The sequence below is a fragment of the Clostridium sp. JN-9 genome, assembly GCF_004103695.1.
Classification (GTDB): domain Bacteria; phylum Bacillota; class Clostridia; order Clostridiales; family Clostridiaceae; genus JN-9.
Window position 1 is genome coordinate 3,056,221 of record NZ_CP035280.1, and the last position, 57,671, is coordinate 3,113,891.

Annotated in this window: 38 protein-coding genes, 11 tRNA genes, 6 rRNA genes and 2 pseudogenes (2 of these 57 only partly in view); 1 reads left to right on the forward strand and 56 read right to left on the reverse strand. The window is 35.0% G+C overall.

All coding sequences use genetic code 11. From position 1 onward, the window contains the following. The 5 genes and pseudogenes from EQM05_RS14715 to EQM05_RS14735 all read right to left on the reverse strand — a co-directional run. Positions 1 to 352 carry the 5' portion of a ribonuclease III domain-containing protein gene (locus EQM05_RS14715; protein WP_128750849.1) on the reverse strand. The gene continues 74 nt to the left of window position 1, outside the view, so 352 of the gene's 426 nt are visible here — the first part of the coding sequence; the start codon lies at positions 350 to 352; the stop codon falls past the left edge of the window. 16 nt (positions 353 to 368) lie between these two features. Continuing rightward, positions 369 to 1,766, reverse strand: coding sequence for a cysteine--tRNA ligase (gene cysS, locus EQM05_RS14720; protein ID WP_128750851.1), 1,398 nt, complete (start codon positions 1,764 to 1,766; stop codon positions 369 to 371). 160 nt (positions 1,767 to 1,926) lie between these two features. Further along, positions 1,927 to 2,763: pseudogene (locus EQM05_RS14725) on the reverse strand (transposase); the annotation flags it as partial. A 130-nt stretch (positions 2,764 to 2,893) separates the two neighbouring features. Further along, a complete protein-coding gene (ilvA, locus tag EQM05_RS14730) occupies positions 2,894 to 4,105 on the reverse strand; it encodes a threonine ammonia-lyase (protein ID WP_128750852.1) in 1,212 nt (403 codons plus the stop codon). 122 nt (positions 4,106 to 4,227) lie between these two features. Continuing rightward, entirely contained in the window at positions 4,228 to 5,313 is a 1,086-nt protein-coding gene (locus tag EQM05_RS14735) for a PIN/TRAM domain-containing protein (RefSeq protein ID WP_128750853.1), read from the reverse strand. Between the two features lie 289 nt (positions 5,314 to 5,602). On the opposite strand from EQM05_RS14735, the gene EQM05_RS14740 reads away from it, so the two are divergent. After that, entirely contained in the window at positions 5,603 to 6,007 is a 405-nt protein-coding gene (locus EQM05_RS14740) for a DUF1573 domain-containing protein (RefSeq protein ID WP_128750854.1), read from the forward strand. 37 nt (positions 6,008 to 6,044) lie between these two features. Here EQM05_RS14740 and disA read toward each other — a convergent pair whose 3' ends face one another. The 51 genes and pseudogenes from disA to mfd form a co-directional block, all read right to left on the reverse strand. Further along, positions 6,045 to 7,118, reverse strand: coding sequence for a DNA integrity scanning diadenylate cyclase DisA (gene disA / locus EQM05_RS14745; protein ID WP_128750855.1), 1,074 nt, complete (start codon positions 7,116 to 7,118; stop codon positions 6,045 to 6,047). A 24-nt stretch (positions 7,119 to 7,142) separates the two neighbouring features. Next, positions 7,143 to 8,498, reverse strand: a complete 1,356-nt coding sequence (gene radA, locus EQM05_RS14750; RefSeq protein ID WP_128750856.1) for a DNA repair protein RadA — start codon at positions 8,496 to 8,498, stop codon at positions 7,143 to 7,145. 162 nt (positions 8,499 to 8,660) lie between these two features. Continuing rightward, positions 8,661 to 9,395 carry a glucosamine-6-phosphate deaminase gene (gene nagB, locus EQM05_RS14755; protein WP_128750857.1) on the reverse strand — a complete coding sequence of 245 codons (735 nt, stop codon included), beginning with the start codon at positions 9,393 to 9,395 and terminating at the stop codon, positions 8,661 to 8,663. 193 nt (positions 9,396 to 9,588) lie between these two features. Then, entirely contained in the window at positions 9,589 to 12,042 is a 2,454-nt protein-coding gene (locus tag EQM05_RS14760; RefSeq protein WP_128750858.1) for an ATP-dependent Clp protease ATP-binding subunit, read from the reverse strand. A gap of 21 nt (positions 12,043 to 12,063) precedes the next feature. Further along, positions 12,064 to 13,095 carry a protein arginine kinase gene (locus tag EQM05_RS14765; protein ID WP_128750859.1) on the reverse strand — a complete coding sequence of 344 codons (1,032 nt, stop codon included), beginning with the start codon at positions 13,093 to 13,095 and terminating at the stop codon, positions 12,064 to 12,066. Between the two features lie 11 nt (positions 13,096 to 13,106). Continuing rightward, positions 13,107 to 13,628: a UvrB/UvrC motif-containing protein gene (locus EQM05_RS14770; RefSeq protein ID WP_128750860.1), complete on the reverse strand. Its 522-nt coding sequence runs from the start codon at positions 13,626 to 13,628 to the stop codon at positions 13,107 to 13,109. 45 nt (positions 13,629 to 13,673) lie between these two features. After that, complete coding sequence (locus EQM05_RS14775) at positions 13,674 to 14,132, reverse strand: CtsR family transcriptional regulator (RefSeq protein WP_128750861.1); 459 nt, start codon at positions 14,130 to 14,132, stop codon at positions 13,674 to 13,676. 128 nt (positions 14,133 to 14,260) lie between these two features. Beyond that, positions 14,261 to 15,211, reverse strand: a complete 951-nt coding sequence (locus EQM05_RS14780) for an ROK family protein (RefSeq protein ID WP_128750862.1) — start codon at positions 15,209 to 15,211, stop codon at positions 14,261 to 14,263. 94 nt (positions 15,212 to 15,305) lie between these two features. Then, a complete protein-coding gene (locus tag EQM05_RS14785; RefSeq protein WP_128750863.1) occupies positions 15,306 to 15,533 on the reverse strand; it encodes a hypothetical protein in 228 nt (75 codons plus the stop codon). A 143-nt stretch (positions 15,534 to 15,676) separates the two neighbouring features. After that, entirely contained in the window at positions 15,677 to 17,761 is a 2,085-nt protein-coding gene (fusA, locus tag EQM05_RS14790; protein WP_128750864.1) for an elongation factor G, read from the reverse strand. Between the two features lie 222 nt (positions 17,762 to 17,983). Then, positions 17,984 to 18,058, reverse strand: a tRNA-Asn gene (locus EQM05_RS14795). Between the two features lie 33 nt (positions 18,059 to 18,091). Further along, positions 18,092 to 18,208, reverse strand: a 5S ribosomal RNA gene (gene rrf / locus EQM05_RS14800). A gap of 209 nt (positions 18,209 to 18,417) precedes the next feature. Beyond that, a 23S ribosomal RNA gene (locus EQM05_RS14805) occupies positions 18,418 to 21,325 on the reverse strand. Positions 21,326 to 21,539: 214 nt separating this feature from the next. After that, positions 21,540 to 21,616: transfer RNA gene (locus EQM05_RS14810), tRNA-Ile, on the reverse strand. Positions 21,617 to 21,708: 92 nt separating this feature from the next. Further along, a 16S ribosomal RNA gene (locus EQM05_RS14815) occupies positions 21,709 to 23,220 on the reverse strand. 452 nt (positions 23,221 to 23,672) lie between these two features. Then, a tRNA-Ala gene (locus EQM05_RS14820) sits at positions 23,673 to 23,748 on the reverse strand. Between the two features lie 3 nt (positions 23,749 to 23,751). Further along, positions 23,752 to 23,828: transfer RNA gene (locus tag EQM05_RS14825), tRNA-Ile, on the reverse strand. 8 nt (positions 23,829 to 23,836) lie between these two features. Continuing rightward, positions 23,837 to 23,953 (reverse strand): 5S ribosomal RNA (gene rrf / locus EQM05_RS14830). A gap of 253 nt (positions 23,954 to 24,206) precedes the next feature. Further along, positions 24,207 to 27,114, reverse strand: a 23S ribosomal RNA gene (locus EQM05_RS14835). A 194-nt stretch (positions 27,115 to 27,308) separates the two neighbouring features. Next, positions 27,309 to 28,820: ribosomal RNA gene (locus EQM05_RS14840) — 16S ribosomal RNA — on the reverse strand. The 16S, 23S and 5S rRNA genes sit together here with 4 tRNA genes alongside, the layout of an rRNA operon. A 531-nt stretch (positions 28,821 to 29,351) precedes the next feature. Beyond that, entirely contained in the window at positions 29,352 to 30,731 is a 1,380-nt protein-coding gene (murD, locus tag EQM05_RS14845; protein ID WP_128750865.1) for a UDP-N-acetylmuramoyl-L-alanine--D-glutamate ligase, read from the reverse strand. Between the two features lie 421 nt (positions 30,732 to 31,152). Further along, positions 31,153 to 32,544, reverse strand: coding sequence for a glycine--tRNA ligase (locus EQM05_RS14850; RefSeq protein ID WP_128750866.1), 1,392 nt, complete (start codon positions 32,542 to 32,544; stop codon positions 31,153 to 31,155). Positions 32,545 to 32,610: 66 nt separating this feature from the next. Beyond that, a pseudogene (locus EQM05_RS16305) lies at positions 32,611 to 32,991 on the reverse strand (RNA-guided endonuclease TnpB family protein); the annotation flags it as partial. Positions 32,992 to 33,041: 50 nt separating this feature from the next. Continuing rightward, positions 33,042 to 33,650, reverse strand: a complete 609-nt coding sequence (locus EQM05_RS14860; protein ID WP_128750867.1) for an IS607 family transposase — start codon at positions 33,648 to 33,650, stop codon at positions 33,042 to 33,044. Between the two features lie 344 nt (positions 33,651 to 33,994). After that, positions 33,995 to 34,069 (reverse strand) — tRNA-Asn (locus tag EQM05_RS14865). Positions 34,070 to 34,186: 117 nt separating this feature from the next. After that, the gene (gene lysS / locus EQM05_RS14870; protein ID WP_128750868.1) at positions 34,187 to 35,695 is read right to left on the reverse strand and encodes a lysine--tRNA ligase; all 1,509 of its coding nucleotides are present in this window, start codon (positions 35,693 to 35,695) and stop codon (positions 34,187 to 34,189) included. 17 nt (positions 35,696 to 35,712) lie between these two features. Next, entirely contained in the window at positions 35,713 to 36,195 is a 483-nt protein-coding gene (gene greA / locus EQM05_RS14875; RefSeq protein ID WP_128750869.1) for a transcription elongation factor GreA, read from the reverse strand. A gap of 241 nt (positions 36,196 to 36,436) precedes the next feature. Next, positions 36,437 to 37,408, reverse strand: coding sequence for a tRNA dihydrouridine synthase DusB (gene dusB / locus EQM05_RS14880; protein ID WP_128750870.1), 972 nt, complete (start codon positions 37,406 to 37,408; stop codon positions 36,437 to 36,439). Next, entirely contained in the window at positions 37,408 to 38,196 is a 789-nt protein-coding gene (locus tag EQM05_RS14885) for a type III pantothenate kinase (RefSeq protein WP_128750871.1), read from the reverse strand. The genes dusB and EQM05_RS14885 overlap by 1 nt, the downstream gene beginning before the upstream one ends. 118 nt (positions 38,197 to 38,314) lie before the next feature. Next, on the reverse strand, positions 38,315 to 40,120 hold the full coding sequence (ftsH, locus tag EQM05_RS14890) for an ATP-dependent zinc metalloprotease FtsH (RefSeq protein WP_128750872.1): 1,806 nt from the start codon (positions 40,118 to 40,120) through the stop codon (positions 38,315 to 38,317). Between the two features lie 79 nt (positions 40,121 to 40,199). After that, positions 40,200 to 40,736: a hypoxanthine phosphoribosyltransferase gene (gene hpt, locus EQM05_RS14895; protein WP_128750873.1), complete on the reverse strand. Its 537-nt coding sequence runs from the start codon at positions 40,734 to 40,736 to the stop codon at positions 40,200 to 40,202. Further along, complete coding sequence (gene tilS / locus EQM05_RS14900) at positions 40,733 to 42,130, reverse strand: tRNA lysidine(34) synthetase TilS (RefSeq protein WP_243108084.1); 1,398 nt, start codon at positions 42,128 to 42,130, stop codon at positions 40,733 to 40,735. The genes hpt and tilS overlap by 4 nt, the downstream gene beginning before the upstream one ends. A 189-nt stretch (positions 42,131 to 42,319) precedes the next feature. Beyond that, positions 42,320 to 44,710, reverse strand: a complete 2,391-nt coding sequence (spoIIE, locus tag EQM05_RS14905) for a stage II sporulation protein E (RefSeq protein WP_128750874.1) — start codon at positions 44,708 to 44,710, stop codon at positions 42,320 to 42,322. A 279-nt stretch (positions 44,711 to 44,989) separates the two neighbouring features. Further along, positions 44,990 to 45,066, reverse strand: a tRNA-Met gene (locus tag EQM05_RS14910). Positions 45,067 to 45,076: 10 nt separating this feature from the next. Beyond that, positions 45,077 to 45,152, reverse strand: a tRNA-Met gene (locus EQM05_RS14915). A gap of 9 nt (positions 45,153 to 45,161) precedes the next feature. Next, positions 45,162 to 45,250, reverse strand: a tRNA-Leu gene (locus EQM05_RS14920). 12 nt (positions 45,251 to 45,262) lie between these two features. Beyond that, a tRNA-Met gene (locus EQM05_RS14925) sits at positions 45,263 to 45,339 on the reverse strand. Positions 45,340 to 45,350: 11 nt separating this feature from the next. Continuing rightward, positions 45,351 to 45,426: transfer RNA gene (locus EQM05_RS14930), tRNA-Met, on the reverse strand. A gap of 8 nt (positions 45,427 to 45,434) precedes the next feature. Beyond that, a tRNA-Leu gene (locus EQM05_RS14935) sits at positions 45,435 to 45,523 on the reverse strand. 129 nt (positions 45,524 to 45,652) lie between these two features. Further along, on the reverse strand, positions 45,653 to 46,066 hold the full coding sequence (locus tag EQM05_RS14940; protein WP_128750875.1) for a S1 domain-containing RNA-binding protein: 414 nt from the start codon (positions 46,064 to 46,066) through the stop codon (positions 45,653 to 45,655). A gap of 61 nt (positions 46,067 to 46,127) precedes the next feature. Then, the gene (locus EQM05_RS14945) at positions 46,128 to 46,397 is read right to left on the reverse strand and encodes a septum formation initiator family protein (RefSeq protein WP_128751140.1); all 270 of its coding nucleotides are present in this window, start codon (positions 46,395 to 46,397) and stop codon (positions 46,128 to 46,130) included. 96 nt (positions 46,398 to 46,493) lie between these two features. Next, complete coding sequence (gene yabQ, locus EQM05_RS14950; protein ID WP_128750876.1) at positions 46,494 to 46,904, reverse strand: spore cortex biosynthesis protein YabQ; 411 nt, start codon at positions 46,902 to 46,904, stop codon at positions 46,494 to 46,496. Between the two features lie 9 nt (positions 46,905 to 46,913). Continuing rightward, complete coding sequence (gene yabP / locus EQM05_RS14955) at positions 46,914 to 47,204, reverse strand: sporulation protein YabP (RefSeq protein ID WP_128750877.1); 291 nt, start codon at positions 47,202 to 47,204, stop codon at positions 46,914 to 46,916. 73 nt (positions 47,205 to 47,277) lie between these two features. Beyond that, entirely contained in the window at positions 47,278 to 47,535 is a 258-nt protein-coding gene (locus tag EQM05_RS14960; protein ID WP_128750878.1) for an RNA-binding S4 domain-containing protein, read from the reverse strand. A gap of 89 nt (positions 47,536 to 47,624) precedes the next feature. Continuing rightward, positions 47,625 to 47,900, reverse strand: a complete 276-nt coding sequence (locus EQM05_RS14965) for an HU family DNA-binding protein (protein ID WP_128750879.1) — start codon at positions 47,898 to 47,900, stop codon at positions 47,625 to 47,627. A gap of 100 nt (positions 47,901 to 48,000) precedes the next feature. Continuing rightward, positions 48,001 to 49,446: a nucleoside triphosphate pyrophosphohydrolase gene (mazG, locus tag EQM05_RS14970; protein WP_128750880.1), complete on the reverse strand. Its 1,446-nt coding sequence runs from the start codon at positions 49,444 to 49,446 to the stop codon at positions 48,001 to 48,003. 13 nt (positions 49,447 to 49,459) lie between these two features. Continuing rightward, a complete protein-coding gene (locus EQM05_RS14975; protein ID WP_128750881.1) occupies positions 49,460 to 50,995 on the reverse strand; it encodes a polysaccharide biosynthesis protein in 1,536 nt (511 codons plus the stop codon). 198 nt (positions 50,996 to 51,193) lie between these two features. Continuing rightward, entirely contained in the window at positions 51,194 to 51,745 is a 552-nt protein-coding gene (spoVT, locus tag EQM05_RS14980) for a stage V sporulation protein T (RefSeq protein WP_128750882.1), read from the reverse strand. 159 nt (positions 51,746 to 51,904) lie between these two features. Beyond that, positions 51,905 to 52,915, reverse strand: coding sequence for a peptidylprolyl isomerase (locus EQM05_RS14985; RefSeq protein ID WP_128750883.1), 1,011 nt, complete (start codon positions 52,913 to 52,915; stop codon positions 51,905 to 51,907). A 265-nt stretch (positions 52,916 to 53,180) separates the two neighbouring features. Next, positions 53,181 to 54,434, reverse strand: coding sequence for a transposase (locus tag EQM05_RS16310; RefSeq protein WP_128748581.1), 1,254 nt, complete (start codon positions 54,432 to 54,434; stop codon positions 53,181 to 53,183). Between the two features lie 187 nt (positions 54,435 to 54,621). Continuing rightward, a protein-coding gene (gene mfd / locus EQM05_RS14995; RefSeq protein ID WP_128750884.1) for a transcription-repair coupling factor crosses the window boundary here: on the reverse strand, positions 54,622 to 57,671 show its 3' portion. The gene runs 472 nt beyond the window's last position; 3,050 of the gene's 3,522 nt are visible here — the last part of the coding sequence; the start codon falls outside the window, past its right edge; the stop codon is at positions 54,622 to 54,624.

Below are 57,671 nucleotides of genomic sequence, written 5' to 3' on the forward strand. Positions count from 1 at the left end.
AATATAGATATCCTATTAGCGCTTCAAGCCCTGTAGCATTTCTGTATTCTATTATATCTCCATTTTTAGGTGAGGTTGGTGATTTTGCATTTCTTCCCCTTTTAAAAATCCACTGCTCTTCTTCATTTAAGCTATCCACAATTGCCAAAATGAAATTACTTTGTGCCTGTGCTTTTACGTAGGATATTGCATTTACATGAAGCTTATGAGCTGACATATCATTGTTCTCACTTACCAGATAAATTCTCACAAACATTTCATAAACTGCATCTCCTACATAAGCCAATACCAGTGGATTTAACTGCCTGCATTGATCTTTAGTAAATTTATTTTCAAGTAATTCAAATTCCATTTTAATTCCGCCTTTTCTAAACTCTTTTCCATCTAACTCCTTGTGGTGTATCCTCCAAAGTTATGCCCTGTGATTTTAATTCATCTCTTATTTTATCTGCCAGTGCCCAGTTTTTTTCCTTCCTTGCCTGCTGTCTTTCCATTATTAGTTTTTCAATATCTTTTTCCAGATTATCTTTGGTCGTTTTTTGAAGAATGCCTAAAGGTTCTCCAAGTTCCCTAATCAAACTTATGCACTTATTAATTAATTCCTTTGAAGCATTAACATCCACATGAATGTTTATGTCCTTTATTAAATCAAATATAACTGATATAGCATCTGCTGTATTAAAATCATCATCCATCTTCTCTATGTATTTATCCCTATATTTTAGTAAATCTTTATAATAATCATTTTCAGCTTCCTGTATATTTTCTAATTTAACTTCATTAAGTAAGCTCTCTAAATTATATAACGAATTATAAAGTCTTTCCACAGATGATTTAGCAGACTCAAGGAGTTCATCACTAAAATTGATCTGAGCCCTATAGTGAGCTGAAAGCATAAAAAATCTTATTACATCAGCATCATACTTTTCTAATACCTCTCTTGCAGTAAAAAAGTTATTCAGGGATTTTGACATCTTCTGATTGTTCACATTTACAAAGGCGGAATGCATCCAGTAATTGGCAAAGGGTTTACCTGTTAATGCTTCACTTTGTGCTATTTCATTTTCGTGATGAGGGAATATCAAATCTGTTCCACCACCATGAATGTCTATTGTTTCACCTAAAACATTATATGCCATGCATGAGCATTCTATATGCCACCCTGGTCTTCCCAAGCCCCATGGGCTTTCCCATGCAGGTTCACCAGGTTTTTGCTTTTTCCACAATGCAAAATCCATTGGATCAGTTTTTCTTTCATCTATATTTATTCTGGCTCCAGCCTGAAGTTCATCAATATTTTGCCCTGAAAGCTTGCCATATTCATTAAATTTCTTTGTACTAAAATAAACATCCCCGTCTATTTCATAAGCATATCCTTTATTAATTAGTTCACTTACGAAAGAAACAATTTTATTTATATATTCAGTTGCCCTGGGATTAACTGTGGCCCTCTTAATGTGAAGCCTGTCTGCATCAGTGTAATATTCTCTGATAAATTTATCACCTAACTGTTTTACTGTAATCTGCTGTTCATTTGCTTTCTTTATCATTTTATCATCTATATCAGTGAAGTTCTGAACGAAATTGACTTTATATCCCTTGTATTCTAAATATCTTCTTATGGTATCAAAAACTATAAATGTTCTTCCATTTCCTAAATGAAAGTAATTATATACTGTTGGCCCGCAGACGTACATATTTACTTCTTTAGGATTTATGGTTACAAACTCCTCCTTCTTCTTAGTCAGCGTGTTATATATCTTCATTAAAATTTCCTGCTACTCAAAATATGGTCAAATCTATCCATACTGAGAAAATTCCTGTTTCATTGTACTTTGCCTTGCCTAAGCTACTACAGTTTGTATAGCACTCCACAGGCGTAAATTCCCGAAATAGCCTTCGGTACACATATAAGCGCTTGTTTAATTAAGCTATCTTATATTCTTTAGCATTAGCTAAATTGATTGAAGCATTTAAATCTTCTATTGTTATAAAGCTTGGTTTTTGCTTTATTAACTCACTTACTGTTTTATTAATATAATCAGTTCTAATATTTATAAGTCTTTGATGAAGTTTTTGTACCTTGACTATTTGTTTTTGGATATTTTGACGAGCAGCTTCCCCTTTCTCTTTTTTATTTCTTAATTTTAAACTTTCATATTTCCTTGAAAGCTTTCTTTGCTCACGTTTTAGTTTCTTTTGTAATTTTTTAACTCTTGAAGTTTTGTTTATATTTTTTTTAGTTATTCCATTACTGCAAATTGCAAAATCCATTAGTCCAAGGTCTATACCTATTCCTTCTGAATGGGGTTTATTGTTTACTTGGATATCTTCATCAACTAATACGGAAACATAATATCTATCAGCTTTCTGACTTACTGTTCCACTTGTTACTCTGCCATTAGCTGGGATATAACCGTATTCCTTGAGTCTAACCCAGCCTAAAGTTGGTATTTTAATTCTATGTCTTTCTATAATCCAATCAGTTTTATTGTTTTTAGGAAAATAGGCTTTAACATCTTGATTTTTCTTCTTTTTAAATTTAGGGAAACCACTTTTACCTTTAAAGAACTTCTTAAAAGCTTTTTCTCCATTCATAATAGCCTGTTTAACTGATTTTGAAGATACTTCTTTTATCCAAAGTTTATCTTGATTATTAGGTATATACTCATTATTAAGCCATTTAGAAAAATCCATGCCGCTAACAAATCTTTTTTCTTTTTCATAAACTTCTTTATTATGTGCAACATAAAAGTTATATATTTATAAACTATTTTATCTCTCCTTGATTATGTCAAATGGGATGTTATAAATTAATTCATATTATAATTAATGACTATATTATACTTATTTTATAACTAAAGTCATAAATATAATATAGCCATTTTAAAAATTATCTGCTTAATTCTAAATTATATCCTCTTTCCCTTAACTTATCCACTAAAATATCTGCATGTTCCTTTGACTGTACTTCTACTTCAAATGATACATAAGCATAATCCAGCCCTTTCTCATTCCAGTTATTATCCTGCCTTGTTTTAACTATGTTTGCTCCTAATGAAACAATATTGGTAACCAGTGATCCCAGCTGTCCGACTTTATCCTGTATTTCTATTGTAAATCGCAGTCTTCTTGTCTGCCTGACTAATTCCCTGTCAATTATTTTCTCAATCATTGCTATATCAATATTGCCGCCGCTTATTAAAGAAACTATGTTTTTGCCTTTAAAGTTCAGCTTATCTGCTAATATTGCAGCTAATGGTACAGCTCCAGCTCCCTCAGTTACTAATTTAGCTCTTTCCATTAACATAAATATTGAATGGGTGATTTCGTCCTCAGTAACAGTAATCACATCATCTACATACTTTTTAATATATTCAAAGCACAGATTTCCTGGTGTTCTTACAGAAATCCCATCTGCCAGAGATTTGGCACCTGGTACTGTTACTATTTCATTTTTTTCTAATGACATTTTTGTTGACGCAATAAGACCAGCTTGAACTCCTATTACCTTAACATCAGGTTTTATAGATTTTGCAGCTACTGCAATACCTGATATTAATCCTCCTCCTCCGATTGGCACTAAAATAATATCTGTTTCGGGCAGCTCCTCTAATATTTCTAAAGCTATTGTTCCCTGACCAGCCATAACCTGTATATCGTTAAATGGATGTATAAAAGTTAATCCCTGTGATTTTTGAATTTCAACTGCTTTTTCATAGCATTCATCATACACTTCTCCAAATTGCACAACTTCAGCTCCATATCTTCTTGTAGCCTGAACCTTTGACAATGGCGCAGTTATAGGCATGACAATGGTAGACTTTACTCCAAAAGCTGTTGCCGCATATGCCACTCCCTGTGCATGATTGCCGGCTGATGATGCTATTACTCCTTTTTCTCTTTCATCTTCTGTTAAGCTGGCAATCTTATTATATGCTCCCCTTAGTTTAAAGGCACCTGTCTTTTGTTTATTTTCACACTTTAGATAAATATTATTGCCGCTTAAATTAGAGAATGTACTAGAATAAATTAAAGGAGTTTTTCTAACCACTCCCTTAATGCTGCTCATGGCTTGTTTAATCATTTCTAAATTCAATTCCATTATAATTACTCTCCTAAATCTAAATTGTTTACTATTGCTTCCATGACTTCTGAATCAAAAAACTCCCCCTGCATAGGGCGAGTTATCACAGTGCCGCTTGACTTTTTACTAATTTTCATCGTTTAATCCTTTTGTTTTGCAAAAATCATTCTTCCTGCTGCCGTTTGAAGCACCGAAGTTACCACAACATTCATTATTTCTCCAATATGCTTTCGTCCGCCTTCAACAACAATCATAGTACCATCATCAAGGTATCCGATTCCCTGACTTGATTCTTTACCATCCTTAATTATTTGAATAGTCATCTCTTCGCCAGGAAGGACTACAGGTTTGACAGCATTTGCCAGCTCATTTATATTCAATACAGGAACCCCTTGAAATTCAGCTACCTTATTTAAATTATAATCATTTGTTATTACCTTACCATTAAGTAATTGTGCCAACTTTAAAAGTTTACTGTCAACTTCAGCTATTTCAGGAAAATCCTTTTCATAGATTTCCACTTCAATGTTTAATTCCTTCTGAATTTTGTTTAAAACATCCAGTCCTCTTCTTCCTCTGTTCCTTTTTAATCCATCAGATGAATCGGCTATATGCCTTAGTTCCTCCAAAACGAAATTTGGAATTACCAAAGTACCTTCTACAAATCCAGTCTGACAGATGTCAAATATTCTTCCATCTATTATTACCGATGTATCCAATACCTTTGGTGTACCTTTATGTCCTTTAGTCTTTTTTTCTTTTGGGGGGCTTGACTTCTTTATATTTGAAAACCATGAAGTTATTTCTTCCCTTTTCTTAATTGATATATTAGCACCTAATGCTGCCATTAATACTGCAACTACAAAAGCTAAAAAGATGCCAACATAAGGAATTTTCCCTATTAAATTTAAAAAGAAAGCAGATATTATAAGTCCCACTATGGCACCTGCAGTACCAAATAATATTTCATTAGCCGGGAGCCTTTGAATACTCCCTTCAAAATAGTCCATAACTTTCATTATCCAGGAAATCATCCACGGAGAAATCATAAAAAATATGAATCCAAATAAAATTGTTGAAAGAACCAAGAATAAAATCAAATTCACCGTACTATTAAAATTGCCCAGCTTTAAAAAATAGCTCATCTTGGAAGTTTCATTTGCAATGTAATATCCCAAAATTAATCCGATCATTGTAAAAAGTCCTCTTAAAATCTTCTTAATCAATGATTTCACCTCCTCTTTTAATTATTAACAATTTTTTCATTCTAAAACATACCTTATTTAAACTATATATTATTAATTACTTTTTTTCAATAATTCATATATTAATTAATAATTTATTTAATAATTAATAATATATCCCCCTATGAAAAATTACTTATCTAATTTATTATATAGAATATGCAGTGAAATTTGTTTTATATAATGTATTACCTTTATTGACAAAATAATCAGAAAAAAATTATAATTGAAGCATATACAGCTATTAAATCTTTGTAAGGAGTTGAAGCTGATGAAAGATATTATTTTTGATAACTTTCAAAATGCAGTAAATGATTCCCTTTTAAGGCATAAAAGCATTTTGGATATAATTACAAAACTACAGGAGTCAGATTCTAGAATAAATAGAGCTGTTGTAAAGTCTGTAACAAACTGTGGATGTATAAAAGTAAACGCACAAAAGCAAACTCTTCCTAATGAAAAAGACAATGTTAATATTGAGTCATTGGAAAACTGTTTAAAGACTCATGTTGAAGGTGAGTTATGCAATAACTGCAGAGATGTTATTGAACAGGAAATTGGAAACCATTTATTCTATTTAGCATCTCTATGCAATACATTGGATCTAAATTTATATGATATTCTGCTGAAGGAATACGATAGAATAGGTACACTAGGAAAATACTCACTAAGGTAGTATAATAATGACTATATATATTTCAAGTATATAGTCATTATTTCTCATTATAATTATTATCTATCATTATTTGCTCCCTTAGCCTTCTTAATCCATTTTTTATTGCCTTAGCTCTTGCTTCTCCAATTCCCTCCACATTATCCAACTGCTCATAGGTAGCATCCATCACACTTTTTAATTCTTTAAAATTCTTCACTAAATTATCAATTACATTAGCTGGTATTCGGGGAATCTTACTTAACATTCTGTACCCTCTTGGTGAAATCAAAGTATCCACTAAAGGCACTCCAACATATCCTAAGGCCTTAGAAATAAGATCCAGGTTTAATAGCTCCTCGGAGCTCATATTTTGTATTTGCTTATATATTTCATTATAATCATAATCATCCTGGCAGTAATCTCTTATAAGCAATATACCATCCTGCTCTACACTTCTGATTAATTCATTTAACTGCATTGAAATAAGTCTTCCTTCATTGCCTAGTTCACATATATATCTTTCTATTTCGCCTACTATTCTCATTACCATTTCTGTACGCTGAATCGCAGTTACAACATCAAATAATGTTGATAAGTCCTGAAATTCCAATATGTTTAAATTGCCCACAACCCTGTCCAGTACTGACACATATTTTTCTAAAGTCTGCAGTGCCTGGTTTGCTCTTCCAAGAATAACACTGCTGTCTCTTAAGACATATTTTATATTTCCCTTATATACGGTTATTATGTTTCTCCTTTGAGATATTGCAATAACTAATATCCCAGTCTGTTTTGCCACTCTGTCTGCTGTTCTATGTCTTGTTCCGGTTTCCATAGTAGGAGTTGTACTTGCAGGAATCAATTGAGTATTGGCGTAAACTATTTTTTTTAAGTCAGAACTTATTACTAGTGCTCCATCCATCTTTGCAAGCTCATATACATTTGAAGGATTATAGTCAGCATTTATACAAAAGCCGCCATCTACCATTTGTAAAATCTGCTCAGTATCACCAATAACAAGCAATCCACCAGTTTTAGCTCTTAAAATATTTTCAAGTCCCTCTCTTAAAGGCGTGCCTGGTGCCATCATTTTAAGTATATTCATTAATTCTTTATCTTTTTCTATCCTCAAATTTCTCACCCTAAATAATTATTTTTAAAATACTTTTGCTACTGCCTCTTTTAAAGAAGAAACACCAATTATATTAACTGTATTATTTCTAATTTTTTCAGAATTTCTTTTTGGAATAATAAAATTTTTAAATCCCATTTTTATACCTTCATTTACAATTCTTTCACACATGGAAATTGGTCTGACCTCTCCAATAAGTCCTACTTCTCCTATAACAAGTAAATTTTCCATACCGGCTTCCCTTGTTTTTGCACTTGATATTAATGCTAGTGCTAACCCTAGGTCTGCATAAGTGCCCTCTATATTAAGCCCACCTACAACATTAGCATATACATCTGATGAATAAAAGGGTATCTTTAATTTTTTTTCTAAAACAGCTAATATTAAATTTAACCTTTGTATATCAATGCCAACGGCAGTTCTTCTTGGCATTATTGCCTTTGTCTCACTTACAAGTGCCTGAATTTCAACTAATATAGGCCTTGTTCCTTCCATTATTCCAATTACAATTGAGCCTTCTTTTTGAAATGAAGTATCCTCTAAAAATACTTGCGAAGGATTATAAATTTCAATAAGTCCCTCTTCTTTCATTTCGAATACTCCAATTTCACTTGTAGTTCCGAATCTATTTTTTACTGTCCTAAGAATTCTAAACTCTTCAGTTCTTTCACCTTCAAAGGAAAGCACCGTATCCACCATATGCTCTAAAACCCTTGGTCCGGCTAGTTCCCCCTGTTTAGTGATATGAGCGACAATAAAAAATGATATATTATTTGTTTTCCCTATTCTCATTATATCGTTAGCTGTTTCGCGAACTTGAGACACACTTCCAGGTGCGGAAGTAATATTTGGTTTGAATAGTGTCTGAATTGAGTCCATTATGACAAAAACAGGATTAATATTTTTTATATGTTCCCCTATTGCATCCATATTTGTTTCAGGTACAACATACAAATTAGAACTGTGAACTTTTAATCTGTCGCCTCTCATTTTTATTTGTTCCTCAGACTCTTCCCCAGAAACGTACAATACCTTGCCATATTTCTCAGCAATATATTCAGCAGTCTGAAGTAAAAGTGTTGATTTTCCAATGCCAGGTGCACCAGATATAAGTGTAAGTGACCCTCTTACAAGTCCACCACCTAATACTCTGTTTAACTCTTTAATTCCAGTGTCCATTCTTTCATATTCACTAGATTTTATATCAGTTATTTTTTTAGGTAAACTATTTGTTATAATACTTAGAATACTTTTATCCTGGGAAGCCTTTACCTCTTCAGCCATGGTATTCCACTCACCGCAGCCCGGACATTTTCCCATCCACTTTAATGACTCATATCCGCACTGTTGACATACAAATACGGTTTTTACTTTTCCCATTACATCAGCTCCTATACTCATCTAAAAGTATATTATACCTTATTTTATCATTTTTAGTTGTCTTAAAACAGAAATATGGCAAAAAAATAAGATACTTGTCATTTTATTTTATAACAAGTATCTTACTTATTTAATAATTACTCTATAATGTTTATTTTCTTATCAATGTTTTTTTAAACAAGCTGCTGCACTTTCATCAACTATTACTGTTACATCTCTATGGACTTGTAAAATTGATGCTGGTATATTAGTACTTATTTTACCTTCAACAAGTTTCCCAATTATCTCTGCTTTGTTACTGCCGTTAGCCAGTAATAATATTTTCTTTGCCTTCATTATACTGCCTAAGCCCATTGTAATAGCCTGTGTTGGTACTTCATCTTTTGAATCAAAAAATCTTGAGTTTACATCAATTGTGTTTTGAGTCAGATTTGTAAGATGAGTATTCATATATAAGAACTCTGATGGCTCATTAAAACCAATATGACCATTTTGACCTATTCCTAAAATTTGAATATCAATTCCACCATGCTTTGCCACATTTTCATCATAGCTGGCACACTCGGCCTTAATGTCATCTGCCATTCCGTTTGGAACAAATGTATTATCTTTATTAATATTAATATAGTCAAATAATTTACTATTCATAAAATATCTATAACTTTGAGGATGGCCTGCTGGTAATCCCTTATACTCATCAAGATTAAAAGATGTTACAGATGAAAAGTCCACCTTGCCTTCATTATATAGGTTAATTAACTCCTTGTATGTTCCCTCAGGAGTACTTCCTGTAGCTAATCCTAAAACACAATCCATTTTGTTATTTATTGTTTCAGCAATCTCAAGTGCTGCTGCTTTGCTTAATTCATTATAATCTTTTACTGTAACAACTCTCATTAATAATCTACCTCTTCCCTTAAATATTATATAAATAAATTTTATTTGCCTGATCGATTTCACTATATATATTATAACCTATATACCTATAGTTGTCTATACCAATATAAATATATTTTATTCTTTTATTTACCATATGAAATAAAACTTTAAAAATATAGACTCTGTATTTTTTATACAGAGTCTTATAATCTTATTGAGCTACCTTTTGATCTACCTTTTGGAAATTCAATTCATTATCCTTTACCCCAACACTTACAGTGTCTCCTTTTTTTACATGTCCCATTAAGATCTCTTCTGAAAGCTTATCTTCAACAGTTTTTGTTATGGCTCTTCTTAATGGTCTTGCACCGTAGTTTAAATCGAATCCCTCTTTGGTCAGATATTTTTGTGATTCATTGTCAAATAATAAACTTATATCCTGCTCTTTTAATCTTTTTGTTACTGTTCTAAGCATTAATTTTACTATTTGAAGTAAATCTTTTTCATCCAGCTGATGGAATACTATAATATCATCTATTCTATTTAAAAACTCAGGTCTGAAAGATTTCTTCAGTTCTTCCATGACATTTTCTTTCATGCTCTCATATTCTGTTTCTTTTTCGGATTCACCATTTAAAGCAAATCCCATAGACTTTTGTTTTTTTATAGTAGATGCTCCTACATTTGATGTCATAATAATAATAGTATTCTTAAAGTTTACAGTCTTTCCTTTTCCATCTGTTAATCTGCCATCCTCTAATATCTGTAATAGTATATTAAATACTTCAGGATGTGCCTTTTCTATTTCATCAAATAATACTACAGAGTATGGGTGCCTTCTCACTTTCTCCGTGAGCTGTCCTCCATCATCAAATCCAACATATCCTGGAGGTGATCCAATTAATCTTGATACTGAATATTTCTCCATATATTCTGACATATCAATTCTAATCATATTGTTTTCATCACCGAACATTGCTTCAGCTAATGCCTTAGACAGCTCTGTTTTACCAACACCAGTAGGTCCCAGGAAAATAAATGAACCAATTGGTCTTTTTGGATCCTTTAATCCCACCCTTGCTCTTCTGACAGCTCTTGATATTGATTTTACTGCTTCATCCTGACCTATAACTCTTTTATGCAGGATTTCTTCAAGTTTTAGTAATCTTTCGGATTCCTTTTCAGTAAGTTTTTCAACTGGAATGTTAGCCCACTTGGATACAACTGCAGCAATCTGCGGCTCGTCAACTTTTAGATTTGATACTTCTTTATATGTCTTCCAGTCATTCTTTAATCCATCTAATTTATCCTTAAGTTGTTTTTCATTATCTCTCAGCTTAGCAGCTTTTTCAAAGTCCTGTACTCGAATTGCATCCTCTTTTTCCTTTGTAGTCTTTTCAAGTTCAGACTCTATATTTTTTAAGTCAGGAGGTGTTGTCATATTTTCAATTCTTACCTTGGCAGCAGCCTCATCCATAAGGTCTATAGCTTTATCCGGAAGATATCTGTCTGTGATATATCTATCAGACAAATTCACTGCAGCTAAGATTGCATTATCTGTGATTTTTACTCTATGGTGAGCTTCATATTTATCTCTTAAGCCCTGCAGTATTTGCACTGCCTCTTCTTTTGTAGGTTCTCCAACCACTATTGGCTGAAATCTTCTTTCAAGTGCCGTATCCTTCTCTATATACTTTCTGTATTCATCAATAGTTGTGGCACCAATGCACTGAATTTCTCCTCTTGCAAGTGAAGGCTTTAAAATATTTGATGCATCAATTGCCCCTTCTGCTCCACCTGCTCCTATTATTGTATGAATTTCATCAATGAATAATATTACATTGCCAGATGTTCTTATTTCATCCATTACCTTTTTAAGTCTTTCCTCAAATTCACCTCTATACTTTGATCCTGCTACCATAGAAGATAAATCTAAAGTAACTACTCTTTTATTTTTTAATATTTCAGGTATATTTCCAGCAACTATCTTCTCAGCCAAGCCCTCAGCAATTGCAGTTTTTCCAACTCCAGGATCACCAATTAAGCAGGGATTATTTTTTGTTCTTCTGCATAAAATTTCAAGAACCCTCTGTGTCTCAGCATCTCTGCCAATTACTGGGTCAAGCTTTCCTTCACTGGCCATTTGTGTTAAATCCCTGCCATACTGGTTCAAAGTTGGCGTGTCCTGTTTTGCAGCATTAGCTGAATTACTAACTGAATTATTCTGTTCGCCAGATAAACTTTCTAATAACTCTTTTCTCAGTTTCTCAAAGTCAACACCAAGATTACTTAAAATTGTAAAAGCCACACCTTCTGCTTCCCTGATTAATGCAAGAAGCATGTGTTCTGGACTAATATAATTATGATTTAAATCCCTTGCTTCTAAAAGACTGATTTCTAAAAGTCTTTTAGTTCTTGGAGTAAGGGGGATTTCATTTCTAAATAAGTCCATGTCCCCTTTTCCTTCATATTCTTCTATAAGTTCTCTTACCCCATCTGCTGTTATTCCCATATTATTTAAAATATTTTTAGCCGTACCCTCTTCATCTAGTATTCCTAAAAGTATATGTTCTGTACCCACATAACCGTGCTGCAGGCTCTGTGCCTCCTGTTGAGCATAAACTAAAACTTTTTGTGCTCTTTCGGTAAACCTTCCAAACATCATAAAAATCACCACCCTATTTTATTAATTTTTTTGATCTAATGTTTCTCTTACGATTCGTGCCCTATAATAATTCTTGTCTTTTTCATTTAGCTTTGTATTGAAAATTTTCTGCAGCATTGCTGGTTGAGTATTAACTAATAAGCTATTTAATAGCTTTTTATCCACATTTTTAATTATTCCCAATTCTACTCCTAATCTTACTTGAGAGATTAAGTTTAGTCCCTCTGATAAATCAAGCAGTCTTGCTGACTTCAATATTCCTAAAGCCCTATGCATCCTATCCTCAATTTCATATGAATAATTTTGCATTAACTTCTGTCTTGAGATATTTTCCTGATTAATTATTTGATTTATTACAGCATTTAAGTTATTCATTATTTCTTTCTCAGTTATACCTAATGAAATCTGGTTAGATATCTGATATAAGTTGCCGCTTACCTTTGATCCCTCTCCATAGAGCCCTCTTATTGTCATTCCTACCTGAGAAACAGCTTTTAAGATATCAGTTATTTCATTACTTATGGATAAAGCAGGTAAATGCATCATAACTGATGCCCTCATTCCAGTTCCAACATTAGTTGGACAGGCTGTTAAATATCCTAATCTTTCATCATAGGCGTAATCTACTTTACTTTCAATTAAATTATCCAGATTATTTGCTGTATCATATGCCTCTTCTAAATTTAAGCTTGAAGTTATACACTGAATTCTGATATGGTCTTCTTCATTCAGCATAATACTAATCGTTTCATCTTTGTCTGAGATAAATGCAGCTTTTTTATAATTGCTTAATAATTTATAGCTAATTAAGTGCTTTTCAAAATAAGTCTTATTGTTAAGTGAATCGGATTCCCACAATTTTGTGGTTTTAAATTTATCCTTATACTCTGGTAAATCAAGTATTGAATCATTAATCATTTCAACAATTTCCTTACCTTTTTCATCGCTTAACTTATCAGGGAAAGGTATATCTTTGATATTTCTAGCAAGCCTGACTCTGCTGCTTATAACTATATCATCATTTTTTCCTTCAGCCTTCAACCAATTCTCCATACTCTTTCCTCCTAACCAATTTCCTTTTGAAGTTCTTTTATTTTATCCCTTAGTTCAGCTGCCTTTTCGTATTCCTCAGCTGCAATTGCTTTTTGCAGTTCTTCCTTAAGAGTAACTATCCTTTTCTTTTCAATGATGCCCTTTCCTAATTTTTTAGGTATTTTCCCTTTATGCTCCGAGCCCAGCTGCACTCTGTTTATTATCGGCATAACTGTCTGATTAAAACTCTTATAGCATTGACTGCATCCTAATAGTCCTGTTTTTTTAAATTCAGAATAAGTTGTGCCGCAGTTAGGACATACAAGCTCCGTATTATTATCACTATTATTAGATTGACTTATATAATCAACAATCCCACCCAGAATATTTTGAAATGTAAATGGAGCCCCTACATCAAAGAAGTCATTATTTAACTCTAACCCCTGTTTTTCTCTTGCACATTTTTCACAAAGATTAGCTTCTCTTTTTACTCCATTTACTATTTTAGTAATATGAATTGTAGCCTCGTTTTTCTTACAATTTTCACATAACATATTATCACCTCTCTAAATTATATAAATTATACCACATTATACCACCTATGTTATTATTACTAAGAACATTGATTTCAAAATATCTGCTCTTAATCTATTCTTACTTTCTGTACATGAACTCAATGTTCTGTCATTCATGGTTACTTTTATTAAATTTCCTTCTCTTTTAGTTATTAATTCGGATTCATATAAGGCATCAACTATCTGAGCAGCTGAATCATAGGTTATGCTGTCTCCAATTTTCTCGTTTACTACTTCCATAAATGGCTTGTTTTCATCAAGTAGAACCCTTTTAATAATTATACATCCGCCGCCTCCTCTTTTACTTTCTATATAATAACCCTTATCTGTTGTGAATCTGGTGGTAAGTACATAATTAATTTGAGACGGTGCACAGCTAAAATGATTTGCAAGTTCATTTCTTTGTATTTGAACCTCACCTGAATTATTATCTTCAATCATCTCTTTTATAAACTGTTCAATTACATCAGATAATCTAACCATGTTAGGCCTCCTTGTCTTTGTCTTTCTTTGACCTTTATTTTATATTAATATATTTTTTCATAAATTTCAATACTTTTATACAAAAAGAAGCTAATAATTTATTAGCTTCAAAAATATTTATTCATTAATTACTTAATTTCCATTATTGCAAGTGATACAGCACCAATTACTCCTGCATCATTGCCTAACATAGCAGGAACTATTCTGCAGTTTTCTGCCATAACCTGAAAACATCTTTTATTTACAACCTGTTGAACTTTTTCAAAAACTATGCTGCCTCCATTTGCTACACCACCGCCAATTACAAATACTTCAGGATCAAACATAGTTATTAAATTTGCAACTCCTATTCCCAAGTATTCCAGGCTCTTATCTAATACTTTTTGTGATAAAGCATCACCTTTAGCAGCTTCTTTAAATACCTCTGCAGCAGTAACCTTTTCATAATTTAATAAAGATGTGTTATCTCCATTTTTTATACACTCTATAGCTTGTCTAGCAATTGCTGTTCCTGATGCAAGTGCTTCAACGCATCCATAATTACCACAATTACACCTTGGTCCTTGTGGTTCAATTGTCATATGCCCAACTTCAAGAGCATTAAAAGTATTGCCTCTATATATCTTTCCGTTTAAAATTGCTCCGCCGCCAATGCCGGTACTTACAGTAACATACACCATGTTTTGTGTTCCTTTTCCAGCTCCAAGCATATATTCTCCTATGGCAGCAACATTAGCATCATTATCTAAAAAAGTAGGTATTTTATATTTATTTTTTATTGGTTCTACTAATTTAAAATTTTTAAATGGTAAATTCGGTGTTGTGATAATCATTCCCTTTTTAGGATCTAAAGGTCCTGGTGATCCTATTCCTATTGCTTTAATATTTTCTGTATTTTCCACTGACTCGTCAATCAGCTTGTCAATAACGGATATTATTCTTTGAAGAACTATTTGCTCCCCCTGGTCTGCATTAGTTGGTATAGTATATTTATTAATAACGTTACCCTTAATATCTGCCAGAGCACCGCTTATTTTTGTTCCCCCTAAGTCTATACCTATTACAAGATCTTTTTCCACTTTTGAAACCTCCTATGGTTTTTATTTTATTATAACATACCCATTATATATCATTACATCATAACTCTATATTTAATAGATTAAAATTTATAGCCTATTTTTTAATTGCTTCAATACAACAGCCATCCTGGTCTTCCCTTACGGTAACTGAAAAATTATTCTTTATAAGTATAGAACACATTATATCTTTTAATTCATCACTGTTATTATGCAATGTAATAGTAAGATTGTCATTTTTATCAACTATATTTACATAATCATCAAAACTACTATAATCTTGTAATTGAATATCTGAATTTACCCATAAACGATAGTCTGACATGTACTTCCGCTCCTTTAAGATGAATAATAAAAACCTAGCAATATTTTTTACATATAGCTTATAAAATATTCTGTAACATTATACCAGGTATACTTAAAAGAAAAGATCCTTGGCAGCATTAAACTGCAAAGGATCTCTTATAACTATACTTCAACATTTTGCTTCTTTGCTTTTTCAATTATTTTTTCACTCTCTGTGGGTGGTACCTCCTCGTATCTTTCAAATTTCATTGTAAAACTTCCTCTAGCCTGAGTCATTGATCTTAAATCTGTAGCATATTTAAACATTTCTGCCTGAGGAACCTCTGCAATAACTCTTTGACTTTTAGCATCCTGCTCCATACCAAGTACTCTTCCTCGTTTTTTATTTATATCTCCAATTACATCGCCCATATAATCTTCCGGTACAATAACCTCAACATGCATTATCGGCTCCAGCAGTATAGACTGAGCATCTACTAGTCCCTTTTTATAAGCTAAAGAGGCTGCTACTTTAAATGCCATTTCTGAAGAATCTACCGGGTGATAGGATCCATCATGGAGAGTTGCCCTGAGTCTTATAACCGGATATCCAGCTAATACTCCATGCTGAATGCATTCTCTTAAACCCTTTTCCACTGCAGGAATATATTGCCTTGGCACAACACCTCCTACAACCTTATCCACAAATTCTAATTCATCCCCATCGTCTCTAGGCTCGAAAAGTATTTTAACATCTCCATACTGACCATGGCCTCCAGATTGCTTTTTATGTTTTCCTTGAACATCTGCACTTTTTTTAATGGTCTCTCTGTATGGAACTTTAGGTAATTCAAGAGAAACATCAACTCCAAATTTTGTTTTAAGCTTATTTGCTATAACCTCTAAATGAGTTTCTCCTGTTCCGCATATTATAGTTGCAGCATTTTCCAAATCTCTGTATACCTTAAATGTTGGATCTTCTTCAAGGAGTTTATTTAAACCGTTTGAAATTTTATCTTCATCATTTTTAGATTTTGGTAATACTGCCCTTAATAAAGAGGGCTCAGGGAAATCAATTTTTTCAAACATTATCTTATGATTTATGTCACATAAAGTGTCTCCAGTTGATGTAAATTGTAATTTTGACACAGCACCAATATCTCCTGCTGTAATTTCATTTGCCGGTATTTGTGATTTACCTTTCAAAAAGTACAATGTGCCTATCTTCTCCTGCTTATCTTTGTTTGAATTATATATTAATGTATCAGATTTAATTTTTCCACTGATAACTCTAAATAGAGACAACTTACCCACAAATGGGTCTGCAATTGTTTTGAATACAAATGCTGATGCTGGTGCGTCCTCTTCAAATTTAATCATTTTTTCTGTGTTGCTATCAACACTTACTGTCTTTTTTCCTTCCACATCTAATGGTGAAGGGAAACACTCCACTATATCTTCTAATAATATTTCAACTCCTATTCCATGCAATGCACTTCCACACATTACTGGTGCAATGTCTCCATTAATAGAGCCCTTTATCAGACCTGTATATATCTCCTCATCACTTAACTGGCCTTCTGAGAAGTATTTATCTAAAAGCTTTTCATCTGTCTCAGCTACAGCTTCCATAATCATATTTTTACATTCATCAACTTTATCTAATAAGTCAGGTGGGACATCTCCTGGCTCCATCTTATTTGTCTTTGAATTAAAAATTCTTGCCCTTCTTGAAATAACATTTACAACTCCTGTAAATTCATTTTCCATTCCTATAGGATATTGAATTGGCACAACGGAGATGCCAAATCTATCCTTTAAACTTGTAAGAACTTTATCAAAATTGCTATTTTCACGATCAAGTTTATTTACATAAAAGGATCTTGGCATCTTATTTTCATTAACATAATCCCAAGCCTTTTCAGTTCCAACTTTTATTCCGGAAACACCAGATACAGCTATTATTACTGTGTCAACAGCCTTTAAACCTTCTATTGCTTCTCCTACGAAATCAAAATATCCTGGCATGTCAACTATATTAATTTTAGTATTATCATATTCACATGGTGCAATTGCTGTGGATATGGATATTTTTCTTTTCTTTTCTTCCGGATCAAAATCACATACTGTATTTTCTTCTTCTATTTTACCTAATCTATCGCTTGCCTTAGTGTAGTAAAGTATTGCTTCTGCTAATGTAGTTTTACCAGATCCGCTGTGGCCAACAAAGCCTACATTTCTCAAGTTTTTTGTTTTCAAATCTTTCATAAGCAATTCCCCCTTAAAACTATTTGGCTTTAATAAATATATTCTATTTATTTATTAAAATTCCTTTTAAAATAATTTAAATTTTCTAAATTATTTGTTAATATATTTATTAGCAAAATTTAGAAACATTATTCATGTATTTAAAAAAGAAAAAGCTAATAATTATCTACCGAAATAAATTAATTATTAGCTTTATTATTATAACCATTCAAAAAATAAAAATGGCTCCGCGAAAAGGATTCGAACCTTCAACCCTTCGGTTAACAGCCGAATGCTCCACCGTTGAGCTATCGCGGAACAATTTGTTAGTTAAATAAAATATTTAACTGAACCTGGCAACTACCTACTCTCCCACAGAGCCTCCCCTGCAGTACCATCGGCGCAATGAAGCTTAACCTTCGTGTTCGGAATGGGAACGGGTGTTACCTTCACGCCATCACTACCAGATACATTTACATTTAAATTTAGTGCTTTTGACATAAATACTCAGTAACCTTAAGAGGTAACCGGTGTAATTTTTAACACAAATCACAGATTTGCTAAATTACCCGTTAAATGTCATTTAGACATTTAACCCTTCACGCCATTATTACCAGATCTAAATTAAAGAACAAAGATTAAAATCTTGTTCTTTCAAAATTGCACAGTATAATTATTTGGTCAAGCCCTCGACCTATTAGTATTAGTCAGCTGAACATGTTGCCATGCTTACACCTCTAACCTATCAACCTAGTGTTCTTCTAGGGGTCTTACTAGCTTACGCTATGGGAAATCTAATCTTGAGGTGGGTTTCACGCTTAGATGCTTTCAGCGTTTATCCCGTCCCGACATAGCTACCCAGCCATGCTCCTGGCGGAACAACTGGTACACCAGAGGTCAGTCCATCCCGGTCCTCTCGTACTAAGGACAGCTCCTCTCAAATTTCCTACGCCCGCGACGGATAGGGACCGAACTGTCTCACGACGTTCTGAACCCAGCTCGCGTGCCGCTTTAATGGGCGAACAGCCCAACCCTTGGGACCTACTTCAGCCCCAGGATGCGACGAGCCGACATCGAGGTGCCAAACCTCCCCGTCGATGTGGACTCTTGGGGGAGATCAGCCTGTTATCCCCGAGGTAGCTTTTATCCGTTGAGCGATGGCCCTCCCACGAGGAACCACCGGATCACTAAGCCCGACTTTCGTCCCTGCTCCACTTGTATGTGTCGCAGTCAAGCTCCCTTCTGCCTTTGCACTCTTCGCGCGATTTCCAACCGCACTGAGGGAACTTTTGGGCGCCTCCGTTACATTTTAGGAGGCGACCGCCCCAGTCAAACTGCCCACCTAACAATGTCCCGTGACCAGTTTCATGGCCACCGGTTAGAATCTCAGTACTGTCAGGGTGGTATCCCAAGGGTGACTCCACAGAAGCTGACGCCCCTGCTTCGCAGTCTCCCACCTATCCTGTACAGACAATACCGAAACTCAATGCTAAGCTACAGTAAAGCTCTACGGGGTCTTTCCGTCCAATCGCGGGTAGCAAGCATCTTCACTTGCACTACAATTTCGCCGGATTTGTTGTCGAGACAGTGCCCAAGTCATTACGCCATTCGTGCGGGTCGGAACTTACCCGACAAGGAATTTCGCTACCTTAGGACCGTTATAGTTACGGCCGCCGTTTACTGGGGCTTAAGTTCACCGCTTCACTTACGTTAACGGATCCCCTTAACCTTCCAGCACCGGGCAGGCGTCAGCCCCTATACTTCAGCTTTCGCTTTAGCAGAGACCTGTGTTTTTGCTAAACAGTTGCTTGGGCCTATTCTCTGCGGCCTGCCGTGAGGCAGGCACCCCTTCTCCCGAAGTTACGGGGTCAATTTGCCGAGTTCCTTGACAACAATTCTTCCGATGGTCTTAGGATTCTCTCCTCACCTACCTGTGTCGGTTTGCGGTACGGGCACCAACTTCCTCCATAGAGACTTTTCTCGGCAGCGTGGAATCGGATACTTCGCGACGATAATTTCGCTCCCCATGACACCTCATCATTGATCAGACGGATTTGCCTGTCTGACCTGACTAAGTGCTTAGACGCACATCCAATAGTGCGCACATCCTATCCTCCTGCGTCATCCCATTTGTAATAACGTCAGTTGGCGGTATCGGAATATCAACCGATTGTCCATCACCTACGCCTTTCGGCCTCGGCTTAGGTCCCGACTAACCCTGAGCGGACGAACCTTCCTCAGGAAACCTTAGGTTTTCGACCAATAAGATTCTCACTTATTTCTCGCTACTTATGCCAGCATACTCACTCCTGTACAGTCCACCGCTCCTTTCGGTACGACTTCAGCCCATACAGGAAGCTCCTCTACCACGTACACGTAGTGTACATCCATAGCTTCGGTGGTAAGTTTTAGCCCCGGACATCTTCGGCGCAGGACCTCTCGACTAGTGAGCTATTACGCACTCTTTAAATGAGTGGCTGCTTCTAAGCCAACATCCTAGTTGTCTTAGAAATCCCACATCCTTTTCCACTTAACTTACACTTTGGGACCTTAGCTGATGATCTGGGCTGTTTCCCTTTTGACCACGGATCTTATCACTCGTAGTCTGACTGCTGAGATTCAAGTATATGGCATTCGGAGTTTGATAGGGTTCAGTAACTGTTGTCAGCCCCTAGCCCATTCAGTGCTCTACCTCCACTACTCATTCTCAACGCTAGCCCTAAAGCTATTTCGAGGAGAACCAGCTATCTCCGAGTTCGATTGGAATTTCTCCGCTATCCACAGCTCATCCCATGATTTTTCAACACCAATGTGGTTCGGTCCTCCACGGAATTTTACTTCCGCTTCAACCTGTCCATGGATAGGTCACCCGGTTTCGGGTCTACAGCATGCAACTAGTCGCCCTATTCAGACTCGGTTTCCCTTCGGCTCCGTACCTTAAGTACTTAACCTTGCTACATACCGTAACTCGCTGGCTCGTTCTACAAAAAGCACGTCATCACACGTTAAAGTGCTATGACCGGTTGTAGGCACACGGTTTCAGATTCTATTTCACTCCCCTTCCGGGGTTCTTTTCACCTTTCCCTCACGGTACTTCTTCACTATCGGTCACCAGTTAGTATTTAGCCTTGGGAGGTGGTCCTCCCTGCTTCCCACAAGGTTTCACGTGTCTCGTGGTACTCTGGAATAGATCTTTAAGACTTCCTTTTTCACTTACAGGGCTGTTACCTTCTACGGCGGTCCTTTCCAGAACCTTCAGTTAAATGATGTCTCACATATTGATCTATCCACAACCCCAGGAACAAGTTCCTGGTTTGGGCTCTTTCCCTTTCGCTCGCCGCTACTTAGAAAATCGATTTTTCTTTCTCTTCCTCCGGGTACTTAGATGTTTCAGTTCCCCGGGTATAGCCCTATAAACCTATGAATTCAGTTTATAGTACATACCGTTAGGTATGTGGGTTTCCCCATTTGGAAATCTCCGGATCACAGGCTATTTGCGCCTACCCGAAGCTTATCGCAGCTTATCGCGTCCTTCTTCGCCTACTGGTGCCAAGGCATTCACCATGCGCCCTTTGTAGCTTGACCTTCAAAATCTCTATAAGCGACCCATTACTGCGTCAGCTGCCTTCACTGCGGTGCTCATTTACCTTGAGTAAACTCCGCTCCTCGCTCAAGCTTTTCCTCGTCTTGTTCGCTACTATCAATTTTCCTTTAAATAAAGTAATCTTAATACAAAGGTATTTTTGTATACCTTAACTTTAATGTAAACTTTTTATACTGTGCAATTTTCAAAGAACAATGGTGGGCTTAAATGGACTCGAACCATCGACCTCACGCTTATCAGGCGTGCGCTCTAACCAGCTGAGCTATAAGCCCAAATAAATAAAGATCATAAATGATCTTTCAAAATTAAGCAGAGAAGTAAACCAAGCTTTCATGTAAGTTATCCTTACATGTCGACTCCTTAGAAAGGAGGTGATCCAGCCGCAGGTTCTCCTACGGCTACCTTGTTACGACTTCACCCCAATTACTAATCCCACCTTCGGCCGCTGACTCCTTACGGTTATCTCACGGACTTCGGGTGTTACCAGCTCTCATGGTGTGACGGGCGGTGTGTACAAGGCCCGGGAACGTATTCACCGCGACATTCTGATTCGCGATTACTAGCAACTCCAGCTTCATGTAGGCGAGTTTCAGCCTACAATCCGAACTGGGATGGGTTTTAGAGTTTGGCTCCACCTCGCGGTATTGCATCTCTCTGTACCCACCATTGTAGCACGTGTGTTGCCCTGGACATAAAGGGCATGATGATTTGACGTCATCCCCACCTTCCTCCCGGTTAACCCGGGCAGTCTCACTAGAGTGCTCAACTTAATGGTAGCAACTAATGATAAGGGTTGCGCTCGTTGCAGGACTTAACCTAACATCTCACGACACGAGCTGACGACAACCATGCACCACCTGTCTCCCTGCCCCGAAGGGCTTCGCCTATCTCTAGGTTATTCAGGGGATGTCAAGTCCAGGTAAGGTTCTTCGCGTTGCTTCGAATTAAACCACATGCTCCGCTGCTTGTGCGGGCCCCCGTCAATTCCTTTGAGTTTTAATCTTGCGATCGTACTCCCCAGGCGGAATACTTATTGTGTTAACTGCGGCACAGAAGGGGTCGATACCTCCTACACCTAGTATTCATCGTTTACGGCGTGGACTACCAGGGTATCTAATCCTGTTTGCTACCCACGCTTTCGTGCCTCAGCGTCAGTTACAGTCCAGAGAATCGCCTTCGCCACTGGTGTTCTTCCTAATCTCTACGCATTTCACCGCTACACTAGGAATTCCATTCTCCTCTCCTGCACTCTAGATATCCAGTTTGAAATGCAGTACCCAAGTTAAGCCCGGGTATTTCACATCTCACTTAAACATCCGCCTACGCACCCTTTACGCCCAGTAAATCCGGACAACGCTTGCCACCTACGTATTACCGCGGCTGCTGGCACGTAGTTAGCCGTGGCTTCCTCCTTTGGTACCGTCATTATCGTCCCAAAAGACAGAGCTTTACAATCCGAAGACCTTCATCACTCACGCGGCGTTGCTGCATCAGGGTTTCCCCCATTGTGCAATATTCCCCACTGCTGCCTCCCGTAGGAGTCTGGACCGTGTCTCAGTTCCAATGTGGCCGATCACCCTCTCAGGTCGGCTACGCATCGTTGCCTTGGTGAGCCGTTACCTCACCAACTAGCTAATGCGCCGCGGGCCCATCTCAAAGCGGATTACTCCTTTGATTAGAATATCATGTGATACCCTAATGTTATGCGGTATTAATCTCCCTTTCGGGAGGCTATCCCCCTCTTTGAGGCAGGTTGCCCACGTGTTACTCACCCGTCCGCCGCTAATCCGTCCCCCAAGGAACTTCATCGCTCGACTTGCATGTGTTAAGCACGCCGCCAGCGTTCGTCCTGAGCCAGGATCAAACTCTCAATTTAAAAGTTTGATTGCTCATTACTTTATACTCTATAAAAGAATTGCTGGTTTATTTAACAAGTTTTTACCTGTTATCTTCTCTGTTTAATTTTCAAAGATCATGTCTGTCATCTGACAGCTTTTATATCTTATCATGTTGCTTTTACATTGTCAACAAGAATTTTAAATTTAATTCAAATAAATTTTACTCGAAGACAACTATATAATAACATGGTGTCCTAACGGACGACTTATATATATTAACACTTTTGTATCTTATAATAAATAATATAATCCACAAAAAATTTGATTTATAATGTAGATACTTTATTATCCTAATATATACTTATAAATCCTCATAATGATACACCAGGTAAAGTATTAGCCCTTTTAATTTATATAATCCTATATCTATAATATAATTTTTTATAATTATATATAAAAAAGAATCATCTATAATTAGATAATTCTTTTTTGGTGGAGAATAAGGGATTCGAACCCTTGACCCCCTGCGTGCAAGGCAGGTGCTCTCCCAGCTGAGCTAATCCCCCATATGGTGGACCTTCAGGGACTCGAACCCCGGACCAACCGGTTATGAGCCGGTTGCTCTAACCAACTGAGCTAAAGATCCAATTGTTCACCTGGCAACTACCTACTCTCCCACAGAGCCTCCCCTGCAGTACCATCGGCGCAATGAAGCTTAACCTTCGTGTTCGGAATGGGAACGGGTGTTACCTTCACGCCATTATTACCAGATACATTTACATTTAAATTTAGTGTTTTTGACATAAATACTCAGTCACTTTAAGGGGTAACCGGTGTAATTTTTAACGCAAATCACAGATTTGCTAAATTACCCGTTAAATGTCATTTAGACATTTAACCCTTCACGCCATCATTACCAGATACATTTACATATCACAGTTATAAATTATATTATACAAAGATAACTTTGTCAATATATTTAAAGAAAGAAAATTGTTCTTTCAAAATTGCACAGTATAATTATTTGGTCAAGCCCTCGACCTATTAGTATTAGTCAGCTGAACATGTTGCCATGCTTACACCTCTAACCTATCAACCTAGTGTTCTTCTAGGGGTCTTACTAGCTTACGCTATGGGAAATCTAATCTTGAGGTGGGTTTCACGCTTAGATGCTTTCAGCGTTTATCCCGTCCCGACATAGCTACCCAGCCATGCTCCTGGCGGAACAACTGGTACACCAGAGGTCAGTCCATCCCGGTCCTCTCGTACTAAGGACAGCTCCTCTCAAATTTCCTACGCCCGCGACGGATAGGGACCGAACTGTCTCACGACGTTCTGAACCCAGCTCGCGTGCCGCTTTAATGGGCGAACAGCCCAACCCTTGGGACCTACTTCAGCCCCAGGATGCGACGAGCCGACATCGAGGTGCCAAACCTCCCCGTCGATGTGGACTCTTGGGGGAGATCAGCCTGTTATCCCCGAGGTAGCTTTTATCCGTTGAGCGATGGCCCTCCCACGAGGAACCACCGGATCACTAAGCCCGACTTTCGTCCCTGCTCCACTTGTATGTGTCGCAGTCAAGCTCCCTTCTGCCTTTGCACTCTTCGCGCGATTTCCAACCGCACTGAGGGAACTTTTGGGCGCCTCCGTTACATTTTAGGAGGCGACCGCCCCAGTCAAACTGCCCACCTAACAATGTCCCGTGACCAGTTTCATGGCCACCGGTTAGAATCTCAGTACTGTCAGGGTGGTATCCCAAGGGTGACTCCACAGAAGCTGACGCCCCTGCTTCGCAGTCTCCCACCTATCCTGTACAGACAATACCGAAACTCAATGCTAAGCTACAGTAAAGCTCTACGGGGTCTTTCCGTCCAATCGCGGGTAGCAAGCATCTTCACTTGCACTACAATTTCGCCGGATTTGTTGTCGAGACAGTGCCCAAGTCATTACGCCATTCGTGCGGGTCGGAACTTACCCGACAAGGAATTTCGCTACCTTAGGACCGTTATAGTTACGGCCGCCGTTTACTGGGGCTTAAGTTCACCGCTTCACTTACGTTAACGGATCCCCTTAACCTTCCAGCACCGGGCAGGCGTCAGCCCCTATACTTCAGCTTTCGCTTTAGCAGAGACCTGTGTTTTTGCTAAACAGTTGCTTGGGCCTATTCTCTGCGACCTGCCGTGAGGCAGGCACCCCTTCTCCCGAAGTTACGGGGTCAATTTGCCGAGTTCCTTGACAACAATTCTTCCGATGGTCTTAGGATTCTCTCCTCACCTACCTGTGTCGGTTTGCGGTACGGGCACCAACTTCCTCCATAGAGACTTTTCTCGGCAGCGTGGAATCGGATACTTCGCGACGATAATTTCGCTCCCCATGACACCTCATCATTGATCAGACGGATTTGCCTGTCTGACCTGACTAAGTGCTTAGACGCACATCCAATAGTGCGCACATCCTATCCTCCTGCGTCATCCCATTTGTAATAACGTCAGTTGGCGGTATCGGAATATCAACCGATTGTCCATCACCTACGCCTTTCGGCCTCGGCTTAGGTCCCGACTAACCCTGAGCGGACGAACCTTCCTCAGGAAACCTTAGGTTTTCGACCAATAAGATTCTCACTTATTTCTCGCTACTTATGCCAGCATACTCACTCCTGTACAGTCCACCGCTCCTTTCGGTACGACTTCAGCCCATACAGGAAGCTCCTCTACCACGTACACGTAGTGTACATCCATAGCTTCGGTGGTAAGTTTTAGCCCCGGACATCTTCGGCGCAGGACCTCTCGACTAGTGAGCTATTACGCACTCTTTAAATGAGTGGCTGCTTCTAAGCCAACATCCTAGTTGTCTTAGAAATCCCACATCCTTTTCCACTTAACTTACACTTTGGGACCTTAGCTGATGATCTGGGCTGTTTCCCTTTTGACCACGGATCTTATCACTCGTAGTCTGACTGCTGAGATTCAAGTATATGGCATTCGGAGTTTGATAGGGTTCAGTAACTGTTGTCAGCCCCTAGCCCATTCAGTGCTCTACCTCCACTACTCATTCTCAACGCTAGCCCTAAAGCTATTTCGAGGAGAACCAGCTATCTCCGAGTTCGATTGGAATTTCTCCGCTATCCACAGCTCATCCCATGATTTTTCAACACCAATGTGGTTCGGTCCTCCACGGAATTTTACTTCCGCTTCAACCTGTCCATGGATAGGTCACCCGGTTTCGGGTCTACAGCATGCAACTAGTCGCCCTATTCAGACTCGGTTTCCCTTCGGCTCCGTACCTTAAGTACTTAACCTTGCTACATACCGTAACTCGCTGGCTCGTTCTACAAAAAGCACGTCATCACACGTTAAAGTGCTATGACCGGTTGTAGGCACACGGTTTCAGATTCTATTTCACTCCCCTTCCGGGGTTCTTTTCACCTTTCCCTCACGGTACTTCTTCACTATCGGTCACCAGTTAGTATTTAGCCTTGGGAGGTGGTCCTCCCTGCTTCCCACAAGGTTTCACGTGTCTCGTGGTACTCTGGAATAGATCTTTAAGACTTCCTTTTTCACTTACAGGGCTGTTACCTTCTACGGCGGTCCTTTCCAGAACCTTCAGTTAAATGATGTCTCACATAATGATCTATCCACAACCCCAGGAACAAGTTCCTGGTTTGGGCTCTTTCCCTTTCGCTCGCCGCTACTCAGAAAATCGATTTTTCTTTCTCTTCCTCCGGGTACTTAGATGTTTCAGTTCCCCGGGTCTAGCCCTATAAACCTATGAATTCAGTTTATAGTACATACCGTTAGGTATGTGGGTTTCCCCATTTGGAAATCTCCGGATCACAGGCTATTTGCGCCTACCCGAAGCTTATCGCAGCTTATCGCGTCCTTCTTCGCCTACTGGTGCCAAGGCATTCACCATGCGCCCTTTGTAGCTTGACCTTTAAAATAAAGTAATCTTAATACAAAGGTATTTTTGTATACCTTAACTTTAATGTAAACTTTTTTATACTGTGCAATTTTCAAAGAACAAAAGAGACTAATCAAAAACCGTTTAGGTTTTTTGATCTCTCAAAATTAAACAGAGAAGTAAACCAAGCTTTCATGTAAGTTATCCTTACATGTCGACTCCTTAGAAAGGAGGTGATCCAGCCGCAGGTTCTCCTACGGCTACCTTGTTACGACTTCACCCCAATTACTAATCCCACCTTCGGCCGCTGACTCCTTACGGTTATCTCACGGACTTCGGGTGTTACCAGCTCTCATGGTGTGACGGGCGGTGTGTACAAGGCCCGGGAACGTATTCACCGCGACATTCTGATTCGCGATTACTAGCAACTCCAGCTTCATGTAGGCGAGTTTCAGCCTACAATCCGAACTGGGATGGGTTTTAGAGTTTGGCTCCACCTCGCGGTATTGCATCTCTCTGTACCCACCATTGTAGCACGTGTGTTGCCCTGGACATAAGGGGCATGATGATTTGACGTCATCCCCACCTTCCTCCCGGTTAACCCGGGCAGTCTCACTAGAGTGCTCAACTTAATGGTAGCAACTAATGATAAGGGTTGCGCTCGTTGCAGGACTTAACCTAACATCTCACGACACGAGCTGACGACAACCATGCACCACCTGTCTCCCTGCCCCGAAGGGCTTCGCCTATCTCTAGGTTATTCAGGGGATGTCAAGTCCAGGTAAGGTTCTTCGCGTTGCTTCGAATTAAACCACATGCTCCGCTGCTTGTGCGGGCCCCCGTCAATTCCTTTGAGTTTTAATCTTGCGATCGTACTCCCCAGGCGGAATACTTATTGTGTTAACTGCGGCACAGAAGGGGTCGATACCTCCTACACCTAGTATTCATCGTTTACGGCGTGGACTACCAGGGTATCTAATCCTGTTTGCTACCCACGCTTTCGTGCCTCAGCGTCAGTTACAGTCCAGAGAATCGCCTTCGCCACTGGTGTTCTTCCTAATCTCTACGCATTTCACCGCTACACTAGGAATTCCATTCTCCTCTCCTGCACTCTAGATATCCAGTTTGAAATGCAGTACCCAAGTTAAGCTCGGGTATTTCACATCTCACTTAAACATCCGCCTACGCACCCTTTACGCCCAGTAAATCCGGACAACGCTTGCCACCTACGTATTACCGCGGCTGCTGGCACGTAGTTAGCCGTGGCTTCCTCCTTTGGTACCGTCATTATCGTCCCAAAAGACAGAGCTTTACAATCCGAAGACCTTCATCACTCACGCGGCGTTGCTGCATCAGGGTTTCCCCCATTGTGCAATATTCCCCACTGCTGCCTCCCGTAGGAGTCTGGACCGTGTCTCAGTTCCAATGTGGCCGATCACCCTCTCAGGTCGGCTACGCATCGTTGCCTTGGTGAGCCGTTACCTCACCAACTAGCTAATGCGCCGCGGGCCCATCTCAAAGCGGATTACTCCTTTGATTAGAATATCATGTGATACCCTAATGTTATGCGGTATTAATCTCCCTTTCGGGAGGCTATCCCCCTCTTTGAGGCAGGTTGCCCACGTGTTACTCACCCGTCCGCCGCTAATCCGTCCCCGAAGGAACTTCATCGCTCGACTTGCATGTGTTAAGCACGCCGCCAGCGTTCGTCCTGAGCCAGGATCAAACTCTCAATTTAAAAGTTTGATTGCTCATTACTTTATACTCTATAAAAGAATTGCTGGTTTATTTAACAAGTTTTTACCTGTTATCTTCTCTGTTTAATTTTCAAAGATCATGTCTGTCATCTGACAGCTTTTATATCTTATCATGTTGCTTTTACATTGTCAACAAGAATTTTAAATTTAATTCAAATAAATTTTACTCGAAGACAACTATATAATAACATGGTGTCCTAACGGACGACTTATACATACTAACACTTTTGTATCTTATAATAAATAATATAATCCATAGAAAAGTTAGTTTATAATATAAATCCTTTTTTATTCTAATATATGCTTATAAATTCTTATACCGATACACCAGGTAAGGTATTAGCCTTTTGAATTTTATATAATCTTATATTTACAATATAACTTTCTATAATTCTATATAGTAACTCTCCTGCAAACTTATTTAATTTCTATGCCATAACAAAAATGAAGATTTTTATCAGGCTAAAAATCTTCATTTTCTATATTTCATATTTGAGTTTTTAATTTTCCAATTACTTTAAATCATTAACAATGCTTTTAAATCTATTGCCTCGTGCCTCAAAGTTAGGAAACATATCGAAACTTGCACAAGCTGGAGAAAGTATAACTGTATCTCCCTCAACAGCCAGACTTTTAGCCTTATTAACTGCTTCCTCCAAAGAACTGACTATAACGATTGGTACTTCAATATTTTTGCTTTCCTTCAATTTATCAAAGGCAGCTTTTATTTTATCCTTGGTAAGCCCAAGCAATATTAAAGTCTTTATTTTTTTATATCCCTTTTCTGCTAAAGGTTCAAATGGGATATGCTTATCATAACCGCCAGCAATTAATATAACTGGTTTATCATAAACAGATATTGTTGCTAGTGTTCTTGTTGGGCTAGTACCAATTGAATCATTATAATATTTTACTCCATTAAGTTCTCTTACAAATTCGTTTCTATGTTCTACTCCATTAAATGATAAGGCAACCTGTTTCATATTTTCTAAGCTTACGTCATCTTTTACAGCACAAAATGCTGCTAAATAATTTTCTACATTATGCATACCTTTAAGAACTATATCCTCATATTTACACGCCTCTTTATTTAGCAGGTATAGCACTCCATCCTTATAATATGCACCATTTTCTACTATGTTTTTTCTGCTGAATTTCATAACTTTTCCCTTAGAATCTGATTCCATGCTGTTTGTAATGCTGTTGTCTTGGTTTAATACCAGCAAATCGTCCTTTTGCTGATATTTATATATATTTTTTTTGGCTTCTATATATTCTTCCATACTTTTATGAATATCTAAATGATTGGGGCTTAAATTTGTTACTAAGGAAACCTGAGGCGATGTATCCATAGTCATTAGCTGAAAACTTGATAGTTCCAATACAACTCTGTCATTTTCATTTATTTCCTCAATTTGTGAAAACAGCGGATTCCCTATATTTCCTCCAACCCAGGTTTTATATCCCTGCTGTTTAAGCATTTTAGATATTATAGTAGTAGTGGTAGTCTTTCCATCACTGCCTGTAATACCATATACCTTTGCAGGACAATATTTTACAAACTCCTCCATTTCAGAGGTTATATAAGCTCCCTGACGTTTTGCATTAACAAGTGCGTCACTATCAATTCTCATGGAAGGCGTTTTGAAAATAACCTGATATCCAACTAATTTATCTAAATAATCAGAGCCTAGGACAAGTTTTATTCCTTTTTTTTCAAAATCCACAGCTGTTTGTCCCAACTGATCAAAACTTTTTTTATCAAAGGCCGTAACACGGGCTCCCAGACTAACCAAATAATTAATTAATGGTATATTACTTATACCTATGCCCACAACAGCTGTGTTCTTCCCTTTAATAAACTCCTTAAACCGGCTAAAACTTCTATTCATTGATAACCTCCAAAATATAATACTGCTTTTAACATTTCTTTACGGAATTAATTATATCACTATAATTCAACTTGTACACTAATGGTTATACTTAACATCTCATTTATATTCTTGTCTATAAATTTAAATTATAATCAAATTTATCATATCAAATTTAGTCGAAATTGCGCGAATATATTTAATTTAAAAACTTTATTAAATCCTATTGAAATGTGTATTTCTTATGTTATACTAATGATGTGCCGTAAGGAAACATTATTATAATTCCCCAAGTTTTAATTGAACATATAACATATCCCCATGATTAAACCCTATTTAGACCGGATGCCCGAGCATCCGGTCTTTTTTTTCTTGAAATTACTCTTTAAAAAGAGCAGGAATAGATAAAATACATACCTGTTCCTGCTCTTAAATCAATTACTTAAAATTCTACCTTTTCACTTATAAACTTGTTTAGATCACAAATATTTATTCTTAGCTGTTCCATAGTATCTCTATCTCTCACAGTAACTGTATCATCCTCTAATGTATCAAAATCAATTGTAATACAATATGGTGTTCCAATTTCGTCTTCTCTTCTATATCTCTTTCCAATGCTTCCAGCTTCATCATAATCAACATTAAAGTCCTTTCTTAATAAAGCATAAACTTCTCCTGCTTTCTCTGATAACTTTTTTGTCAAAGGCAGTATGGCAGCTTTAAATGGAGCTAATGCAGGATGAAAATGCAGTACTGTTCTTGTATCTCCCTCTGCAATTTCCTCTTCGTCATAAGCGTCAACTAAAAATGCCAGTGCTACTCTATCAGCACCAAGTGAAGGCTCAATACAATATGGTACATACTTTTCATGAGTTGTTGGATCCATGTAAATAAGTTCTTCTCCTGAATGTTCTGAATGTTTTTTTAGGTCATAATCTGTTCTGTCAGCAATTCCCCATAATTCTCCCCAGCCAAATGGGAATGAGTATTCCACATCAGAGGTAGCCTTACTATAAAAAGACAATTCCTCTTTTTCATGATCTCTAAATCTCAAACAATCCTTATTAATTCCTAAATTCATTAAAAAGTCCCAGCAGAAATCTTTCCAATATTTAAACCATTCTAAATCTGTACCTGGCTTGCAGAAAAATTCTAATTCCATCTGTTCAAATTCTCTTGTTCTAAATGTAAAGTTACCAGGTGTTATTTCATTTCTAAAGGACTTTCCTATTTGTGCTATGCCAAAAGGAACTTTCTTTCTCGATGATCTTTGAACATTTTTAAAATTTACAAATATGCCCTGAGCTGTTTCTGGTCTTAAATATAATTCCGATTTTGCATCCTCAGTAACTCCCTGAAATGTCTTAAACATAAGATTGAACTTTCTTATATCTGTAAAATTCTTCTTACCGCATTTAGGGCATGTTATATTATTTTTTTCTATGTAGTCCATTAGTTTTTCATTGCTCCATCCATCAGCACTGGCAGCTTCTACTCCGTTTTTAGTCATGTGATCCTCTACTAATTTATCTGCTCTAAATCTAGCTTTGCAATCTTTACAATCCATTAGAGGATCTGAAAAACCGCCTACATGCCCTGAAGCAACCCAAACCTCTCTGTTCATTATTATTGCACAGTCAACTCCAACATTATACTTGCTTTCCTGAACAAACTTTTTCCACCAGGCCTTCTTTACGTTATTTTTAAATTCAACACCTAAAGGACCATAGTCCCATGAGTTTGCTAACCCTCCATATATCTCTGAACCAGGGAATACAAACCCTCTGTTCTTAGCTAAAGCTACTATTTTTTCCATTGTCTTATTTACAGTCATAATAAGTCCTGCTACTCAAAATATGGTCAAATGTATCCATACTGAGAAAATTCCTGTTTCATTGTACTATGCCTTGCCCAAGCTACTACAGTTTGTGCAGCACTCCACAGACGTAAATTCCCGAAATAGCCTTAGGTACACATATAAGCGCTTGTTTAATTAAGCTATCTTATATTCTTTAGCATTAGCTAAATTGATTGAAGCATTTAAATCTTCTATTGTTATAAAGCTTGGTTTTTGCTTTATTAACTCACTTACTGTTTTATTAATATAATCAGTTCTAATATTTGTAAGTCTTTGATGAAGTCTTTGTACCTTGACTATTTGTTTTTGGATATTCTGACGAGCAGCTTCTCCTTTCCCTTTTTTATTTCTTAATTTCAAACTTTCATATTTCCTTGAAAGTTTTCTTTGCTCACGTTTTAGTTTCTTTTCTGCTTTTTTAACTATTTCGATAAATTTTTATTATATGTTCTTCTGTTGGTTTAATCCCTGTTTTATATGCTTTTCTCAACTTCTTCATCTTCCTTTATCTTTTTTTTATACTTTCTTAGGCCATAAATTCTGCAGCTAAAAACATGAAGTATTGAGATTATATCTTGAACTAATTCTCCGTTTGGCGAAAAGCTTTCATTGTTTACTACTATTATTTTTACATTGAATTTTCCTAAAAATCTTTCAAACCACTCAAATCCAAATCGTACAAACCTATCTTTATTGGTTATTATTATAGTGCTTATTTCAGATGTCATACACTCATCAATAAGTTTATTCCATTTTTTACGATTATAATTCAATCCACTTCCATAATCTTCAATCACTTCATCTACAATAATTCCTTTTGCATTAGCATATTGTTTAAGAAATATAACTTGATTTTTTAAATCATCTTTTTGATTAGAAGTTGAAACCCTTGTATATATAACTACCTTCTTTCCAGAAGATGTTATACCCATAAACTCTTTATACTGTTCATAGGTATAAAACCGCCTATTTGTTGGCGTTCTAAATGCTTTTAATTTTCCTGCGTTATCCCATCGCTGTAGTGTTAAAACTGATACATTTAATAATTCAGCAAATTCTTTAGGCTTATAGTTCTTACTCAAATATAATCACTCCCTTTTTGGTGATTATATTATATCATTCCTGAATATATTTGCATATAAGATTATAAACTATTTTATTTCTCCTTAATTTCATATTTTAGGGTATAAAAAAAGCCCTTACCATAAGGGACGAATTAAATCCGCGGTTCCACCCTTTTTGGCAATAGCCCTGCTCTTACAATATCATTCAAAAGCGCCTTTAAAATATTACTATAGTCAATTACACCAAACTTGACCTCTCTTTTATAGTAGATATTCTTACTCTTCTTCATCATTATGACATATATATTTATTTATATTTTACCAAAGAAATTTGTAATGTCAACTGCTTTCAAAAAATAGAATGGCTCCGCGAAAAGGATTCGAACCTTCAACCCTTCGGTTAACAGCCGAATGCTCCACCGTTGAGCTATCGCGGAACAACTTATATAATATATTATAGCAACTATTTTTCTTTTTGCAAGATGTTTTTTTATTTCCATATAAATTAAGACCAGTAAAATTAACTGGTCTTAATAAAAACATTTAAATACCTTTTATTGTTGAATTAACTTCATTGTAGGAAATAGTATTACATCTCTTATAGAATAGCTGTCTGTTAAGAACATAACCAGTCTGTCTATTCCAATACCAAGTCCACCTGTAGGAGGCATACCAATTTCTAATGAATTAAGAAAATCTTCATCCATCATGTATGCTTCATCATCTCCAAGCTCTCTTTCTTTAAGCTGCTGAACGAATCTTTCTCTCTGAACTATAGGATCATTTAACTCTGAATATGCATTACACAATTCTCTTCCATAAATGAATCCTTCAAATCTCTCAGTGAAATCCGGGTTCCCTCTTTTCTTCTTAGTTAGAGGTGAAATTTCTACAGGATAATCACATACAAATGTTGGCTGTATCATTTTTTCTTCAGCAAATTCCTCAAATAATCCATTTAATACATCACCTTTTGTACAATCTTTTAATTCTTTTTTAAATTGTACATTCTTTTCTTTTGCTATTTCTCTTGCCTGTTCATCTGTTTTTATCTCATTGAAATCAACACCAGCATATTCTTTAACTGCATCTACCATAGTAATTCTTCTCCATGGTGGTGTAAAATCAATTTCTGTGCCTTGATATGTAACCTTAGTAGTTCCTAGGACCTTCTCACATGCATAAGCTACCATGTTTTCTGTAATTTCCATCATGTCATTATAGTCAGCAAAAGCTTCATATAATTCCATCATTGTAAATTCAGGATTATGTCTTATATCAATGCCTTCATTTCTAAAGTCTTTACCAATTTCATATACTTTCTCAAATCCACCTACAATAAGCCTTTTTAAATATAATTCAGTAGCTATTCGCATGTACATATCAATATCCAATGCATTATGGTGGGTCATAAATGGTTTTGCAGAAGCACCTCCAGCAATTTGTGATAAAACTGGTGTCTCAACTTCAAGATAATCCCTGTTATCAAGGAATTCTCTTATAGCTTTGATTATTGCTGTTCTTTTCATAAAAGTATCTCTGACATTTTCATTCATTATAAGATCAACATATCTTTGTCTATATCTTAAATCAGGATCTTTTAATCCGTGCCACTTTTCAGGTAATGGCCTTAATGATTTAGCAGTTAACTGGAACTCTGTAATATGAATTGAGACTTCACCAGTCTTTGTTTTAAAAACTCTGCCAGTGACGCATAATAAATCTCCAATATCGAAAGATTTGTATTCTTTTAATCTTTCTTCACCCACATCATCAATTCTAATATAAAGCTGTATTTTTCCATACCTATCATATAAATCTGAAAAGCCAGCCTTACCATGAACTCTTTTAGACATTAATCTTCCAGCAACAGTAACTGTACTTCCCTCAAGCTCATCATAATTTTCTTTAATTTGCACCGATGTATGAGTTCTTTCTACTTTATATACATCAAAAGGATCTTTGCCAGCTGCTTGAAGATCAAAAAACTTTTGTCTTCTTTCCTGAATCAGCTCATTAAATTCATTCTCTAGTTTTTGAATATTCTTTTCATCTTTCGCCATTACTCTATACCTCCGTTTTACTCTCTATTTACTTCTAGCACTTCAAATTTACTAACTCCATCTGGAACAGGTACCTCTACTATATCTCCCACTTTTTTTCCTATCAGACCCTTTCCAACAGGCGATTCGTTAGAAATCTTATAATTTACAGGGTCTGCCTCTGCAGAGCCAACTATGGTATATATAACTTCCTCGTCAAAGTCATAATCTTTAACTTTTACTTTTGAACCTACTCCGACTACATCCTTTGGAATTTCAGTTTCATCTACTATAGTAGCATTTTTTAGCATATTTTCAAGCTGTAATATTCTTCCCTCAATAAATGCTTGTTCATTTTTAGCTTCATCATATTCCGAATTCTCACTTAAATCCCCAAAAGAAAGAGCGACTTTAATTTTTTCAGTTATTTCTTTTCTCTTAACTGTCTTAAGTTTTTCTAATTCATCCTCTAATTTTTTTACTCCTTCATAAGTCATAACGTATTTTTTTGAATCGTTCATTTTTTTCTCCCCTTCAATCTCCTAATAATTATTTAATGCAAATACTACCCTATTTAATAAAATTTTACATGTCAGCTAATCATTTAAGAAATTATATAACAGCATAATTGTAAAGTCAACCTATTCATTTTACTAATTAAATTATGATTAACTATATAAAAATATTACATGTTTTTATTTAAATGAGGAGGGAGTCTTATCTAATTTAACTAAATTAAACAAAACTCTCTCCATAACGATTTTAAATTGCTTCTAAAGTATTTTTATACTCTAAAAGCGTTTTTATGACTTCCTTACTGTTTTTTTCATAATTGATAACATTTTTAATTTCAGTACAATTTTCTAATCCCTTTATATACCATGCAATTTGTTTTCTCATTTCTCTAACAGCTTTATCCTCGCCAAAATACTCTATTGATTTTTTATAATGCCTTATGCACATATCAATTTTTTCTCTTGGAGCTGGATCATATACATTATGTCCATTTATCTTGTCCTTTATTTGTTTAAATATCCATGGATTTCCCATAGCTCCCCTTGCTATCATAATTCCATCACAATTTGTATGATTAAACATCTCAGCAGCTGCCTCAGCAGAAAATATGTCCCCATTGCCTATTACAGGAATTTTTACGCTTTCTTTTATTTCTTTGATTATATTCCAATCTGCTTTTCCTGAATACATCTGTTCCCTTGTTCTACCATGTATTGTTATGGCATCGGCTCCAGCTTCCTCTATAATCTTCGAGAACTCCACAGCATTAATATGCAATTCATCAAACCCTTTTCTAAATTTCACAGTAACAGGTTTTTTAGAAGCCTTCTTTACTGATCTTACTATTTCATATGCTAGTTTTGGACTTTTCATAAGAGCGGAGCCTTCTCCATTTTTAACTATTTTGGGAGCTGGACACCCCATATTTATATCTATTAAACATATCTTATTATTTTCATTAAAATAATCACAGGACTTTGCCATTACTATTGGATCATTCCCAAATATCTGAACCGCAATTTTATCCTCGTTTTGCCCAATTGCAGTAAGTTTTTCTGTATTTTCACTGCCATAAAAAAGCGCTTTTGAACTTACCATTTCAGTATATGCTAATCCACAGCCTTGTTCTTCACACAGTTCTCTAAATGCTATATCTGTTACTCCAGCCATAGGTGCTAAAAATACATTATTCTGGAACTGTATTTCTCCAATTTTCATTAATACACCTGCTCTTTATTCTTTTCATATATAAACCTTAAGCCTTCTAAAGTTAGAATATTATTTACTACATTTATTGCCTTACAATCCTCGATAATTAATTTTGTAAGCCCGCCTGTTGCTACAACATAAGGTTCCTTTTCTCCATAAGCCTTCATTTCTTTTTTCATTTTTTCAATAATATAATTAACCTGCCCTATGTACCCATATATTATTCCAGCCTGCATACTAACTACAGTGTTCTTGCCTATTACTGCTTCTGGCTTTATTAATTCCACTCTTGGCAATTTTGCTGCTCTTTCAAATAGGGCATCTGAAGAAATCTTTATACCTGGGCAAATGGTCCCACCTAAATAATCTCCTTTTTCCGTTACAGCACAAAAGGTAGTTGCTGTTCCAAAATCTATTATTATTAATGGTTTATTGTATAATTCATGAGCTGCGACAGCATTAACAATTCTGTCTGCTCCAACTTCTTTTGGATTATCATATTTTATATTAATTCCTGTTTTTACCCCTGGGCCAACAATAATAGGTGTTACCTCAAAATATTTGTATATCATGTGTTCCAATGAATACATGATATTGGGAACAACTGATGAAATAATTACACCCTCAATATCTGACGGATCCAGCTTACTATTTAGAAAAAGCTGAATAACCTGTATACCATATTCATCTGCAGTTCTCTTAGAATCAGTAGATAATCTCCAGTCTGCTATAAGTTCCTTGCCTTTATAAATACCTAAAACAATATTAGTATTTCCTACATCAAGAACTAAAATCATAATAACACCGCCTTTTATATGTGCCATTTATAATTTAAAAATAGAGTAAAAATTTTAATTAAAAAATTTCTTACCCTATTTTTAATGTAATACCCTTACATAATAGTAACTGTAAATCTTAACTTGCAGCAAAAATTTCTTCAAACTCAGCTGATTCCAGCTTTTCCTTTTCAAGAAGTGCCTGGGCAACTGCGTGAAGCTTATTAATATTTTCTGTCAATAAGGTTAGTGCTTTATTATAGCTCTCATCTATAAGTATTTTTATTTGTTCATCAATTTTATTAGCAACTTCTTCACTATAGTTTCTTGACTTAGCAAAGTCTCTCCCTAAAAATACCTCATCATGTCCAGAGCCAAATGCTATAGGTCCAAGTTCATCACTCATACCATAATCCATAACCATTTTTCTAGCTATTGTAGTAGCTCTTTCTATATCATTTTTAGCGCCTGTACTTATATCCCCGATAATCAGCTTTTCAGCTACTCTTCCACCTAATAATCCAACTATTTCATCCTCAAGTTTTGACTTTGACATATAGGATCTGTCCTTTTCAGGCAGATGCATTGTATATCCGCCAGCCATTCCTCTTGGTATAATACTTATCTGGTGAACAGGATCAGAATGAGGAAGTAACTTCATGACAACGGCATGACCTGCTTCATGATATGCTGTAAGCCTTCTATCCTCTTCATCAATAACTCTGCTTTTTTTCTCAGGACCTGCTATTACCCTTGTAACAGCTTCCTCAAGTTCTTCCATTCCAATAAGTTTTTTATTTTTTCTAACAGCTAAAAGTGCAGCTTCATTCATTAAGTTTTCCAAATCAGCTCCTGTGAAACCAGGAGTTGTTTTTGCAAGTACATCCAATTTTACCCCTTCTTCTAAAGGTTTATTTCTCGAATGTACCTTAAGTATTGCTTCTCTTCCCTTTACATCTGGCGCTCCAACTAAGATTTGTCTGTCAAATCTGCCTGCTCTTAAAAGTGCTGGGTCAAGTATATCAGGCCTATTTGTTGCAGCAATCATTATAATTCCTTCATTAACACCGAAACCATCCATTTCTACAAGAAGCTGATTAAGAGTCTGCTCTCTTTCATCATGTCCGCCTCCAAGGCCAGCTCCTCTTTGTCTGCCTACAGCATCAATTTCATCAATAAAAATTAAGCATGGTGAATTTTTCTTTGCCTGTTCAAACATGTCTCTTACCCTTGATGCACCTACACCAACAAACATTTCCACGAAATCAGAGCCGGAAATACTAAAAAATGGTACCCCTGCCTCTCCGGCTATAGCTCTTGCCAGAAGGGTTTTACCTGTTCCTGGAGGTCCAACCAGCAAAACTCCTTTTGGAATTCTGGCTCCCATTTCAATATATTTCTTTGGTGTTTTTAAAAAATCAACTATTTCTGCTATTTCTGCTTTTTCTTCTTCTGCCCCGGCCACGTCATCAAATGTAACCTTCTTTTTATCAGGTGTGGCCATTTTGGCCCTGCTTTTCCCAAAGTTCATTACATTTCTATTGCCGCCGCCGCCTTGAGACTGCTGCATAAACATAAACCAGAATGCCACTAACATCAGCATAAGTATTATGGTTGGTAAATACGTTACCCATGCTGGAACTGATGCTGGTTTTGCATAAGATTCCTTAATAGATCCATTATTTGGGTGCTCACCAATAAATTGAAACAATCTTTCAGAAGGAACTATAGTCTCAAAATTAGTACCATCTTTTAAAGTTCCATCAACAGTCATTTTATCTTCTCTTATTTCTATACTAGTTACTTTATTATCTATCCAATTTTTTTGAAATTCATTAAAATTAATTGTAGATGTGTTCTGATTTGTCCTAACCAGCATTGTAGCTGCCAAAATTACCAGAACAAATACTATGACCCAGGCCGTTGCACTTGAAAATTTTTTCATACTAGGCCCCCCTCTCTTTCTAATTTATATTGTAAAATTGTATCATAACATAATTAGTTATACAATGAATTATTTTTAATTATTTGTAAATTTCCTCTTTTAGGATTCCTATATATGGCAGGTTCCTATACTTTTCTGCATAATCCAGACCATAACCAACAAGAAAATAATCCGGTACTGTAAATCCTATGTATTTTGCATTTAATTCTACTTTTCTTCTTTCAGGTTTACTTAATAGGCAGGCAATTTCAAGACTGGCAGGTTTTCTGCCTTTTAAGTAATCAACTAAATATTTTAAAGTAACTCCGGAATCTATAATATCTTCTACAATTAAAATGTGCTTACCCTCTATTCCAAAGTCCAAATCCTTTAATATTCTAACTACACCTGAAGTTTTAGAGGAATTCCCATAGCTTGAAACTGCCATGAAATCCATTGTACAAGGTATTGTTATTTCTTTCATTAAATCTGCCATAAAGACTACAGATCCCTTTAAAACACCTATAAGCATTAAATCTTTGCCTTGGTAATCCTTAGATATACATTTGCCCATTTTTTTTATTTTTAGTCTTATTTCCTCCTCAGTGTAAAGAACTTCTTTGATGTCCTCTCTCATATAATTTCCTCTCTTTCAATGTTAATTTCCATTATCTTTTTTGTATTTGAATCAATTTTAAATTTTTCACTTATTCTATAGCCTACAATCCAGGCTATATTCTCTCCAGAACATAGCAATGAGATTTTATATCTTTTATCTTTTGGTATTTTCATATCTATAAATATATCCTTTAACTTCCTTGATCCGTTCATTCCCAGTGGAGAAAATCTATCCCCTTCCCGTCTAAATCTCATATTCATATTATTTTTAATTTTATCATAGTCAAAATATTTTGTATAATCGCTTTTCCCCATTAAGCAAAACTTAAAATTACTTATATCAATAATATTAGTGGTGACTTTTAAATTTAGATCAGGGAAAATATTTATACCTTGGCAAATGGGAAATACCTTATTATGATTTTTATCATTGATTTCTTTTCTCTTCTTAACTTCTATACAACCATAATTATTCACTGCTATAATATCATTAGGCAGTATAATTAATTTACCAGTAGACTGTTTCTGAAGTTTTATTATCTGCATTATATGCATTTTATCAAAATTATTTAAATTTCCATTAACATAGGTCAAGGATTCACGTATTATTCTGCTAAGTACAGCCTTGTGTTCAGAAAAGGCTTCCCTAGATATTATAACCTTTTCTTTTCTGTTATCACAATACCTTTCATATTTTTCGTGAGAAATTTTCATTAAAAAATCATTATCTGAAGCAACACTATTAGACATTCTGTTTAAAACATTAATTATATCACTATTAAAATTTTTACGTATATAAGGTATAAGCTCAAGTCTGATTTTATTTCTGGAATAAATATTTTGTAAATTAGTTTTATCGATTCTGGGGGCTAAATTATTTTTCTTACAATAGCCTTCAATTTCTTCTCTTGTAATATTTATAAGCGGTCTTATATAGATTTTTTCTCTAACAGGCTTTATTCCTATTAGTCCTTCTAACCCTGTCCCCCTCATAATCCTCATTAATATTGTTTCAGCAACATCATTGGCATTATGCGCTATAGCTATTTTATTTGCTCCTGTTTTTTTCATAACCTGACCAAAAAAGTCATATCTGGCTTTTCTTCCCGCGGTTTCACAGGATATATTAAGCTTTTCACTTAATTTATTTACATCTATTTTTTTGCTATAAAATTCAACATTGATTTTTTTACAGAATTCTTTAACATAAGCTTCATCTTCGTCAGCATCTTTTCCCCTTAAGCAGTGATTTATGTGTGCTGCGGCTATACTTATATGTAATTCAATGCTCATCTCATTTAAAACATGTAAAAGACATATGGAATCCGGTCCGCCAGATACACCTACTACAATTTTATCTCCAGGTGATATCATATTATAATCTTCTATTGTCTGCCTGACTTTATGTATCACGTCAACACTTCCTAATCAAATTTATATCTATATATAATAATACTATAATAAATATATTTCAAAGTAAATCAACTATTTAAATGAAATTATATAGATTATTGTGTAAAACAACAAATAGTTGAGGATTACTGCATAAGGTTTAATTTTAGCCAGTAATCTCCAACTATTAAGAAACATTGTATTAAAAAGTTACTCATACAAACTATATACCTTTTCAACTACTACAGTCATATCATCCTTAACCTTGCCGCCGCTAAGTTCCTTGGCTTTGGTAATTATTTCATTACTAATTTCATTGGGATTTATAAGATTGGTACTTTTTAAATATTCAACGATCCAGTCTACCTTTCCTATTGATGAACTATCATAGTCTAATACTCCATCACTTAGCATTACTATAATATCACCATTTTCAACCTTTTTATTTATTATATCCACATCAGGTTTATCCAGCACACCTATAGGTAATGTTTTTGATTTTATAATATCTACATTCCTTCCTTTTTTTATAAAGCTTGCCACAGCCCCAACTTTCAAAAAACTTATTTCTCCATTATATAAATTAATATTGCTTAAATCTACAGTTGAAAACTTCTCCTCCTCAGAAAACTTTATTGACATTATAGAATTTACAATGTTAATAGCGGAAGTTGTTTTAAATTCAGCTTTTACAAACTTTGTAACTAAATCAACAGCTGCTGAGCTTTCTTTCCCTGCTGTAGGTCCTGAACCCATTCCATCACTTAACATAGTTATATATTCACCATTATTTATTTTTTCAAATTTATAACTGTCCCCATTGTATTTTTCTCCATCCTTTGCAACTCTGGATACATAGGAAGCAATATGAAATTTAGGTGTCTCTTCAAAATTAATTTTACAGTTGTTAGTATGTTTATCTATTTGGCATCCGTCATCCCTTGTACACATACACCTGCCTGTAACAGTATTTATAAGAGGCAATATACTTTTTATACAGATTTGTTTCCCCCCACATGCTTCTATAGACACTTGAACTACTAGTTTATGGATTTTATTGTAGAAGCAAAACACATCTTTATATATTATTTTATTTTTATTTAAGATTCTCCTGATATTATTTTCAATTTCTGAATCAATTGTTATGTTATCATTAAATCCGCTGATTATTTCACTAACAGAATCTGCTATATTATCAATCTGTACAGATAATAGTTCCCTGCTCTGCCCCAATCTTTTTCGCCACATCTCGTTTATTACATATTTATTTACAATTTCTTCTGTATTCTTTATCATTGAATCTTTTCTAATGCACTTTCTTTCCAATTGTCCTGGCATGGTCTTGTTATTATCCTGATAGTTTCTTATTAAATCACCAACTGCACTATAAGTATAATAAGCTTCCCTCTTCCAGCAGATACTTCTCATATTGCAGTTAGAACAGACTCTGTCTGCTACGTTATCTATAAGTCCGCTGCTTTTACTTTTCATTGACAATTTATCATTATCAGATAATTTTCTTAATACACTTGATACATTAACTAATACATCCGAAAATTGCACCAATTTATCTGAAAGCATATCTTTTAACTTCACTACATAATTTTCGCTTTGGTTTTCAACTTTTATTTCGCAGTTTATTTCAGACTCCAGCATATGCAGTATTTTAATTGGAATCAGGAAAAAAATAATGCAGCATATTACTACTTCTGCTATTTTAAACTGAACCCCAATACTTGAATATAGCTTTAAAATGGTAAACGCTATCATATAGGATATTCCGCAAATCCATTTACCCGTTTCTTTAAATATTCCGCTTATTAATCCACAAAGCCCGTATACTCCCACAAATGTAACCATGTTCGATGAGGATATTCCCATTATAGTCCCAACAGCAACTCCACTTGCTGCTGCTGCAGTACTTCCTTTTGTATTTCCAATTATCAGCACAAAGCATAAGGCAATTATATTTCTAATAGAGACTCCAAATAAATTAAATCCCCATGTACCTGCCATAATTAATGCAGAGGTAATGGTCATACTTATTATTTCTTCATTTGAAAATAAATGTCTGGTTTTGAATTCACTGAAGCATATTATTGAATAATTAATAATATAATATATTGGGAAAATGCTTGCAGTTTCAAAAAAAGAGGTTAAAAAGGAAGTCCCAAATCCTAATCCATTTATAGTAAGTTTATATACATTAAAAATAATGAATATTGTCAAAAAGCTTGATATAAGCTTAACTTTCTTATTTGATTTTACTAATGCATATTCTAACGCAACCAAAGCACCACAAATAATAAAATATACCTCTATGTTTTTACCTGAACTATATATACTGGCATATCCTATCAATGCGCCACATCCTGCTACTATACTTTCTATACCTTTCCTTCTTGTTATTATTGCAATTAAGAACGCCACACCAAAAGGCGCCATCAAATTGATTAAAAGCACCCTGCTTGTTAAAAAAGCTCCAACAAAATAAAATGCATAGGCTAATATAATACTTTTATCAATATTTTTTCCTTTACTCTTTTGATTATTTAAACTGCTTGTCCTTTTGTAAGGGAATATTTCTGCCCCATACTGCATTAACCACACCACCTTTTAACTTACTGTAATCATTATATCAAAGGCTTCTGGAATATATTGTCACTTGGTGTGTGGTATTCAAGTTTTTTTTAGGACATTTATATCTAATATTTTTTTATTTGTTTTTATTTAGACAATATACATTTATTAATAGTACTTATTATTGCGTATAAGATAAAAAAAATACTGTCTGTTTTGCATATAGTATTTATTTATCGTTTTATGTTGCTTTATAAATTACAAATAAAAAAACTCACGATATAAAATCATGAGTTATATTGGTAGCGGAAATAGGACTTGAACCTACGACACTTCGGGTATGAACCGAATGCTCTAGCCAGCTGAGCTATTCCGCCAAAAAACAAATGGTTGCGGGGATAGGACTTGAACCTATGACCTTCGGGTTATGAGCCCGACGAGCTACCAACTGCTCCACCCCGCGATATTATATTGGTGCTGAAGACCGGAATCGAACCGGTACGGGTTTTAAAGCCCGCAGGATTTTAAGTCCTGTGCGTCTGCCAGTTCCGCCACTCCAGCACATTATATATATGGTAGCGGAAATAGGACTTGAACCTACGACACTTCGGGTATGAACCGAATGCTCTAGCCAGCTGAGCTATTCCGCCACAAAAATAAATGGTTGCGGGGATAGGACTTGAACCTATGACCTTCGGGTTATGAGCCCGACGAGCTACCAACTGCTCCACCCCGCGATATTATATGGTGCTGAAGACCGGAATCGAACCGGTACGGGTTTTAAAGCCCACAGGATTTTAAGTCCTGTGCGTCTGCCAGTTCCGCCACTCCAGCACGTTATTTCAGCAGCAAATATCAATTCGCTGACTACAACATGATTTATTATATAGTACTTTAAATAATATGTCAACTACTATTTTTCTTAATCTTTAAAATAAAAGGGACTACAAACAGTCCCCTATATTACACATTCGATGTTTTCTTATATCCTCTTCCCTTTGAATCCTGATGTCTTTTTAAGTCCTGAAATCTTTCCTCACTATCCTTAAGAAATTTTGATAATCTGTCTTCAAAGTCGCCAGAATTGGCTTTTGCCTTTTCCTTGGACCAATCAATGTCAATTGGTCTTTGTGACTTTTTTTGTGCTGGTGCTGCCTGCTTAATGGATAAACTCATTTTCCCATTTTCATCTACAGAAATAACTTTCACCATAACTTTGTCTTTCTCTTTCAAGAACTCTCTAATGTCCTTTACATAAGTGTCTGAAACCTCAGAAATGTGAACTAATCCTGTTTTTCCTTCCACTTCAACGAATGCACCAAAATTAGTGATATTGATTACTGTACCTTCTAGTATGCTTCCTGCCTTTAAGGTCATATTTGTATGACTCCTCCTTAATAATAAAAAATGTATATTAAATATAAATTAATAGTAAAAGCTATTTTGAAGTATTTATTACAGGAGTCTCACCTTCTTTAATAAGATGTAATTTTTCTCTTGCCAGTTTCTCAATGTATTGGTCTGACTTTGACAATTTAATTTCATCCTGTAACTTTTGACTTTGATCATCAACCTTCTGCAATTCAATTTGCTTTTCAGTGATATCCTGCTTTATCTTATGCATGGTTATTGTTTGTGATACAAAAATAAAAATTATATAACTTATTACAACTAATAAAAGTATATTTTTAACCTTAATCTTTTTCATAATAAGTCTTTTCATATCAAAATCATTTTCCTTTCATAAGATTACGCAGTTAATCCGTTTAGTTATATTCTAATTTGTATTTGTATATTCTTCAAGCTATTTTTTTAAATTTTTTCTATTTTTCCTTATTATAAGATATATTATAAGCTCAAAAGGATAAAGTATCAAATTAATTGTAATTCTTACAAACTTTCCTATGGCATTAAACAATTTCTGCTGAGAAAGCAGGAATTTTGAACTTATTAACTTAAAATATATATATATACCAATAAATATATTAAGATAAATATATACCCCTATATATGCGCTGTCTGTAATAAGTAAAAAAATAAAAATAAAAATACCCGAAAGTATCCAAAATAAAGTATCTTCAATAAAAGTTATAATCTTATTTATATATTTAGGTCCTCTTATAATTCTATATATATCATAAAAAACTCCAGTAATAATCCCTGATAACAGGCTGAACAAAATTAAATAAAACTGTTTCGTTATAGAAATAACCATGTATACTACCTACTTAAACAATCTGGAAATTATGCTGTCTTTATCTTTTTTTACTTCATTTGTAGTATATATGCAGGAATTAACTATGCCTGTGATCATTACTTCTCCATTTTGGACATCCAGTTTATTCATCTTCAGGCCTTCCCCTTTTACAGTTAAAGTCCCAAGATTAGTATTTAATATTATATTTTCATCATTAAAACTTATTACCTCAACAACACCGCTTAAAGATAATCTTTTTCTATTATCAAGTTTTAAACTGCTTTTTTTATCTTCTAATTTTATATCTTTACTTTCCAAAATATCCCCTCCAATTATAACTAATATATTTATATGCTTAGCTTAAAGGAGATATTCTAAAGTGGGATCATTACTATTGACACTCCTGTCCAGAGATTATTTCATACATTTCTTTTGCATTTTCTTTTAATACATGTGCAGTAATATTAATTATTTTAGCTTTAAATATTTTTTCTGCATATTTTATTTCTATAATATCGTTCTCTTTAACTTCAGTGCCAGCCTTTGCCACCTTACCATTTATTGAAACTCTTCCACCTTCACAAGCTTCTTTTGCAACAGTTCTCCTTTTTATTATTCTAGATACCTTTAAATATTTATCTAATCTCATTTCTTACCCTCCCGTTGAATGGATTAATATATGCTCACCATAATTATAAAATAAAAAACCCAGATTTACATCCAGGTTTTTTATTTTAATTATTTATTAACTTTATCTTTAAATTCTTTTCCAGCTTTAAATACTGGAACTGTAGATTCTGGAATTGTTATTTCTTCTTTAGTTCTTGGATTTCTGCCTACCCTGGCAGCTCTTTTTCTTGTTTCAAAAGTACCAAAGCCTACTAATTGAACTTTATCTCCCTTTTCCAAAGCTTCTTCAACACTTTCAATAAGAGCTTTTAATGCAACTTCTGCATCTTTTTTTGTTATTTTGCTTTTTTCAGCAATACTTGTGATTAAATCTGATTTGTTCACCTTAGTTTACCTCCTTAAATTGAGTATGCTATAATTTAGCATATTCTTCACAAAATTAAAAATTCCTGCTTGTTTTATTGTTTTTGCAAAAAGTAACTAATTATTTACTTTTTGCCTCTTCCCATAATTCATCCATAGTTTTTAAATCCAGGCTTTCCATTTTTAAACCCCTTTTAAGAGCGCACTCTTCTATGTATTCAAAACGCTTGATGAATTTGGTTATAGTACTATTTAAAGCTATTTCAGGGTCAATGTCAAGGAATCTTGCAACATTTACGGTAGAAAATATCAAATCTCCCACTTCTTCTAATATCTTTGCCCTATTATTTGTTTTATATACACATTTTATTTCGTCTAGTTCCTCTAAAACCTTAGACATTGCACCATCAATTTTATCCCAGTCAAACCCAGCCTTTGCTGCTTTTCTTTGAATTTTATCCGCCCTCATAAGTGCAGGAAGATTATTTGCAACATGCTTAAGCTCTTCTGTATGATTTTTTAATCCTTGTTCCTTCATTTTAATTTCATCCCAATTATTAAGCACTTCTTCACTTGTATTCACCCTAATATCTCCAAATACATGAGGATGCCTATTAATCATTTTATTACATATCCCGGAAATTACATCATTTATATTATAATATCCATCTTCTTTACCAAGCTGAGCATGAAAAATTACCTGTAATAATACATCCCCCAGCTCTTCAACTAATTTTTCATCGTCCTTTTCATCTATAGCCTCCAAGGCTTCATAACTTTCTTCTATCAAATACTTTTTAAGTGATTCGTGAGTTTGTTCTTTATCCCATGGACAGCCATTTTCTCCTCTTAAAACTTCCATTATATTAACTAAGTCATAAAAATCCATTACACCTTTACTACACTTTGGAATATATACTGATGTTAAATGATCTATATCATCCTGCCTGTCTAGCTCATACAGTGGAATTTTTCTTATACTTTCCATTCCCTTTACTCCTGCTGCTCTTACAAAATATATTTCCATTTCATCACTGTAATATTCTGATAAAGCTATTTTAACCTCTGAAGCAATATATTTATCATATACCTGAGTTACTATAATTCCTGTCCTTTTGTCTAATAACTGATTTTTTATATCGAAAGCATCTATTATTTTTATTCCTTCTATTGGGTCAATTCTTAAGCTGTCCATTAATGAATCAATAAAGCTCACTGCAGGATATATATCTACAGCTATATTTTTTTCTTTACATAACTTCAAAATATTTTCAACTGACTTCTCAGCAACTAATGGATGACCTGGTACAGCATAAACTACATCCTGAAGCTGTTCTTGTTTTTTTATAATATCTTCAGCAATAGAATCATATACTTCATCAAAATCTTTTGACTTTTCATATTTTTCATCATAGGTTTTATATTTTATGCCAAGCTCTTTTAAGTATTGTACTGTAGGATGTCTTTCTGTCCTAAGAAAAATATTGCTGCTGTTTTTTAAAACTTCAATTGCTCCAATAGTTAATGCATCCTTATCTCCAGGCCCTAACCCTATTATTTTAATCATATATTTATCTCCCTTATCTCCTTAGTAATCTTTTTTTAACATAACTATATTTAAATATTCCTAAGATAAAAATCAAAATACCATATATCAAAATGCCGCAAAGTATTGCTATTAAGCATCCTATTCTGCTGCTTCCTGTATAATTATAGACACTTATATAAATAAATACAACAGAAATCAACATAGCCATGGCAGCAAACAAAGGTTTAATTAACATTTCATAATAGTTTATATTATAGTGCAGTGCTTTCTTAAGTTTCACTATATTTAACAAAGCTGCTGTAACATATCCAGCTATGGTTCCCAGCACTGCGCCATATATATTAATAGAAGGGATTGTTACAAGAAAATAGGTTATTAATATCTTAATTACGCATCCTGCTGCCAGATTAATTACTGGTGTGAAAAACTTTCCTATACTTTGCAATATGGATGTGGTAGTTTGTGCTATTATAATGAATGGTATGCAAATTGACAGGTATTTAAGAATTAAATATCCATCCGCCTGTCCAGGAAAAATCAGATTTAAAATAGGATAAGCTAACATAAATAATCCTGCAGCTGATGGTAATCCAATAACCATTGATATCTTAAGTGATAGATCTACCTTATTAATTACTTCTGTCATCCTGTGCAGAAAATATTCCTCAGCAATTATAGGAACTATAGATGCACATAAGGCCATGGACAAAGTCAGTGGTACATTTATCAAAGTAAATGCCTTCCCTGACAGCTGCCCATAAAGTATTGTTGCCTCCTTATAAGTGTAACCTGCTTCTAAAAGCTTTTGAGGAACCAATATAGAATCTATTAAACTCATTATAGTTCCTACAGCTGCTCCTAATGAAATTGGTATAGCTATTTTTAAAAGTGCAGTTAATATCTGAGGATCGTCTTTTACCTTTTTTACATTGAGTTCTTTTTTAACCTTTATATATTTAAACAATAGGTAAATTCCACCCAATATTCCTCCTGCTGTAGCTCCTAAAGCTGCGCCTCCTGCTGAGTACTCTATGCCTTTTGGTAGCAGTATATAGGCTAGTCCAACACCAACTATTACTCTTCCGCATTGTTCTAATATTTGAGATACTGCTGTTGGACTCATATTCTGCATGCCCTGGAAAAATCCCCTTAGTGCACTCATTATGGCAATAAAAACAGGTGCCGTGGCTATTCCAATTAAAGCGTAGTATGATTTTATGTCCCATCTTAAATATTTGATTATATATTTTGAAAAGCTCAATAATATTCCAGTAAAGCCTACACCCATTATTACCATTAAAAGCATAGCCTTTCTAAGAACCTGAATCATTCCTTCGTGGTTATTTACAGCATTATTTTCAGATACCATTTTAGATACAGCTACTGGTATTCCTGATGCTACTGCTATAAAAAACATATATAATGGATAGGACATTTGATAATACCCAAAGCCCTCATCTCCAATTATCATTTGAATAGGCCATCTAAAGAAAAGCCCTAAAAACTTAGCAATCATACCTGCTGAACCTAATATAAGAGTACCTTTCAATAAGGATTGTTTTTTCATGTAATAATACCCCCGAAAATAACTTTACAGTTTATTTTATATATATTAGAACCTTTGCATTATATATATTATTTATTTTCTTATGGCATTATTACATTAATTGAATATATTTTTTCAATATGTTAATAATTTTTCATGAAGGCAAAAATAACAAATGGCAGCCTTGCTGCCATTTTAAGATATAAATAGATTAATTATTTATTGTTCCATTTGCTTTCCCAAGAAGGATGATGCAGTTTCAGCTAACTTCATTTCTATTTCACCAAATTTAATTCCCTGCTCCTTAGATACTATAATAACAGCTCCAATTGCATCTCCTTCTGTAATAATTGGTGAAATTACCATTGAACTATACTTCTCATTAATGTCCTCATCTTCATATATAGGAGTAATGCCTTTACCTCCTTCATATGATACTGTTTTTCTTTCATCAATTACTTTTTCAAGGTCATTGCTTATTTTTTTATCCATATATTCTTTTTTTGTTATTCCACTAATAGATACTATAGAATCCTTATCACATATGATTACAATATTCCCAATAGTCTGCTGTAATGATTCTGCGTAGCCTTTTGAAAATTCACTTAGTTCACCTATAGGTGAATATTTTTTAAGAATTACTCCACCCTCTCTATCAGTAAATATTTCTAATGGATCTCCCTCTCTGATTCTTAAAGTCCTTCTTATTTCCTTTGGAATTACTACTCTTCCTAAATCGTCTATTCGTCTAACAATACCTGTTGCTTTCATTAATTTTACCTCCTTAAACTAATTATATAAAATATAACTTGTATTAATATTATCTTTCTTAACTTGAAATTTTATACACAATTGTTATTAAAAAAGCAGTATTTAAATTTAAAATTTAAATACTGCTTTTTTGTATAATTTTATTAATTAAGTTTATCATTAAATTAAGTTCTTATCATATTTAGTTATTTTAGCTGCTTTCTTCCACTCATCTATCTTTGCCGAAAATGCACTTTGTTTTGCATTGTTAAGCAAATTACCTTTTATAGTTTCTTTTACTGAATCAAAAGGTTTAACAGGGTATTCATTTTTTGTTTTTACCCAAATTATATGATATCCAAATTGTGTCTGCACAGGACCCGATATCTGGCCTGGTCTCAATGCCATTGCAGCAGCCATAAATTGCGGATCTAATCCTGAATTTACGTAATTCACTGTGCCAAGGTCTCCGCCACTAGCCTTTGAACCTGTATCAATAGATACTTCCTTTGCTACATCAGCGAATTTCTCACCTTTATCTAATCTTGCCTTTACCTTCTTAGCTTCATCTTCAGTTTTTACTAATATATGAGCTACATCCATTGTATCCGGCTTTTCAGTAAATTCTGTCTGATGACCATTATAATATTCCTTTATCTTGGCATCCTCCACCTTTACATTCTTTGTTACATTATCAGCAACTTTACTTATTATAATTTGATTCTTAAGATATGCTTTTAATGAGGCCTCTGTAAATCCAGCTGATTTTAAAGAATTTGTAAATGCTGTTGTATCATTGCCATATACTTTTTTTATTTCATCATACTTACTATTTGTTTCTTTAGTAAGTGCCGCATCATCAGGAACTAATTTTAATTCTTTTGCCTTTTGTAATAGAAGCTTTTCAGTTATCAATTGATCTAGTAACTGACCCTTCTGATCCTTTAAGGTAGCCTGAGCATCTGAATTGCTTGCATAGTTATCTCCATATTGGGATTTCAGCTGTGCAGTCACCTGGGCTAACTGTGGGTCTCCATCCAGTTCTCCCCTTGTTATTTTCTCTCCATTAACCTTAGCAACTGTACTTTTTGCAATAGCTTCTGGTGTTTTAGCTACCATGTTACATGCAGATAGTGATAATGAAAATACTACAACAAGAGCAGCACTGATGAGTCTTTTTGTACTTTTCACTCTATTTTCCCCCGTTCTAAATGTGATAAATATTATTTGACATAAAAACATTCTAGCACAAATATAGTATTACTTCAAAGATTACTTTAAAGTTTCAGAGATTTCGCATCTAAATTCCAGTAAAAGATTTACTTTTACTGGAATTGTATTTTATTGTACTTTCTTACATGGCTGGTAAATCAACAGACCGATATGTCGAAAAAATAGTTATAATTACCCTTACCCTAAGAAATTTTAATAATCGATTTCCAATTTTATTTTTATATTAAGTCTTTTTAAATATTGGATTATTCCAGTTGTCATCTATAGTAAATCTTTCATCTTTTATATCTTCAATAATATCTATTTGAAGCATCCGTTTCTTTCTAAAACCTCTGATACATCTAAAAAAATATAACTGCATCAGATTAAACGCTATAATTATAAACATCAGTACTGTCTCTACGCCCGTAGGGCTATGAAGAAAGCAATGATCTAAATGCCATTCTGTTTTAAGCTGATGAAAGGCATTATTTTCTATATCCCACCTCTTGTGCATTATCTTCCACAAGGTTTCTACTGAGGCAAATTTGTCTGTTGTTATAATCCAGCCTTCTTTAATTTCTACCTTATCTCCAGTATGAATTTCTTCTATAAACCTTATAAATCTAACTTTGATAGTCGGATCTGATATTTCAAAATTATCTTCATCCCAAGCTTTAATTTTGGTATAGTCTTTACTTCCCTGCTTTACAATCCATTTCTTATCAGCCTCACGGCGCTTAAATAGAGCTAATGCATCCTTTACAATGAGAAGACGCTCATCTTTAACTCTTACTACTGCATTCATTCCTATTGAAAGGACTTCTTTTATCCAAGTAGATTTACAATATAAAGCATCAGCTACTATAATATCGGCAAAATGGTGATATTTACGATATAATTTTTTTATTAATCTTATACCTCCGGTGATTTCACCTTCATCTTTATTCGAACTATCTTTCTTAGGTTCAAGCATTTCTTGTCCTAAAATAACATGGGGATCCGAACCTACGGTAGTACAAACTACAGATCTGTGGAAATGACGAGTAGTGCCATCCTTATTCTTTCGTGAAAGACATTTGTCACAAAATTTTTTAGCACTTTCAAATAATTCTACACCATCTACAGCAACTACCTTTAAGCCATCTATGGTACCATTTCTAAATATCTTATTTTTTATCGTAGTTCTAATTATACTATCATGAATATTTTTCAAACCATTCAAATCAAAATCACTTAAGCAGCGCCTAACGGCATCAATGTGAATCATTTTAGTGTTTTTAGGTAATACTTTTTTAAATTTACCTTTTTTAAGCCAATGCTCTAACCTGTTGAAACTTCTTATTTGAAGCATAAATCCAAACAAAACTACAAAGGTGATTGTTGAAATTTTTACTAGAGATTTTATCTTTTTATCCTCTAAGGTATTGATTTTTTCACCTATATCGTATACTTTATTAATATAGGTGAGCATTTGTTTTAAATAACTTTTATTCATCTTAAGGCATCCTTTCTATTGTGTTGTGCAAAACTATTATAAAAAGGATGCTTTTATTATGCAAATTTTTTTTATAATTTCCAGTAGAAATCGGATTTTACAATGTTTTTATTAAATACTAGCAAATCAATATAAATCAGCGGGCTGCGCCCTAAAACTTTTTTAGGTGCTAAACTTCTGTTAAAGTTTAACTAAAATTTGATATTTTATTCATAAACTCAAATAATTCTTTTAAATCTTTTAGTTTTTCCTCTTTCTTAATGTCTTTCATTGTATATCCAAAGGAAGGCTGTTCGCCAAGCTTAAATACTATTCTTTTTGAATAATTTTTAATAAGAGCACTTGATAAATTTTGATTTAGTCTGTCCTTTCCATCAAAAATAATAATCACTTCTTCTTTTCTTTCCTTTATTTCTAAAATCCCTAATTTTTTTCCTATGCTTCTTATATATGAGATGTCCATAAGATTTTGCACAGACTGAGGAATGTCAGAAAACCTATCCACAAGTTCATCCTGAATATCCATCATATCATCATAGGATTCTATTGCTGCTATTTTCTTGTATATCTCTATCTTTTGAACCTCATCATTAATATATTCACTAGGAATATATGCATCCACCTTTAATTCTACAGTAGTTTCAACTGGCTCTTTACTTATTTCTCCCTTTACTAATTTTATGGTATCATCCAGCATTCTGCAGTATAAATCATATCCAATAGCAGCCATATGGCCATGCTGTGCAGACCCCATCATATTTCCTGCTCCTCTTATTTCTAAGTCTTTTAAAGCTATTTTAAATCCAGATCCTAGTTCAGTGAAGTCCTTTATTGCTTTTAATCTCTTTTCAGCTACTTCCGTTAATATCTTATCCTTTCTGTAAGTTAAATAACAATATGCAATCCTGTTCGTCCTTCCAACACGCCCCCTAAGCTGATACAGCTGTGACAAGCCCATTTTATCAGAATCGAATATAATCATAGTATTAACATTTTGAATATCCATGCCAGTTTCAATGATTGTAGTTGATACTAAGATATCGTACTCATTTCTCATAAAATCTACAATCACATTTTCAAGTTCTCTCTCACCCATTTGTCCGTGTGCCACTGCTACTCTAGCCTCTGGTACAAGTTTTGAAATGTATGCTGAAATCTCCTGAATAGTCTCCACCCTGTTATATACAAAGTACACCTGACCCCCACGGCTTAGTTCCCTTAAAATGGCATCTCTGATCAGCTGGTCATTATACTCCACCACATAAGTCTGTACAGGATATCTTTCTTCAGGAGGCGTTTCAATAACGCTGATATCTCTAACTCCAACTAAGGACATATGCAGTGTTCTTGGAATAGGTGTAGCGCTCAAAGTTAAAACATCTACGTTTTTCTTAAAGCTTTTGATTTTTTCTTTATGGGCAACGCCAAATCTTTGCTCTTCATCTATTATTAAAAGCCCTAAATCTTTAAATTTAACATCTTTTTGAATAATCCTATGGGTACCTATTAAAATATCCACATTCCCTTCTTTAACAGCCTTCAATGTGGCTTTCTGCTGTGCTGCAGTTCTAAATCTGCTTATCATTTCAATTTTAACTGGGAAATCGGAAAATCTCTGTATAAAATTATTATAATGCTGCTGTGCAAGTATTGTGGTAGGAACAAGGAAAGCAACTTGTTTTCCATCCATAACAGCCTTAAAAGCCGCTCTAACAGCCACCTCTGTCTTTCCATAGCCTACATCTCCGCATAAAAGTCTATCCATTGATTTTTCTGATTCCATATCTTTTTTTATTTCACTAATTGATGTTAACTGATCTGGAGTTTCCTCATAAGGGAATTCATCTTCAAATTGTTTCTGCCATACTGTGTCCTTTGAATATTTAAACCCTTTTAAAGTGGAACGTATAGCATATAATTTTACTAAATCTTCTGCAATTTCTTCTATGGACCTTTTCACTTTTCTTTTTGCTTTAGCCCATTCAGATCCTCCCAGTTTATTTATTTTTGGATTTTTTCCCTCACTTCCTATGTACTTCTGTACTAAGTCCAGCTGTTCCACTGGTACATAGAGCTTATCTTCATTATCATAGCTTAATTCCAGATAGTCTTTTTTTATACCTTCTACCTCTAACTGCTTTATGCCCTTATAAACTCCAATTCCGTGATTAACATGTACTACGTAGTCTCCAGGTTTAAGCTCAGTAAAGCTTTTAATTTTGCTTATTCCTTTTTTATTTATCCTGGAGGAAGTTTTCCTTTTAGCCTCGCCAAAAACTTCTTTATCTGAAATAACGCATACCTTATAAACAGGGAACTCAAAACCGCTTAAAAGGCTCCCAAATGTTATTATCACTTCTCCAGGCTCTATTTTCCTTACCACATCTTTGTAAGAACTTTCAATGTCTCTGTCTCTCAAAGTATTTACAAGTCTCTCTCCTCTAGGTCTTGTACCAGAGAGTATTAAAGTTTTATACCCTTTGCTTTTTCTATCCTTAATATCCTCTATTAACAGATCCAGCTGGCCATGATAATTATGTAATGTTATTTGAGAAAAGCTTACAATAGATTTTGGTTGTAAAATGCTGGCAGCCTTAGAAATAAAATCTGTGGTAATAATATTGCTGCTTTCAATTTTTTCAATAATAGACTGTTTATTAATTAAAAGATTGCTCTGTGATGATAATATATCTCCTCTCTGTAAAAAGCTTTTGTAGTTTTCTTCAAATTCATAATATATACTATCAAGTTTACCCTTACATCTTTGTATATCATCTACCACAATCATGCTGTTCTTCACATAGTCAAAAAAGGTGCATCTCTTTTTATAAAAATATGGCAGATAGCTGTCAATATTTTCAAATGTACCCGTTTCTAAAAGTGCTTCTAAATTTTTATTTACTATTTCATTTAACTTTTTTACAGCCTCTTTTTCCTTCTTCTTTTTAAAAACCTGCTCCATTTCATTGAAATCTTTTTTTATACAGTCATAACCATACTTTAAATCATCCTGGGTCAGTATAATTTCTTTTGCCGGAAATATCTCCACATGGTCAACCTTTTCAATGCTTCTTTGAGATTCTGTATTAAAGCTCCTAATGGAATCAACTTCATCATCAAAAAGTTCTATTCTAAATGGTTCCATGGAAGTAGGAGGGTAAATATCTATTATACCCCCCCTTAAAGAAAATTGACCTTTAGCTTCAACCAATTCAACTTTCTCATATCCACATTGGA

What these genes read in the sequence shown, in the direction of transcription:
- cysS (WP_128750851.1), bottom strand. Translation starts at nt 1,766, where the DNA reads ATGAAGATATATAACACGCTGACTAAGAAGAAGGAGGAGTTTGTAACC.
- ilvA (WP_128750852.1), bottom strand. Translation starts at nt 4,105, where the DNA reads ATGGAATTGAATTTAGAAATGATTAAACAAGCCATGAGCAGCATTAAG.
- EQM05_RS14740 (WP_128750854.1), top strand. Translation starts at nt 5,603, where the DNA reads ATGAAAGATATTATTTTTGATAACTTTCAAAATGCAGTAAATGATTCC.
- radA (WP_128750856.1), bottom strand. Translation starts at nt 8,498, where the DNA reads ATGGGAAAAGTAAAAACCGTATTTGTATGTCAACAGTGCGGATATGAG.
- nagB (WP_128750857.1), bottom strand. Translation starts at nt 9,395, where the DNA reads ATGAGAGTTGTTACAGTAAAAGATTATAATGAATTAAGCAAAGCAGCA.
- EQM05_RS14760 (WP_128750858.1), bottom strand. Translation starts at nt 12,042, where the DNA reads ATGATGTTTGGAAGGTTTACCGAAAGAGCACAAAAAGTTTTAGTTTAT.
- EQM05_RS14765 (WP_128750859.1), bottom strand. Translation starts at nt 13,095, where the DNA reads ATGGAGAATTGGTTGAAGGCTGAAGGAAAAAATGATGATATAGTTATA.
- EQM05_RS14770 (WP_128750860.1), bottom strand. Translation starts at nt 13,628, where the DNA reads ATGTTATGTGAAAATTGTAAGAAAAACGAGGCTACAATTCATATTACT.
- EQM05_RS14775 (WP_128750861.1), bottom strand. Translation starts at nt 14,132, where the DNA reads ATGGTTAGATTATCTGATGTAATTGAACAGTTTATAAAAGAGATGATT.
- EQM05_RS14785 (WP_128750863.1), bottom strand. Translation starts at nt 15,533, where the DNA reads ATGTCAGACTATCGTTTATGGGTAAATTCAGATATTCAATTACAAGAT.
- fusA (WP_128750864.1), bottom strand. Translation starts at nt 17,761, where the DNA reads ATGAAAGATTTGAAAACAAAAAACTTGAGAAATGTAGGCTTTGTTGGC.
- murD (WP_128750865.1), bottom strand. Translation starts at nt 30,731, where the DNA reads ATGAATAGAAGTTTTAGCCGGTTTAAGGAGTTTATTAAAGGGAAGAAC.
- EQM05_RS14850 (WP_128750866.1), bottom strand. Translation starts at nt 32,544, where the DNA reads ATGACTGTAAATAAGACAATGGAAAAAATAGTAGCTTTAGCTAAGAAC.
- lysS (WP_128750868.1), bottom strand. Translation starts at nt 35,695, where the DNA reads ATGGCGAAAGATGAAAAGAATATTCAAAAACTAGAGAATGAATTTAAT.
- greA (WP_128750869.1), bottom strand. Translation starts at nt 36,195, where the DNA reads ATGAACGATTCAAAAAAATACGTTATGACTTATGAAGGAGTAAAAAAA.
- dusB (WP_128750870.1), bottom strand. Translation starts at nt 37,408, where the DNA reads ATGAAAATTGGAGAAATACAGTTCCAGAATAATGTATTTTTAGCACCT.
- EQM05_RS14885 (WP_128750871.1), bottom strand. Translation starts at nt 38,196, where the DNA reads ATGATTTTAGTTCTTGATGTAGGAAATACTAATATTGTTTTAGGTATT.
- ftsH (WP_128750872.1), bottom strand. Translation starts at nt 40,120, where the DNA reads ATGAAAAAATTTTCAAGTGCAACGGCCTGGGTCATAGTATTTGTTCTG.
- hpt (WP_128750873.1), bottom strand. Translation starts at nt 40,736, where the DNA reads ATGAGAGAGGACATCAAAGAAGTTCTTTACACTGAGGAGGAAATAAGA.
- spoIIE (WP_128750874.1), bottom strand. Translation starts at nt 44,710, where the DNA reads ATGCAGTATGGGGCAGAAATATTCCCTTACAAAAGGACAAGCAGTTTA.
- EQM05_RS14940 (WP_128750875.1), bottom strand. Translation starts at nt 46,066, where the DNA reads ATGACCTTAAAGGCAGGAAGCATACTAGAAGGTACAGTAATCAATATC.
- EQM05_RS14945 (WP_128751140.1), bottom strand. Translation starts at nt 46,397, where the DNA reads ATGAAAAAGATTAAGGTTAAAAATATACTTTTATTAGTTGTAATAAGT.
- yabQ (WP_128750876.1), bottom strand. Translation starts at nt 46,904, where the DNA reads ATGGTTATTTCTATAACGAAACAGTTTTATTTAATTTTGTTCAGCCTG.
- EQM05_RS14960 (WP_128750878.1), bottom strand. Translation starts at nt 47,535, where the DNA reads ATGAGATTAGATAAATATTTAAAGGTATCTAGAATAATAAAAAGGAGA.
- mazG (WP_128750880.1), bottom strand. Translation starts at nt 49,446, where the DNA reads ATGATTAAAATAATAGGGTTAGGGCCTGGAGATAAGGATGCATTAACT.
- EQM05_RS14975 (WP_128750881.1), bottom strand. Translation starts at nt 50,995, where the DNA reads ATGAAAAAACAATCCTTATTGAAAGGTACTCTTATATTAGGTTCAGCA.
- spoVT (WP_128750882.1), bottom strand. Translation starts at nt 51,745, where the DNA reads ATGAAAGCAACAGGTATTGTTAGACGAATAGACGATTTAGGAAGAGTA.
- EQM05_RS16310 (WP_128748581.1), bottom strand. Translation starts at nt 54,434, where the DNA reads ATGAATAAAAGTTATTTAAAACAAATGCTCACCTATATTAATAAAGTA.